This window comes from Acidobacteriota bacterium, from assembly GCA_020349885.1.
In the GTDB taxonomy this organism is placed as follows: domain Bacteria; phylum Acidobacteriota.
Genome location: CP070701.1, coordinates 1968010 through 2025680, shown reverse-complemented (window position 1 = coordinate 2025680; position 57671 = coordinate 1968010). Strand labels below are relative to the sequence as shown.

General features: G+C 62.7%; 37 protein-coding genes (2 of these 37 only partly in view). 26 read left to right on the top strand and 11 right to left on the bottom strand.

Annotated features, from left to right (window positions below):
• From JSV08_08600 to JSV08_08550, 11 genes are all read left to right on the top strand, one after another.
• Window positions 1-2021, top strand: partial view of a cytochrome c3 family protein gene (locus JSV08_08600; protein UCF80553.1) — the 3' portion only. 664 nt of this gene lie to the left of the window's left edge; the window shows 2021 of its 2685 coding nt (coding positions 665-2685); its start codon lies beyond the left edge, outside the window; it ends in the stop codon at window positions 2019-2021.
• Window positions 2022-2104: 83 nt separating this feature from the next.
• Window positions 2105-3493, top strand: a complete 1389-nt coding sequence (locus JSV08_08595) for a NapC/NirT family cytochrome c (GenBank protein UCF80552.1) — start codon at window positions 2105-2107, stop codon at window positions 3491-3493.
• A 181-nt stretch (window positions 3494-3674) separates the two neighbouring features.
• Window positions 3675-4160, top strand: a complete 486-nt coding sequence (locus JSV08_08590) for a Rieske (2Fe-2S) protein (GenBank protein ID UCF80551.1) — start codon at window positions 3675-3677, stop codon at window positions 4158-4160.
• Window positions 4161-4168: 8 nt separating this feature from the next.
• A complete protein-coding gene (locus JSV08_08585; protein UCF80550.1) occupies window positions 4169-5002 on the top strand; it encodes a cytochrome b N-terminal domain-containing protein in 834 nt (277 codons plus the stop codon).
• Window positions 4999-5433, top strand: a complete 435-nt coding sequence (locus JSV08_08580) for a hypothetical protein (protein ID UCF80549.1) — start codon at window positions 4999-5001, stop codon at window positions 5431-5433. The genes JSV08_08585 and JSV08_08580 overlap by 4 nt, the downstream gene beginning before the upstream one ends.
• A gap of 8 nt (window positions 5434-5441) precedes the next feature.
• Window positions 5442-6725, top strand: a complete 1284-nt coding sequence (locus JSV08_08575; protein ID UCF80548.1) for a cytochrome c3 family protein — start codon at window positions 5442-5444, stop codon at window positions 6723-6725.
• 80 nt (window positions 6726-6805) lie between these two features.
• Window positions 6806-8779 carry a 2-oxoacid:acceptor oxidoreductase family protein gene (locus tag JSV08_08570; protein ID UCF80547.1) on the top strand — a complete coding sequence of 658 codons (1974 nt, stop codon included), beginning with the start codon at window positions 6806-6808 and terminating at the stop codon, window positions 8777-8779.
• 18 nt (window positions 8780-8797) lie between these two features.
• On the top strand, window positions 8798-10390 hold the full coding sequence (locus JSV08_08565) for a 4Fe-4S binding protein (GenBank protein UCF80546.1): 1593 nt from the start codon (window positions 8798-8800) through the stop codon (window positions 10388-10390).
• A gap of 181 nt (window positions 10391-10571) precedes the next feature.
• Window positions 10572-12095, top strand: coding sequence for a 2-isopropylmalate synthase (locus JSV08_08560; protein ID UCF81870.1), 1524 nt, complete (start codon window positions 10572-10574; stop codon window positions 12093-12095).
• Window positions 12096-12360: 265 nt separating this feature from the next.
• The gene (locus JSV08_08555) at window positions 12361-13305 is read left to right on the top strand and encodes a hypothetical protein (protein UCF80545.1); all 945 of its coding nucleotides are present in this window, start codon (window positions 12361-12363) and stop codon (window positions 13303-13305) included.
• Window positions 13306-13454: 149 nt separating this feature from the next.
• Window positions 13455-14498, top strand: a complete 1044-nt coding sequence (locus tag JSV08_08550) for a hypothetical protein (protein ID UCF80544.1) — start codon at window positions 13455-13457, stop codon at window positions 14496-14498.
• 93 nt (window positions 14499-14591) lie between these two features.
• Here the strand turns inward: JSV08_08550 and JSV08_08545 are convergent, their stop codons facing one another.
• Window positions 14592-16694: a tetratricopeptide repeat protein gene (locus JSV08_08545; protein UCF80543.1), complete on the bottom strand. Its 2103-nt coding sequence runs from the start codon at window positions 16692-16694 to the stop codon at window positions 14592-14594.
• A 478-nt stretch (window positions 16695-17172) separates the two neighbouring features.
• On the opposite strand from JSV08_08545, the gene JSV08_08540 reads away from it, so the two are divergent.
• The 5 genes from JSV08_08540 to JSV08_08520 all read left to right on the top strand — a co-directional run bounded on the left by JSV08_08540 (window position 17173) and on the right by JSV08_08520 (window position 31557).
• Entirely contained in the window at window positions 17173-20415 is a 3243-nt protein-coding gene (locus tag JSV08_08540; protein ID UCF80542.1) for an SMP-30/gluconolactonase/LRE family protein, read from the top strand.
• On the top strand, window positions 20412-21473 hold the full coding sequence (locus JSV08_08535) for a cytochrome c3 family protein (protein ID UCF80541.1): 1062 nt from the start codon (window positions 20412-20414) through the stop codon (window positions 21471-21473). The genes JSV08_08540 and JSV08_08535 overlap by 4 nt, the downstream gene beginning before the upstream one ends.
• 32 nt (window positions 21474-21505) lie before the next feature.
• Complete coding sequence (locus JSV08_08530; GenBank protein ID UCF80540.1) at window positions 21506-27325, top strand: DNRLRE domain-containing protein; 5820 nt, start codon at window positions 21506-21508, stop codon at window positions 27323-27325.
• Between the two features lie 112 nt (window positions 27326-27437).
• A complete protein-coding gene (locus tag JSV08_08525; protein ID UCF80539.1) occupies window positions 27438-30440 on the top strand; it encodes a hypothetical protein in 3003 nt (1000 codons plus the stop codon).
• Window positions 30441-30459: 19 nt separating this feature from the next.
• Window positions 30460-31557, top strand: coding sequence for a hypothetical protein (locus JSV08_08520; protein ID UCF80538.1), 1098 nt, complete (start codon window positions 30460-30462; stop codon window positions 31555-31557).
• 24 nt (window positions 31558-31581) lie between these two features.
• On the opposite strand, the gene JSV08_08515 is transcribed toward JSV08_08520, so the two are convergent.
• Window positions 31582-34731, bottom strand: coding sequence for a fused MFS/spermidine synthase (locus JSV08_08515; GenBank protein ID UCF80537.1), 3150 nt, complete (start codon window positions 34729-34731; stop codon window positions 31582-31584).
• A 436-nt stretch (window positions 34732-35167) separates the two neighbouring features.
• Here JSV08_08515 and JSV08_08510 point away from each other — a divergent pair, with 436 nt between their 5' ends.
• From JSV08_08510 to JSV08_08495, 4 genes are all read left to right on the top strand, one after another.
• The gene (locus JSV08_08510) at window positions 35168-35917 is read left to right on the top strand and encodes a hypothetical protein (protein UCF80536.1); all 750 of its coding nucleotides are present in this window, start codon (window positions 35168-35170) and stop codon (window positions 35915-35917) included.
• A gap of 125 nt (window positions 35918-36042) precedes the next feature.
• Entirely contained in the window at window positions 36043-36501 is a 459-nt protein-coding gene (locus JSV08_08505) for a helix-turn-helix domain-containing protein (protein ID UCF80535.1), read from the top strand.
• Window positions 36498-38291 (top strand): hypothetical protein, encoded by a 1794-nt coding sequence (locus tag JSV08_08500; GenBank protein ID UCF80534.1) that lies wholly within the window; start codon window positions 36498-36500, stop codon window positions 38289-38291. Before JSV08_08505 ends, JSV08_08500 begins: the two co-directional genes overlap by 4 nt.
• Complete coding sequence (locus JSV08_08495; GenBank protein UCF80533.1) at window positions 38288-39238, top strand: hypothetical protein; 951 nt, start codon at window positions 38288-38290, stop codon at window positions 39236-39238. The genes JSV08_08500 and JSV08_08495 overlap by 4 nt, the downstream gene beginning before the upstream one ends.
• On the opposite strand, the gene JSV08_08490 is transcribed toward JSV08_08495, so the two are convergent.
• From JSV08_08490 to JSV08_08480, 3 genes are read right to left on the bottom strand one after another with little or no spacing between them, the layout of a single operon-like run.
• The gene (locus tag JSV08_08490) at window positions 39235-39576 is read right to left on the bottom strand and encodes a hypothetical protein (GenBank protein ID UCF80532.1); all 342 of its coding nucleotides are present in this window, start codon (window positions 39574-39576) and stop codon (window positions 39235-39237) included. The genes JSV08_08495 and JSV08_08490 overlap by 4 nt on opposite strands.
• A 14-nt stretch (window positions 39577-39590) precedes the next feature.
• On the bottom strand, window positions 39591-39992 hold the full coding sequence (locus tag JSV08_08485; protein UCF80531.1) for a hypothetical protein: 402 nt from the start codon (window positions 39990-39992) through the stop codon (window positions 39591-39593).
• Window positions 39989-41455: a radical SAM protein gene (locus JSV08_08480; protein UCF80530.1), complete on the bottom strand. Its 1467-nt coding sequence runs from the start codon at window positions 41453-41455 to the stop codon at window positions 39989-39991. The genes JSV08_08485 and JSV08_08480 overlap by 4 nt, the downstream gene beginning before the upstream one ends.
• A gap of 177 nt (window positions 41456-41632) precedes the next feature.
• On the opposite strand from JSV08_08480, the gene JSV08_08475 reads away from it, so the two are divergent.
• Complete coding sequence (locus tag JSV08_08475) at window positions 41633-42334, top strand: endonuclease V (GenBank protein ID UCF80529.1); 702 nt, start codon at window positions 41633-41635, stop codon at window positions 42332-42334.
• A 66-nt stretch (window positions 42335-42400) separates the two neighbouring features.
• Here JSV08_08475 and JSV08_08470 read toward each other — a convergent pair whose 3' ends face one another.
• Window positions 42401-42541 carry a hypothetical protein gene (locus JSV08_08470; protein ID UCF80528.1) on the bottom strand — a complete coding sequence of 47 codons (141 nt, stop codon included), beginning with the start codon at window positions 42539-42541 and terminating at the stop codon, window positions 42401-42403.
• On the opposite strand from JSV08_08470, the gene JSV08_08465 reads away from it, so the two are divergent.
• Window positions 42534-42986, top strand: coding sequence for a hypothetical protein (locus JSV08_08465; protein ID UCF80527.1), 453 nt, complete (start codon window positions 42534-42536; stop codon window positions 42984-42986). The two genes, JSV08_08470 and JSV08_08465, sit on opposite strands and share 8 nt — an antisense overlap.
• A 7-nt stretch (window positions 42987-42993) precedes the next feature.
• Here the strand turns inward: JSV08_08465 and secA are convergent, their stop codons facing one another.
• From secA to rfbD, 3 genes are all read right to left on the bottom strand, one after another.
• Window positions 42994-45708: a preprotein translocase subunit SecA gene (secA, locus tag JSV08_08460; protein UCF80526.1), complete on the bottom strand. Its 2715-nt coding sequence runs from the start codon at window positions 45706-45708 to the stop codon at window positions 42994-42996.
• Between the two features lie 166 nt (window positions 45709-45874).
• Window positions 45875-47203, bottom strand: a complete 1329-nt coding sequence (locus JSV08_08455) for a nucleotide sugar dehydrogenase (protein UCF80525.1) — start codon at window positions 47201-47203, stop codon at window positions 45875-45877.
• A gap of 30 nt (window positions 47204-47233) precedes the next feature.
• Window positions 47234-48082, bottom strand: a complete 849-nt coding sequence (gene rfbD, locus JSV08_08450; protein UCF80524.1) for a dTDP-4-dehydrorhamnose reductase — start codon at window positions 48080-48082, stop codon at window positions 47234-47236.
• Window positions 48083-48256: 174 nt separating this feature from the next.
• Between rfbD and JSV08_08445 the strand changes: the two genes are divergently transcribed.
• Both JSV08_08445 and ligA read left to right on the top strand, forming a co-directional pair.
• Window positions 48257-48703, top strand: coding sequence for a hypothetical protein (locus tag JSV08_08445; protein UCF80523.1), 447 nt, complete (start codon window positions 48257-48259; stop codon window positions 48701-48703).
• Window positions 48704-48726: 23 nt separating this feature from the next.
• The gene (gene ligA, locus JSV08_08440; protein ID UCF81869.1) at window positions 48727-50754 is read left to right on the top strand and encodes an NAD-dependent DNA ligase LigA; all 2028 of its coding nucleotides are present in this window, start codon (window positions 48727-48729) and stop codon (window positions 50752-50754) included.
• Between the two features lie 16 nt (window positions 50755-50770).
• Here ligA and JSV08_08435 read toward each other — a convergent pair whose 3' ends face one another.
• Entirely contained in the window at window positions 50771-52120 is a 1350-nt protein-coding gene (locus JSV08_08435) for an MFS transporter (protein ID UCF80522.1), read from the bottom strand.
• An 81-nt stretch (window positions 52121-52201) separates the two neighbouring features.
• Window positions 52202-55894 carry a VCBS repeat-containing protein gene (locus JSV08_08430; GenBank protein ID UCF80521.1) on the bottom strand — a complete coding sequence of 1231 codons (3693 nt, stop codon included), beginning with the start codon at window positions 55892-55894 and terminating at the stop codon, window positions 52202-52204.
• Between the two features lie 215 nt (window positions 55895-56109).
• Between JSV08_08430 and JSV08_08425 the strand changes: the two genes are divergently transcribed.
• Both JSV08_08425 and JSV08_08420 read left to right on the top strand, forming a co-directional pair.
• The gene (locus tag JSV08_08425; GenBank protein ID UCF80520.1) at window positions 56110-57147 is read left to right on the top strand and encodes a P-loop NTPase; all 1038 of its coding nucleotides are present in this window, start codon (window positions 56110-56112) and stop codon (window positions 57145-57147) included.
• Window positions 57134-57671 carry the 5' portion of a helix-turn-helix domain-containing protein gene (locus JSV08_08420; protein ID UCF80519.1) on the top strand. It continues 242 nt past the right edge of the window, so 538 of the gene's 780 nt are visible here — the first part of the coding sequence; its start codon is at window positions 57134-57136; its stop codon lies off the right edge, out of view. The genes JSV08_08425 and JSV08_08420 overlap by 14 nt, the downstream gene beginning before the upstream one ends.

Here is a 57671-nt window from a genome sequence, read left to right as displayed (position 1 = left end):
ACTGCCACGAGCCCCACAAGGCGCGCAAGGTGTTCTACGACCAGGGCATGGCCGACCGCGACTGCCTTAGCTGCCACGACGACGAAACCCTGACGGCCACGCGCGACGGCGAAACCGTGAAGCTCTATGCGGACAAGCGCGAGCTTGCCGGCTCCATGCATTCCAAGGTCACCTGCGCCCAGTGCCATACGGGGTGCAGCCCAGATAGGGTTCGCGCCTGCGAGACCGTGATTCCGAAGGTGGACTGCTCCGTTTGCCACGCCGAGGTGGTGCAGGAGTACACGGAGAGCGTGCATGGGTCGCTTGCCGCGAAGGACGACCCGAACGCTCCCCTGTGCGCCGACTGCCACAGCGAGCACGGCGCGCTGGGAAAGTATGATCCGGAATCGCCCATTTTCCCGACCAACATTCCCGCCCTCTGCGCTCTGTGCCACCGCGAGGGTGAGAAAGCCGCCGTTCGCTACGCCGGGGAGCAGCACGAGATTATCAAACACTACACGGAGAGCATCCATGGGAAGGGGCTCCTGCAGAGCGGCCTCGTGGTAACGGCGACATGCACCTCGTGCCACACGGCGCACCACGAGCTGCCCCATACCGATCCGCGCTCCTCCATTGCCCGTCAAAACATCGCCAAGACCTGCGCTCGGTGCCACAACGGCATCTACGAACAATTCGTCGCCAGCATTCATTCACCCAAGGTGTCGCGGACGGAAAAGGAGCTCCCGGTGTGCGACACCTGCCACACCGCCCACACTATTCGTCGAATCGATATTGCCGGCTTCAAGCTCGAGATCATGAAGACCTGCGGGAACTGTCATCTCGAAATTGCCGAAACATATTTCGAAACGTACCACGGGAAAGTCTCCCAGCTGGGGTATGTAAAAACCGCCAAGTGCTACGACTGCCACGGCTCCCACGACATCCTGCCCATTGAAAATCCCCGCTCGCTCCTTAGCCGTCAGAACGTCGTCGCCACATGCCAGAAATGCCACCCCGGGGCGACGCGGCGCTTCGCCGGCTATCTCACGCATGCGACGCACCACGACCCCGACAAGTATCCCTGGCTCTTTTTCACGTTCTGGGGCATGACGGGCCTTCTCGTCGGCGTGTTTACCGTGGGATGGTTTCATACGCTGCTTTGGTTTCCGCGCGCCATCGAGATGCGCCGCAAGCGCAAGCACGCGAAGATTCAGGAAGAAAGACAGTTTCGCCGCTTCACGCGGCTCAACAGCATCCTGCACGTCCTTATGGTTGCGAGCTTCCTGAGCTTGGCGCTTACCGGCATGACGCTCAAATTCTCATACACGAACTGGGCCTTGTTGCTGTCCAATGTTTTGGGAGGTTTCGAGTCCGCGGGCTACATCCACCGCTTGGCCGCGGTTGTGATGTTCGGCGTTTTCTTCGTGCACTTGGCGGACCTGGTAAAGAACAAACGGAAGTATTACGGCTCGTGGCGCGCCCTGCTTTTCGGCCCCGACACCATGATTCCCACGTTGCGAGACGTCCGGGAAGCCTGGGGCTCCCTCAAGTGGTTTGTCGGGCGGGGCGAGCGTCCCAGCTACGGACGGTGGACCTACTGGGAAAAATTCGACTACTTCGCCGTGTTCTGGGGCATCGCCATCATCGGCTCGACGGGCCTCATACTTTGGATGCCGGAGCTTTTCACGCTTCTGCTTCCGGGGTGGCTCATCAACGTTGCCACCATCATCCACAGCGACGAGGCGTTGCTCGCCACCGGCTTCATTTTCACCGTCCACTTTTTTAATACCCACCTTCGCCCCGAAAAATTCCCCATGGACATCACGGTTTTCACGGGGCGGATGCCTCTCGAGGAATTCGAGGACGAACGGCCTGACGAGCACCGGGCGCTGGTCGAGAGCGGGGAGCTGGAGAAATACCTGGTGGAGCCCCTGCCCTCCGTCGTGGTGCGGACCATTCGAGGGTTTGCCTGGGCGGCCCTTGCCGTGGGCTTTATCATGGTCGTCTGGATTGTCTACGCCATGGTAGCTGTGTATCGGTAGTGCGCCGCCGCCTCCCGGGGCAGCGCGCTTTCTGTAGATTATAAAAGGCAAAACTGCTATATTGTTTTACAGAGAGAAGCACAATGAAATTTCGCCGAATCGTCAGACGAATAATCCTGGGGCCGGAGGATTTGACGTGGGGAGCCAAAGCTTTCCACGCGGTGATTTTCGCGTTCGTCGCCCTCATCCTGGCGGTTCTGGGATTGGCGGAATACAGCACGCGGCCTGCGTTCTGCAACTCGTGCCACATCATGGAACCTTATTACGTTTCATGGTCGACGTCCTCCCACAACGAAGTGCCCTGCGTGGACTGCCATTATCCCCCCGACATTCGCGGCACCGTGTGGGTCAAATACCAGGCGCTCTCCCAGCTTGCGAAATACGTCACCCGCACCTACGGCACGAAGCCTTACGCGGAGATTGAAGACGCTTCTTGTTTGCGCGCGGGATGCCACGACACGCGGCTTCTTTCGGGCGAGGTGGAATACCACGAGCACGTCGTTTTCGACCACACGCCTCACCTCGCCGAGATGCGGCGCCAGAAGAGGCTCCGCTGCACCTCGTGCCATTCGCAGATGGCAATCGGGGACCACATGTCGGCGACCAAGGAGACCTGTTTTTTGTGTCACTTCAAGAATCTGGAACACGAAGCGGAAAAGGACATTTCCCGGTGCACCCTTTGCCACACGCAAACTCCGGAGACGGTGGAGCTCGACGGGTTCAAGTTCGAGCATGCGGCCTATGCCGGCCGCGGCATCCGGTGCCAGAAGTGCCACGGCACGATGGCGGTGGGGGACGGGCGCGTGGAGAAGAGCAAGTGCCTCAATTGCCACGCCGAGCCGGACCGGTTGGAGTTCTACAGCCAGGAAATCGTCCTCCACCGGAGGCACGTGACGGAGCACAACCTGTCGTGCGGCCACTGCCACGCCGACATCCTCCACGAGCGCAGGGCGACCCAGCGCGCTTTCGACGCTTCCTGCAGCTCGTGTCACTCGCAGATGCATTCCGCCCCGCAGCTTCTTTACGCCGGAAGGGGCGGCATCGGGGTTCCCGATATGCCCAGCCACATGTTCTTTATGAGTGTTGACTGCACCGGCTGCCACTTTTCCCATACGCGGCCGGACAAGAGGGCGAGCTTCGCGGGTCAAACCCTCGCCACGACGGAGGCGGCGTGCGTCGGCTGCCACGACAGCGACGCCAAGGGTCTGATGGCGGATTGGGTTGCGAGCGTGGACGAGATGCTCGAGTTACTGGGGAAAAAGATCCGGTTGACGGATAAAATCTACTCGCGGGCGCGGGGGAGGAACATTCCTCAAAAAACCTGGGAGGAGGCCACCCAGGCCTACGAGGCCGCCCATCACAACTACTCCCTCGTCCTCTACGGGCATGGCGTCCACAACGTGGAGTATGCCATGGCGCTCCTTGAGCGGAGCGAAGAGGACTGTGATACCGTAGCAAAGCTGCTTCAATAACATGAAATACGGCAGTCCTTGTTTATTTTGCCCTTTATTTTCATCTATGTCTTTGGTAAAATCCTCCCTTTATGGAAACCGTTGGATGAAGCGGAGGTGCTGTTGCCCCATCGGCTGCCTGCTGCGCCGCACGATTTTCCACGTCCACCACGCATCCCCGAGCCTCCGGTAAGATAGAAAGATGCAAGACAAGACGGGCCTCTCGGCCCCTACCCGAAAAGATAAGGGTGTAAACCTTGATAAGGTTTACGGGCGCCGCACGTTTATCGACTACATCATTAACAGCGGCTTCTTCCTCGCAATCGCGGGGACCATGTACCCTCTCTTTTCGTATTTTTGGCCCTCCGAGACGATACAGATGACGGGCTCAGGGCGTCTTACGCTGCCGCTCGGGGAGCTTCCGGTGGGAGCTTCCAAGAAGGTGGGCTTCATGGGCGACACCGTGATTGTGGTGCGCGTGAGCGAATCGGAGGTGCGCGCCCTGAGCGCGGCGTGCACCCATTTGGGCTGTCTCGTCACATGGAAAAAGGAGGCGCACCAACTGGTATGTCCGTGCCACGTCGCCAAGTTTGATCTGCACGGCGCCGTGACAGGCGGCCCTGCGCCGTCGCCTTTGCGGGTTTACAAGGCGCGCATTTCGGGCGACCACGTCTTCGTTGAGGCATGAAGCGGCCTATGGGAAATTCCGGAAAGCCCGAGACGTCCGAGCGCGAAACTTCCTCCGGGAAGAAGAGTCCCTTGCCGTCGTTTGAAGAAATCGAGAAGCGGTATCCGTTCGACGACATGGTGAGGCTCCTGCCCTTCTACAAAATTCTCATCGGCCCCATCGGGGAACGCCTGGGCCTTCGCTCCATCATGCATAGCTTTCTCGCCCACCCAGTGCCGGCGCACATCAACTACAGGACCGGATTTGGGACGGCCGCGTTCATGATGTTTCTTATCCAGATCGCGACGGGATATCTCCTCGCCATGTATTACCAGCCCACGCCCGACCACGCCTACGAAAGCGTGGTTCACATCACCACGACGGTGCCGTTCGGGTGGCTGGTGCGCAGCATCCATTTCTGGGCCGCGAACTTCATGATTGTGTTCGTGATGCTGCACATGATGCGCGTCTTCTGGCACGGGGCGTACAAGTATCCACGCGAATATAACTGGATGGTGGGCGTCTGCCTTCTCATGCTGACGCTGGCCGCTGAGTTTACGGGCTACCTCTTGCCGTGGAACCAGGTTTCCTACTGGGCCACGACCGTGGGCACGGAAACGGCGGCCGTGGTGCCGGTGATAGGCGAGCATCTGCTGCTTCTTTTGCGGGGCGGCAAGCAGATCTCGGCCGTGACGCTCACGCGCTTCTACGCCTTCCACGTGTTCGTCTGGCCTGCGGCCATTATTCTTCTTTTGGTCGGGCATTTTTTCATGATGCGGCGCCAGGGCTTCGCCGAACCCTATAGTGAAGATGCCCGCGACGCACGGCATGAACGTAACCCCCGCGAGGAAAACGCCTCATGAACGAGCAAGCCAAGAACGCGAAGGGCCGACGCCCCCGCTACCATCCCTTCTGGCCGCACCACGTGCTGCAGGAAACCTGTGTGGCCGTTGTGGTTTTTGCGGCGCTGCTGACGCTTGCGACGTTCGCGCCCGGTGAAATCGGCGAGAAGGCCGATCCCTACACCACGCCTGAGCACATCAAACCGGAGTGGTATTTTCTTGCGTCCTACCAGTTCTTGAAAGCGGCGGAAGTGACGGCATTTCTCGGTCCATGGGCTCCCAAGGTCATCGGTGTTTTCGGGCAGGGGATCGTGTTCGCCATTTTCTTCTTGTTTCCCTTCCTGGACCGCAACCCAGACCTCAATCCCTACAGGAGGCCCATGGCTCTCGTCCTTGCCGCGGCGGGATTGGTTGTGTGGGCTGTCTTCACGGTTTGGGGGCACTTCTCGTAGGAGAAAGAATGGGACGAGCCACGCGTTCCCCTTACCGTTTCCTGCTGCCCCTTGCTTTCCTGGGCGTGCTCTTTTCCTCTTCCTACGGTGCAAACTGGGACGACAACTCCTGCGTCGGCTGCCACACGGAGCTCGGAGACGAATACGTGGTTCCCGTGCATGGATGGCGGGAGAGCTCTCACGCGTCCGCAGGCGTGGCGTGCGAGCAGTGCCACGGGGGCAATCCCTCGTCGTGGGACGTGGAGGAGGCGATGAGCGAGGCGAAGGGTTTCGTGGGGCGGCCCGTGGGAGCGGAGATTGTGATGATTTGCGGAACGTGCCACGCGGACCCCGAAAGGATGCGGCCTTACGGAATTCGCACCGACCAACTGACCTTTTACCGGACGAGCCATCACGGGAAGGCCGTGCTGAAGCGCAGGAGCACCGATGCGGCGACATGCATAGATTGCCATGGAAGCCACCGGATACTCTCCCCGTCCCATCCGAAGTCTCTCGTCCATCACGGGAACGTTCCTGAAACGTGCGCGAAATGCCATGCTGACGAAGCGATGATGTCGAAGTACAACCTTCCGACCGATGCGCTTGCCGAATACAAAGAGTCCCATCACGGCATGCTCCTTTACCGGGACGACAATCCGCTCGTCCCCGATTGCGCGACCTGCCACGGCATCCACGGCGCCACGCCGCCCGGCGTGGAGGATGTGAGCCAGGTTTGCGGCAACTGCCACGGCAACACCGCCGAAAGTTACGCCAAGAGCCCCCATGAGAGGGCGCGCCATTTCTATGGGTCTCCGCGTTGTGTGGACTGCCACGGGAACCACCGCATCCTCTTTCCGAGCCGGGAGCTTTTTACGGCGGAAGACGGCTGCGCCTCATGCCACGCCGATGACCGCGGTGCCGAGATGGCCGCCGCTTTCTACCAGGAACTCGACCACACGGCGTCGTCGCTGGAGGAGGCGAAGGCCAGCTTGGAGGACGCCCCTGCCCGGCTGATTTACCTCGATCCTTTCCGCGAACGCCTGCGCGAAGCCGATTCCCGCCTCATCGAGGCAGGCCCCGTGTCCCATGCGCTGGATCTCGACGCCCTCAAGAAAATCACTTCCGAGGCCACGGCGATCGCCGATGAAGTCCATCACACCATTGAGGGGAAGAAGAGGGAGCTGGCCGTTCGCAAGGGGGCATGGTTCGTAGTCGCCTTTGTGGCGGTGTTGTGGGTCATGTTCCTCATTCTGAAGCTCAGGCAGATTCCCAACCCCTACGAGGAGCCGCGAGGCGCGGAAGACGAGCGGTAAGAAGAAAGAGGACGAGACTCGCCTTGACGAAGGCAAGGTGGGAAGCGTATAGTAAAAGAAAATAACAGGTGTTTCGTTCAGTGGTTAAACAGAATCCTCCTCAGAGCCCAGCCCCGTATCCCGGTGTGCTCACACCCGTGGACGGCTCCGAAGCCGTCGTCTGGGTGGAGACGCACATCACGCAGGGCGGCTGCGCCTATCCGATCACTCCCTCCACGCCCATGGGTGAGGGCTACCAGCGCGCAGTAGCGAACGGAAAGCGGAACCTGTGGGGAGAGGAGCTGTTCTTTTGCGAGCTCGAATCGGAGCACTCTTCCGCCTCCGCGTGCGAGGGTTTCGCCCTCGCAGGCGGGCGCGTCACGAACTTCACGTCCGGGCAGGGCCTCATTCTGATGAAGGAGGTTCTCTACACCATCGCGGGCAAGCGGCTGCCCGCGGTTTTCCACATCGGGGCGCGCGCCCTCACGTCGCAGGCGCTGAATATCCATGCCGGCCACGACGACGTCTGCGGCGTGGCTGACTGCGGCTGGGGCATGCTTTTTGGGCGCAACGCCCAGGAGACGGCCGACCTGGCCCTTATCGCGCGGCGCGCGGCGGAGGAATCGCAGACCCCGTTCCTGAACATTCAGGACGGCTTCCTGACCACGCACACCGTTGAGAGCGTGTTCCTGCCCGAGCCCGAGATGATGAAAGAGTTCGTCGGCCCTTCGTCCGGGCGCATCCCCGATCTTTTCGATCCGTCGAACCCCCTCATGTCCGGCTCCGTCCAGAATCAGGACGCCTACATGAAGGGCAAGGTGGCGCAGCGCTTCTACTACGACCATCTCACGAAATGCGTCCGGGACGCCATGGCGGAGTTCGAGCGCTTGACGGGGCGCGGCTACGGACTGGTCGAGCCGTACCGGCTCGAGGACGCCGAGGTTGCGATCGTGGGCATGGGCACGATGCTCGAGACTGCCAAGGCGACCGTCGATTGGCTTCGCAGCGCCCGCGGCGTTCCCGTCGGGTGCCTGCACGTGACCGCGTTTCGCCCGTTCCCCGGGCCGGAGATCGTCCACGCCCTCAAGCATCTCAAGGCGTTCGCCGTGGTCGAGCGGATGGACAACCCGCCGGCGCAGAGCAATCCTCTGACGGCCGAGATAAAGGCGGCGTTCGCGGACGCGCTCACCGGCGCGGAGGGTTACGAGGCCGTCGGAACCGTTCCGGCCATTTTTTCGGGCGTCGCGGGACTGGGGAGCCGCGACGTGCGGCCCGGCGACTTTGTCGCTACCGTCGAGCGCATGACGGGTGACACCGGCGGGCGGCGGTTCTTCGTGCTGGGGGTCGGCCATCCTGAGGCGCTTCCCCGGGCGGAGGATCCCGACGTTCGCTCGAAGGGGGCGTTCTCCATGCGTGGCCACTCCGTGGGCGGCTACGGCTCCGTCACCACGAACAAGGTGATCGCCACGCTTCTTGCGGACGTTTTCGGCCTGCACGTGCAGGCCTACCCGAAGTACGGCTCCGAGAAGAAGGGGCTTCCTACCACGTTCTTTCTCACCGCGGCGGAGGAGCACATCGGCCTGCACTGCGAGCTTGAGCACGTCGAGTTCGTCGCGGTGCTCGACACGAACGCCATCGGGGTAAGAGATACCCTTCATGGCCTGGCGGAGGGGGGAACCCTCTTCGTGCCGTCGCAGCATACGGAGCCGGGCGCGGTGTGGGACAGCCTGCCGGAGCACATGCAGCGCACGCTGCGGGAGCGGTCGATCCGCCTCATCGCCCTCGACGCCACGCGCATCGCGAAGGAGGAGGCACCCACCCCCGACTTGCAGGTGCGGATGCAGGGCATCGCCCTCCTCGGCGTGTTCCTGTACGCGTCGCCGTTTCGGGAGCGAAAGGGGCTCAGCCAGGAAGCGCTTCTCGAAGCCGTCGAGCGCGCCCTGCGAAAGTATTTCGGCCGGCGCGGTGAGGCCACCGTGCAGGCCAACCTGCGCGCCGTGGAGCGCGGCTTCAAAGAAGCGCTCGAGGTGCCGTGCGGGGGCGGGGAGACCGCCAGGCAGGCAGCGCGCGTATAGAAGGGAGGAAAGAGAAGCATGAAAGCGAACGAGGAAGAGAAGAACACGGCGGCGGGAAAACCGAGCGGGCTGGTTGACGTCGACGCGTTCATGGAGCAGGTGCTTGCGGCCTACGCCGACGGAACCGCAAGCGCCGCGCTGCCCGCCGACGAGTACGCCGCGCGGGGCCTCATTCCCGCGGGGACCGCGACGCTCCGGGATTTTTCCCACATTGCTCCCGAGATACCGGAATTCATACGTGAGAAATGCACCGGCTGCATGGATTGCGTCACGGAATGTCCCGACACCGCCATCCTGGCCAAGGTGGTTCCGGAGTCCAGGCTTGAGCCCGAGCTCTCGAAAGTCTCGGAGGGGGAGCATCGGGACTTTTTGAGAAACCAGTTCGCCGAGACGGTGAAGTACCACGGCATGCCCAAGAAGAAGGGGAAGGAACCGGGCCAGTTTGGCCTCTTCGTCGACCCCACGAAGTGCAAGGGCTGCGCGGAGTGCGTGACCGTCTGCGGCGACAAGGCCGCGCTCAAGATGGTCGCGAAGACGAAGCCCATGATGGACGAGCGGGCGAAGGCCTTCGAGTTTTTCGGCTCGCTTCCCGACACCCCGGTCGAGTACATCCACGAAAAGGTCCTGGCCGACATGATGCTCGCCGGCCGCTCGCTCCTCTACACCGGAGGAGGGGGTTCGTGCATGGGTTGCGGTGAGGCCACGGCGATCCGCATGATGCTCGCGGCGACGGGATACGTTTACGGCCCCGACAGCGCGGGGATCGTCGCCGCCACGGGCTGCAACACAGTGTACGGCTCCACTTATCCCTACAACCCCTTCATGGTCCCGTGGACGAACTCGCTGTTCGAGAACATCGCCACGGTCGCGATGGGCGTGCGCGGGCGATGGAACCAGACGGGCCGGGAGAAGAAGCGCCTCTGGGCGATCGGCGGCGACGGCGCCTTGCTCGACATCGGCTTTCAGGCCCTTTCCCGGATGCTCATGAGCGGGATGGACATCAACGTGCTGGTCCTCGACACACAGGTCTACTCGAACACCGGGGGGCAGACCTCCACCGCGTCGTTCATGAGCCAGGAGGCGAAGATGTCCTATTTCGGGAAGGCGCAGCCGGGCAAGACCGAGCGCCGCAAGGAAATCGGCCTCCTGTCCCTCATGCACCATCCAGACGTGTTCGTGGCGCAGACGACGCCGGCGCATGTCAACCACTTTTACCGCGCCGTGATGGCCGCGAACGAATACACGGGCCCCTCCGTGGTCAACGTCTACACGCCCTGCCCGCCCGAGCACGGCATCGGCGACGACGCGTCCGTCGCGCAGGCGCGCCTCGCCGTGAACACTCACGCGTTCCCCCTTTTGATACACGACCCGCGCCAGGGAGAGCGCCTGAGCGACCGCCTCGACCTCAAGGGCAACCCCGCCCTGAAGGACGACTGGTACGTCAACCCCAAGACCAAGGAGCCCGCTGACTTCATCTCTTTTGCCCGCACCGAAGGGCGCTTTGCCAAGCACTTCAACGCGAAGGGGGAGCCCTCCGAAACGCTCCTCAAGGCGCAGGAGGAGCGCCTCGCCAACTGGCGTCTGCTCCAGGAGTTGGCCGGGCTTCGGTAAGGGCGCGCCCGTCGGCTCTCGCGGCCGCTCCGGCAAGCTCTCAGTTCCGTTCAATTAGGGAATTTGTGGTAGGATAATAAATAAGAGAGGCGCGCGCCCAAATCAATTATATTGACTTAGTGATAGTTACATAAACGAAGGCTTTATAAACTTTCAACTGCTAACCGAGTGTATGGAGGCGATGAAAATGCCTGAAGTTATGGATACAACCTTGAGAGACGGGGAGCAGATGGATAACGTTTCTTTCTCACCCAGTGAAAAACTCAATATCGCGAAGAAATTAATCGAGATGGGAATTGGCAGAATTGAGGTTGCAAGCGCAAGGGCCGTGAAAGAGGACGAGGAAGCGCTTGGAAAGATATGCGCCTGGGCGAAAGAGAACGATAGATTGGACTCCATCGAAGTCTTGGGTTTCGTGGACAAGACGGAAAGCGTCGACTGGATTAACAAGAGCGGCGGGAAAGTCATCAACCTCTTGGCGAAAGGTTCCGAGAATCATTGCTCCAAACAGCTCGGGAAAACCCTCGATGAGCACTTAAGCGATATAGGCCAAACCGTGGAATATGCGGCGGGCAAGGGGATGCAGGTCAATGTCTATTTGGAAGACTGGTCGAATGGAATGATGCACTCGGAAGATCATGTTTTCCGGATGGTTAAAGGCCTGGAAGCAATGAAGGTAAGAAGAGTGATGCTCCCTGATACTCTGGGAATTCTAAGCCCCTGGACAACTGAAAAATATGTAAAAGAAATGCTTGCGAGGTTTCCGGAAACGCATTTTGATTTTCACGCCCACAATGACTACGATTTGGGCTCAGCCAATGCTTTATCAGCGTTGAAAGCAGGAGTGCATGGCATTCACGTCACGGCAAACACATTAGGAGAAAGAGCGGGCAACTGCTCACTGTATGCAGTGGTTGCGGGAGCTAAAGATTATCTGAATCTGGACCTCAAAGTAGAAGAAGAAGGTTTTTATGAACTCAAAAGAATGGTTGAAACAGCTTCGGGAATTCGGATGCAGCCGACGGCTCCGATTGTAGGGGAGAATGTGCATAGGCAGACGTCGGGGGTTCATGCGGACGGGGACAGAAAAGCGCGCCTATACATGAATAAATTGAGTGCCGAAAGGTTCGGGAAGTCAACTACAACAGCATATCCTCTGGGAAAACAGTCTGGAGAATCCTCTATTCGGATGAATCTGGAGCAGATAGGCCTTGAACTTGATGATGAAGCCTTGAAGAAAGTTACAAACAGAGTGAGGGAATTAGGGGGAGTCGGCAAGACAGTAATGCCGGAAGACCTGTATTTTATTGCCAAGGACATATTTGAGCAGCCAAAGCAGATGCCTTTCAGATTCTTGAACGCGAAATCTGATATTAGTATGACCGGGGCAAGAATAGGGTATGTCAAAATATTGCTCAATGGCGAGGAATTGGAAGCAACAGGCACGGGAGCAGGCGGCTATGATGCTATCATGAATGCATTGAGATCGGTGATGGCCCAAAAAAACGTTCAGCTTCCGGAGCTGACGGACTATCAGCCGAGAATCCCTCAGGGAGGAAAGACGAGCGCTTTGGTAGAGACTGTAATAGAATGGAAACACGATGACAGATATTTCAGCACCATTGGAGTGGATTCCGACCAGACGATATCCGCGGTAAGGGCAACGGAGAAAATGGTGAACATCATACTCATGAAATATAAATAAAGCCTATACTGCCTCTTATTGCGATATTACAAGAATCCGGCTACTGGGAACTGACCCCCAACCCCTGGCCCCCGGCTTCCGGTCGCGGTGGACGCAGAGCGAAACGCGACGAACGAAAAAACGGAAGCTTGACGGGGCTGCCTGAGAAGAGCTACGATGAAACGCTCCCGTGGCAATATCGCTCGAACAAGCGGGTTCGGGAGGTTGAAGAGAAGGCCATACGGGAAATCTCGGTTAACAACATTCAATGGAAGAGGACAATGACATGAAGCGTGTTTCAGCTTGCATCGTAATTCTTCTGCTTGCGGCCGCGGTCGGGTTTTCGGAAACGGACACGGAGAAGGCCAAGGTCCGCGTCGCCGTGATGGACTTCGACACGTCGGCCCTCCACGGGTCCTGGCCCTACGGCTGGTCGTACACGCAGCTTCAAACCGCGGCGGCGGACAACCTCGTGACCGAGCTGGTCAAGAGCGGGAAATTCTCCGTCATCGAGCGCGAGAAGCTGAATCTCGTGATGAAGGAGCAGAACCTGTCGATGTCGGGCGACATCGACCCGGCGACCGCCGTGAAGTTCGGAAAGCTTCTCGGCGTGCAGCTCATCATCACGGGCTCAGTCACGGAATTCGGCATATCGGACTGGGGCGGGGCCGTTCCCCAGGTGGGCAAATGGAAGTGGGGAGGGGGAATCGGCGGAAAGATGGTGAGCAGCAAGGCCTCCCTCACCGCCCGCCTCATCGATACGACCACGGCGGAGATCATCAACGCCTACGAGGCGGAAGGCAAACAGAAGTTCGGCAGGGGGATGTTCGCCGGGTCCGGCTTCGGCAAGAACTACGATTCGGGAATCGCGTCGAAGGTGCTCGCGAAATCCATCGACAACCTCGCCGCCGAGATCGTCGCCGACGCCGAGGACATCGAGCCCTCCACCGGCACCTGGGTGCCACCGCTTGAGGGCAAGGTCGCGGCCGTCGTTTCCGACAGCAAGATCTACCTCAACCTGGGCCAGGGAAGCGGGCTCGAGGTCGGGGAGAAGCTCGAGGTGCTGCGCGTCGGCCAGGAGATACGTGATCCCGATACCGGAGAGGTCATCGACGTGGAAACCATGAAGGTGGGCACGATCACGGTGACCGAGGTGAAGGAGAAATCCTCGATCGCGTCCGCGACGACGGGCTCCGGATACCAGAAGGGCGACATCGTCCGGCGGCCGTAGTTCCGCCTCGAGCGCGGCTCTCATCCCCCGGCGAGACGACGGTGGCCTCGCCCGGGCCGGCTTTTTCATTCCGTTTGACCCAAACGCTTCCGTGTGATAGCTTCTTAATGCACGGACAGTAAACAAACCAACCACGAAAGGAGATGCAAATGCGAAAAACCTTTGTGACAACCCTGGCCCTGGCGATGGTGCTTGCGGCGCCGGCGCTTTTTGCCGACGAGGCGCCCGAGAACTACTTCGAAGTCTCGGGCGACGCCTGGTTCACCGACTTCAACGGCTTGAGCGACCGCCTCGCGGGAGTTGCTGGTTATGTTTATCCCGCACCCTACAACATGTACCCGTACATGCCCTACTATATGGGAATCGGCAACTCCGATTCTCCCCTCTTTTTGGGGCTTGATGACGAGGACGACGTTGCACCCGTGATTGAGTTTAACTACATCCGCAAGGGAAAGCACGGCTTTGGCGTAAGCTACGCCGGAGCAAAGGAAGAGGATGAGGTAGCCCGGGATGACGCCCCTCTTTACCCATCGACTCTCGAGCCGACCTTCTGGACGGATTTCTTGCTGGGGTTTCCCCTCGTCGCTACTGACGTGAGGGCGAACTTCGAGGCCGAGCTGACGGAATGGAGCGTCTACTACATCCGCGTTTTAAACCGTGACAACGACGATTCCCAGTGGCGGGCGCTGCTCGGATGGAGCGTCATTGATTACGACCAGACCGAGCGACAAAACTGGGGTTGGCTTTTCTACCCCCCGGACTACATGTACACGGCCACGGGCGAAAGCGACATCGGCGCGAACGGCCCGATGATCGGGCTGACGGGCTCCCAGCGCCTTGGACCCGTCGAGGGGTTGAGGTTTCACGGGAGCGCCTCGTTCGCTTACCTGTCGGGGAGCGCGGAAGCCAAGCGAACGGAAACCCACGATCCGCAAGGAATTTTCGGTAGTCCGATGGAAATTTTCACCGTATCCCGTGAGACCGACGAGACGGTGACGAAGATGAATTTGGCGCTTGGGATCTCCTACACGTTCAACTTCGGTCTTGAGCTTCGCGGGGGATACCGCCTCTCCCGGTGGGACAACCTGCCGAACTCCCCAATCGTCAACGCGGCCGCGAACGCGGAGGACAGGGACCGCGACGTTTCGCTCGAAGGTTTCTACCTCGGCCTCGGGTGGCGCTGGGGCGGATAACCATCCGGCGGACGGCCGCGGGAAAAGGCCGTCGCCGGTTCCCGAAAATTTATCGCGGAGGCGGGCTCGATCCCGCCTCCGTTTTTTTCTGAGCTACGGCGCGGTTTGGGAAAGGAGCGCTCGAATCTCCGGCTGCTGCGGCGCCTTGGCCAGGGAGCGCTCGAAATACGCCGCGGCCTCGGATATTTTTCCGGCCTCGAGGGCCGTCCTTCCCAGCTCGTTCAGCACCGCGACGTTGTCCGGGGACGCTTGTTCGGCTTCCCGGAATTGCTCGAGCGCCTTCTCGAAATCCTCCATCCTCCGGTAGAGGATGCCCAGGTTCGCATGGTACTTGTAGTAGCCGGGGTAGAGGCGAAGGGCCTCCAACAAAGCCGCCTCGGCCTTCCCGTGGCGCCCGCGCCCGCCGTGGAAGACGCCCAGCATGTTGTAGAACGAGGACGCTTCCTCATCGTCCTCGGCGTAGGAAACACCCGCCTCGAGCTCTTGCACGGCCTCGTCGAGTCGTCCCAAACGCGCATGGGCCATGGCGAGACGGTAGCGCAATTTGGAGGTGTGCGGAACGGCGTCGACGCCACTTTGGAGCACGGCGAGAGCTTCCGCATCCTCTTTTTGCGTCTCATGGATTTCTGCGATCTCCAGGCAGGCCGTCACGTTGTCCGGCTTCAGTTCAAGCGCCTCCGCGAGATACTCCTTGGCCGCGGCGAGATCGCCCTGCTTGCGTTCTATCATTCCCATGAACTGGTGGGCCGTTGCCGAGGAGGGATCCAGCTTCAGCACCCCCCGGAAAACGGCCAGGGCCTTGTCCCATTCCTCGTCATGAAACAGGATCGTCCCGCGATTAATCCTCCATAGGGTGCGTTCCTTGCCCCTCGGATCACCGCCCTCGTCTCCTTCCCCGCCGCCGATGTATCCGAGAGCCTGGAGCTCCTCGCGCATGGCGTCGATGTCCGTTTGCACCTCCGTGGTGACCTTCTCCCTGGGAACGTCCGCATAGTCAGCCACGGTTGGGGCGTTTTCCCGATCGGAAACGTCCAGGGCCTCCCAAATCACGCCGCCTTTGAGCTCTTTGGAAAGAGGGATGCCTGACAGATAGAGCGCCGTGGGCGCGATGTCGTAGATGGAGGCCTCTGAGATGCGGTGCCCTCGTTTGACGCCGCCTCCGTAGAGCATGACCACTCCGTCGAGGCGGTGCCACGCGACGGGATTCTCCTTGGCCTTGGCCGAGACGAGAGGCCTGCGGTCGCCGCCGCGAAAGCCGTGGTCAGAGCAGATGACCAGCGTCGTGTGCTCCCCCATCATCGCCATAAACTCCCCGACGATGCCGTCGAGAAAGACGTAGCACCGATCCACGGCTTCGCCGAACGCCCGGATGTCCTCCTCGGGGAGGCCGGGAAGCGGCGGCGGCGAATAGTCCGCGAAGAGGTGGGAGAGGGCGTCGGGAAATTTGAAGTACACGCCGAGGAGCTCCGGACGAAACCTTTCCACCAGGTAGGGCGTGGCGGCGCGTTGAAAGTTCACCACGGCAAGATGCGTATAGAAATGCCGCACGGCGGCCCGGCTTTCCTCGGAAAGGTCGTCGAAGGGCGGATTCAGAAAAACCGACAACGCCTCGTCGGATTGTTTGGGCGGGGCGAAGCGCTCCATCAGCTCCAGCTCCAGCTCCGGCGGGTACGTGAGGCCCATGGGCTCCTCGGGCGGATTGTCGACGGGGTACGTGCTGATCTGGTTCGTAATGAGAAAACTGTTTTCAACCAGTTCGGCCGGCCATGAGGAGTACCAGCCTACGGCGCCGCACCGGACGCCGTAGTGCGGGGCAATGTTCCAGAAGGCCGGCGCGCGCCGCCCGAGCGACGAGGCGGGACGCATTTTCCCCTTCTCGTCCTCCTCGAAGAAATGGAAAATCCAATGAGTCTCGGGGTGGCGCCCCGTGGTGACGCTCGTCCACACGATGGGTGAAAGCATGGGCTGAATCGTTCGCAGGTCTCCCCATGCACCCTCCTCGCGGAGCGTTTGAAAATTGGGGAGCTTCCCCTCGGCAATCAAACGGTCGAGCAACAGATTGTCGAGACCGTCAAACCCGAGCAGGATCATGCGGGGAGGGGAAGGACGGGCGCTTCGACGGTATAGGAAATACCCTCCTCCTAAGAGGATGAAAACCAGGATGATGCCCAGGAGCACCTTGAGGAGTTTATGCATAGTGGCTTGGTTTCTTTCAGCCGTACCCTGATAAAGTGGTCTGCGAAAATGTCATCCTACCATCGCCTTTCTCGATGAGCAAACGGGAATTCCGTCGGATTTGGACGACGCGATTCGGGTTCTTCAAGTGTTGGCGATTTCCCTCTATACGGGCTGCCGGGCTCGCCGCCGTGGAGCAGCCGTCCGCTTCAAGAGAATCTCACGCAACGAACGTGAGCCAGTAGGGCACGATGCCCGCAAGGGCAATGATAAGGAGGTCGCTCATGAAGTTGCCGCGCGTGCCTGGAAAACCGTCCATTTCAGCTTTTTCCGTTTCAGTTTCTTTTTCTTTTTTTTCTTAATTTAACTTGACAAAGCAACCGGGAATGCGTATAATAATAGAGAAGAAGCCCCGTTTGTCTTTTTTTTGCTTAACGAACAAAAGGGGCGAGGTGGAATCTTGAAAGCAAGGCTCGGAGGAAACTGCGGGAGGTTGAGAATGCGGAGCGTTGGATTGAAGGCAAGAATTAGCGGCGTTGCTCTTTTCTGCCTAGCCGCTGCCGGCGCGTGGGCCACCCAGGTCCCCGTGATTGATTCGTTCGACGCAACGGCCACCGTGGTGGCGCCGGGGGAGATGATTTCCCTTATCCTTCAAGCCCACGACCCGGACTGCCCCTCCGAGTGCACCTCCGGCTGCGGGCTGTACATCCGCGCCGACCTCACGAGCTGGACCGCTGACGGCGGGAGCTATTCCAACGTGCAAAACGGGGTGAGCAAGAGTCCCTACACGGCCTCGGCGGATTGGACGGCGCCCCTCGCGGAAGGCCAGTACACGCTGACCGTCCAAATTGCGGACAGCGGCGGAATGATGTGCGGCGGCCGCGAGTATGCCTCGCAAAGCCTCGTCGTTTCCGTCACGACCGCGGAGCCGCCCGTCATCACGTCGCTCACCGCGACGCCGGGCGTCGTGGACAGCGGCGGGACCGCTCTCATTGATTGCGTTGCCACCGACCCCAAGGGAAGCCCGTTGACGTATGACTGGAGCACCACGGCGGGCAGTGTGACGAGCTCTTCGCCCTCCGATCCCACGGCGACCTATACGGCCCCCGCACTTGGGAACCAGCAGGCCGTCATCACCTGCACCGTGACGAACGCCGGCTGGGCTTCCGATTCGGCCACGGTCACGGTGGATTCCGTTTACTGGGAAGCGGTGGCATCGTTCGGGTCGGTCGCCGTCTCGCCCACGCGCATCGCGGTGGCCGCGAGCGGTGAATTCGCCGTCTCGGACCCTCCAACACGAAGCGTGAAGTGGTTCAGCGCGACGGGAGACCTTGAAGGCTATCTGAGCGGTGTGGAGAAACCGCTCGGCGTCGCCGCGCTGCCGGGCGGTGGATGGGCGGTGGGCGATGCCGGCTCGGGAAAAGTATCGGTTTACGACGCGGGCGGGACGTGGCTTTTCGACCTCGGTGCGGGTGATGGAGAATTCGCCACCCCTGCGGACGTCGCCGTCGGGGTCGGTGGTGACTTTTACGTGGTGGATAAGGCGCGCGATGTCGTGCGCGTCTACGACGCCGGCGGCGCGTACCTCCGGAGCATAGGACAGAGCGGGCGGGGGGACGGAGAGCTGGCGTTTCCGGTGGCGGTCGCCCTCTCCCCGGACGCCTCGCAGCTCTACGTGTCGGATTTCGGGAACGACCGCGTCGCCGTCTTCCAGAGCGGCGGCACCTGGGTGGCCAATTGGAGAGGAAGCGACATCGACGTGGACGCCTTCGGCGGCATGTGGATGGACGGCGACGGCAACCTCTTCGTGACCGATGTGTTTCAGGGCCGCGTCCAGGTGCTCGATTCAAGCGGCACGCTTCAGGCCTCGATCTCCGAATTCGGAACGGAAGACGGAAAGCTCCAACTGCCGCTTGACTGCGAGGGCGATGCCTTCCATCGCCTCTTCGTCGCCTGCGCCAACAAGGGCAGCGTGGAGGTGTTTCAAATCGGCGGCCGGGCTGTGGCGCCCGGGCCCGCAAGCGGCGTCACGGCCCAGGACGTCCCCGGCGACAACGGCGGGCAAATTAACGTCCAGTGGGCCCTCTCGCCGGACGACGGCGCCGGCCGCGGCACGGTTCTGGGCTACGAAGTGCTCCGCCAGAACCCCGGCGACGGATTCTTCTCGGAGCGCGCGACGGTCGCCGCCGGCACGACCCAGTACGCGGACTCCACCACGGACGGCCTCCTTTATACCTACAAGATTCGCGCGTTCTCCATGGCGCACGCGGCCGATTCGAACGAGGCGCAGGGAACGTCGGTGAACGACCTGCCGCCCGCGACGCCGCTGGGCGTGAGCGCGCTGGCGGACAACGCGGGCAACGTGACGGTTTCCTGGGCCGCCAACGCCGATCCGGACTTGGCGGGATATTTCGTGGCTTACGGGACGGCGTCCGGCAGCTACGGCGCGGAAGTCGCCGCGGGCCTTGCAACCTCTTACACGTTCTCGGGTCTCCCCGAGGGCATCACGCACTACTTCGCCGTGCAGGCGGAGGACACGGCGGCCAACCGGAGTCCTTACAGCGCCGAGGTTTCCGCCGTCCCGCAGCGGATACCCTCCGCCCCCGCGGGGGTCACGGGAGCGGACACCTGTCTGGGCGGCCAGCTTCTCCTGTGGTGGGCGCCCAATCCGCCGGCGGAGACCGTGGAGAGCTACTTGGTGAACGTCGTGAATTCGGGGACGGGCCAGGTGACGGTCCGAGTGGTTGTGGAGCCCTTCTTGCGCGTCGGCGGGCTTGAAGACGGCGTGCTGCACACCGTGTTGGTGGCGGCCATTAACGACATCGGAACCATGGGGCCGTTTTCCGCGGGATTCCCCCTGGTTCCGAGCGATACGGCCGAGGCGCTTCCCGCCATGGGAGAATACGGAAACATTCCTTCCGACCCCTATCCGCACAGCGATTCCATGGGATACACCTTCCAGAAGCGTTCCGACGACGTGGTTCTCGCGTACGAGATAACCGAGGTTTCCCAGGACGAGGTGGAGCTCTTCATCAACGACGTTTCGCTGGGCTTCGTGGCCGAGCATGCCTCGGCGACGTGGTCGGCGACCCGGACGGTGAGCATCCCCCTGAGCGCGCTGCAAGAGGGCGTCAACAGCGTTCTGTTCAACAACGACCTCAATCCTCTCGGCAACGAGGTTTGGGGCGTGCGGGGGGTCTACGTCGTGCCCCATGCGCCCTCGCAGGTGCAGGCCCTGGCCGACAACTCCGTCGTGTTCTTGAGCTGGGATTACGTTAGCGAGGACGCCCTGCTCGGCTACCGCGTCTATCGCTGGGATTCCGTCCTCGGGCAATTCGCGAGGCTTTTCGACGTGCCCATCGACAAGACGACGTACGTGGACACCGGGCTCACGAACGGCGAGACCTATCTGTACGAGGTCCGCACCGTCATCGCGGGCGACATAGAAAGCGCGGGCGTCCAGGTTTCGGCCACGCCCACCTGGCAGAGCCCGATGGCCGGCGTCTACGACGTATACGTGACGAAGGTGGGCGACGACCTGCTCGTGGAGTGGACGGAGATCACCGCTTCGAAGAACGCCGGCTCGCCGCCCAAGGCGGTCACGAGCTACCTCTTGGAGTGGGATACGACGCCCCAGTTCCCGGGCGGCTGGTCCGTCTTGGTTTCGGGGAATTCGGAAATCATTACGGGCGGTGCGTTGTCGCCGCCGGACAACCTATTCATTCGGGTGACGGGGCAATGACGGCGATGAAACGGTTGGGCGCATTCGCGGGATTCGTCGGGCTGCTGGGCCTGATGGGCTTGCTTTTCGCAACGGACGCTCCGCACGATTTGTCCTTCGAGGTGGAGTGCGCCTCGTGCCATGTTGCGCACGCCACGTTGGGAGGCCCTCTCACAAACGCCACGACGAACGCCCTCGTCTGCCAGCAGTGCCACAACGCGCTTTCCGATTTCCCCATGCTCGAAACGTCCAACGTCACCGTTCCCGGTGTGGTGGGCACGACGCACCGGTGGGGCGCGGAGGCGACGAATACCGCTTACGGCGCGAAGCCCCCGGGCAACACCGAGATGCAGCTGCGCATGGACGGTACGCTGATTACGTGCTCGACCTGCCACGACCAGCACGAGACGAACAACTGGGGTCCTCAGCGCCTAAGCTTGGATGAGATTGCGGGACCCGCGGGCGGGGTCGTCTTCCAGGTGGATCCCGCCGCGAACCCGAAGATCTATCTCATCAGAATCATCGCTGGTGGCAAGGCGGGCACGGAGGCGACATACGTATTCTCGAACGACAACGAGCGCACGTGGTGGGGCTGGACCGGCGCCGCCTGGGATGAATACCCCGCCAGTGCGCCCGCGCGCCTGACAAGCGAGACACCGACTTATCAGGAACTGAACGACGGCGCGAATGTACAGGTGACATTCGACACGTCTGGCGGAGACTTTACCGCCGAAGACCGCTACGAATTCTACATCGGTTACCCGTTCCTGCGCGCGCCTCTTGACGACGGTGTTAACGTGTTCTGCCTCGACTGCCACGCGGAGCGCGGCATGGGGTACGCCGATGTGGACGGTCCCTACACGGGAAGCAACTTCAGCCACCCCGTCGGCGAGGGGCTGAATGCCAACTTGGCCGGCTACGATCGTGGTACGCCCCTTGATGTGGATGGAAAAGCCCAGGGCGCCTCCGACGACACTAACGCGACGAACGACCTCGCACTCGACGGCGGCATCGTGCGGTGCCTCACCTGCCACGACGTGCACTATACGGACTCGAACTCCGCCACGGTGGACAAATGATGCGATACGTGACGTGTAAGAGATTCTCACTGTTGTTTGCGTTCCTGGCGGCGGCGCTCGCCTTCGCGCCCGCCCTGGCCGACGTGGCCGTCATCCAGCCCTCGCAGCAGGACTCCTACGTTGACCGTGCAAACACAAAGGTGAACTACGGCACGGATCCCACGATGTCCGTGGGGAGGGCGGGGAACAACACGCAGACGCGGAGTCTCGTGCAATTTGATCTTTCGTCCATTCCGGCGGGCGCGACCATCAATTCGGCGCAGCTCGAGCTCTACGCGGAAGCGGCGGGCACGGACGCGGCGGCGGTCCAGGAACTCTACGACATCACAGAGGCGTGGGTCGAGACGACCGTTACCTGGCAAGGTCAGCCCGCCAATTCCGGTACGGTCAGAGGCTCGCTGGCGCCGGGCACGTCCACGGGCTGGAAGATATGGACGGTTACCGCCTCGGTGGTCCAGGGTTGGCTCGACACCCCCGCCACGAACTACGGACTGCTGGTCAGGCTCGCCGCGGAAAACGCAAACGTGGGCTTCTGGCTTTACGCCACGAGGGAGAACGCCACATCGGCGAACCGTCCCATCCTGCGCGTCGATTACACGGTGCTTGTTTGCTCGATGACGGGAGCTACGGCGACAGCGCTTGGGCCGACGACGTTCTGCGACGGCGGGAGCGTAGACATCGTCGCCGCTCCCGTGGGCGGGACCGGCCCGTTCACGTACCTGTGGGCGCCGAACGGCGAGACGACGACGGCGATTACGGCGACGACGAGTGGGGGCTATGACTGCGAGGTGACGGACACTGGGGAACCGGGCTGCGTGGAAACCACGAACACCGTCACGGTGACGGTGAACCCGAACCCGACGGCGACGATAACGCCGAGCGGGCCGACGACGTTCTGCGAGGGCGGGAGCGTGACGTTGACGGCGAGCGATACGGGAGCGGGGACGGCTCCGTATACGTACCTGTGGGCGCCGGGCGGCGAGACGACGACGGCGATCACGGTGACGACGGCCGCGACGTACACGGTGGAGATAACGGATGACAACGGTTGCGTGGACACGTCCGCGGGCGAGACGGTGACGGTGAACGCGAAGCCGGCGACGACGATTATAGAGACCTGCGGGAATCCGGACTCGACGCTCGACGCGAACGCGTCGGGCGGGACGCCTCCGTACACGTACTCGTGGAGTCCGGACTCCGAGACGTCGACGGTTATCACGAAGCCGTGCGAAACGGGTCCGTATGACGTGACGGTGACGGATAGCAAGGGCTGCTCGACCACGTCGGACCCGGTGAGCACGTGCGCGTGCGTGGTGTGCGGGATGACGGGAGCTACGGCGAGTGCGGGAGGGCCGACGACGTTCTGCGAGGGCGGGAGCGTTGTGCTGACGGCATCAGCGACGGGAGGGACGGGGCCGTTCACGTACCTGTGGGCGCCGAACGGCGAGACGACGACGGCGATCACGGCGACGACGAGCGGGGGCTATGACTGCGAGGTGACGGACACGGGGGAGCCGGGCTGCGTGGAAACCACGAACACCATCACGGTGGTGGTGAACCCGAACCCGTCTACGACGATTGTGGAGACGTGCGGGGATCCGGACTCGACGCTCGATGCGAACGCGTCGGGCGGGACGCCTCCGTATACGTACTCGTGGAGTCCGGACTCCGAGACGTCGACGATTGTCACTAAGCCGTGCGGAACGGGTCCGTATGACGTGACGGTGACGGATAGCAAGGGCTGCTCGACCAAGTCGGCCCCGGTGAACACGTGTGCGTGCTCCGCCCCGACCGTCACGGTGACGCCGACCAATCTTGCGCCGGGAGCGGTCACGCAGGGCCAGCCGGGCGTGGCGATGGAGCGGCTCGCCGTGGCAACGGACTTCGGAACAGCCTCGTGGACGAAGGTTAAGGTGGACCTTTACACGACGACGACGGCCGCCGACGGCGACATCGCTGCGGTGAAGGTTTACGACGACGCGGGAGCCACCACGGTGGGCTCGTTCGACATCGGGGATGGGGATACCGAAATCGGCTCGGGCACGTTCTCGGGCGGGACGGTGACGATCACTTTCGGGGCGGCGCAAAACGTCACGGCGACGACTTCCTACTTCTACGTCGTTTTCGACATTGCTTGCGCGTCTACCGTGGACAACAACGTGGGTATCCAGATCGTGGACGAGACGTACTTCACGATGGACCAGACCGTGAGCAGCGCCAACATGCCCTTCAACTCCCTGGATTCGCTGATCCTTGCGTCCCTGATGATAGTGACGCCGGCGAACCTCGCTCCGCCGAGCGTCACGCAGGGGCAGACCGGCGTGGCGATGGAGCGGATGGCGCTGGTGACGAATTACTGCAGCGTGTCGTGGACGGCCATTCGGGTGGACCTCTACACCACCGGCGTGGCGTTCGACACCGACGTGGCCGCGAACGGCGTTCAGATTTACGATGACACGGGAGGCACACCCGGTTCGTTCGACGGGACCGACGTGCTCATCGGACAGGGGACGTTCTCGGGCGGGACGGTGGCCATAACGCTCGCGCCGGCCCAGGTCATCACGACGGCGTCGCAGGACTTCTTCATCGTGTACGATATCGACCCCGCCGCCGTGGTCGGACACAAGGTCGGCATCCGCATCGCGGATGAGACGTACTTCACCACGACCGGCGCTGTGAGCAACACTTTCGTCCCGTTCAATTCCACCGACTCGGAGATTATCACGTCCGGCGGAATGGTCCCCGACCAGGTAACGGATTTCGACGCCTCGGACGGCGAGAGCACTCAGAGCACGCTCACCTGGACCAATCCTCCCGACCCCGCGCTCGCCGAGGTCGTGGTGCGGCGCAAGACGACGGGCTTCCCCGTGGACAACACGGACGGCACGCAGGCCTATCTGGATTCGTCACCGACGCCCGGCGCAAAAGTGAGCACCGTTGATTCGCCGCTCGTGAACGGCACTACTTACTACTACGCCGTCTTCGGGAAATCGAGCGACAACGAGTGGAACGACTCGGTGGACGCCGGCAAGAACGCCGATACGGCGTTTCCGCAGGACCTAGCGGCCCTCGTGTCATCCCCCACGGTGCTGATTCTTTCGCCGGTCGACGGGAGCGCCGTCGGGGGCACCGTCACGATCAAGATTTCGGCCTTCGACGCGGACAACCTGGCCGCGGTCGATCCAATCGTGCAAGTCTCGTTCGACGGTGCGGCGTGGTCTAACGCGATGCTCAACGCGAACTACCCAAACGACGCCACCAAGGGAATCTACGAATACGTCTGGGACACGACCGCAACCGTGGGAGCGGACGTCGAGGTGGCGCAGCCCATCTTCTACCGCGGCTACGACACTTCGGGTAACCCTTCACCCGTTCGCGTCGCGACCGTGACCGTAAGGAACTCCGGCGGGCTGCCCATGGGCGACGGCATGCTCCTCAGGCGTGCGAACGACGCGCAGCTCTGCATGGACTGCCACGCGCTCTCGACGCACTCGAGCGAGTTTATCGACACGGGCTACGGCGCCTGGGCCGTGAACTGCCGCACGTGCCACACGCCGCACAGCACCAGGAACATTTACCTTGTCCGCGAGACGATTAAGACGCCCAACAGCGGTTATCGCGACGTCCTCTTCAAGGCGCTCACCGGCACAAAGGGCGACAACACGTCCGGCGTCCTCGCGGACGACACCGACACGGTGCAGACGAATCTTTGCGAGGTGTGCCACACCAAGACGAAGTACCATCGAAACGACGCGGGCCACCCGAACCCTGGCCACAAGAACGCCCAGGACTGCACCTCGTGCCACCCGCACGGAGAGGGATTCAAGGCCTCGGGCGGCGACGGCGGCGCGGACTGCGACAGCTGCCACAGCGACCTCACGGGTGCGCTGGGCGACAACACCGCGAAGTACCACCACTACCTGCAGAACTTCAGCATGTCCACGCCGTATCCCGCACAGGCGCAGTTCGCCCCGGGAGACGAAGAGGACACGGATCGCCGGTGCCTCATGTGCCACGTGGACCACGAAATCTTTAGCCCGGACCCGGCCAAAAACCCCGAAAGCCCGGGCCGTTCCTACAACCTGCGCACGAACGTGACGGTGCAGCCCATTAAAGGCGAGGTGTGGGATAAGACAAAGGGCTATATAAACACCGACTTTGACAACTCGCTCCCGGCCCTGGAGGGCGGCATCTGCACCTCGTGCCACCAGTACGAGCAGACGAAGAACACCGCGAAGCAGAAGAGCGACGGCACGACGAAGACGCCCGCCATAAACATTGCTAGCTACGACGCGTCGGCGCACGACTACGCGACGCCCACCTCGACGTTCACGGACAGCTCGACGTTCAACGCGAACTGCTCCCGCTGCCACATCGACACCAAGTCTCCAAATAAGAGCAGCATGGACGCACAGGGGGGATCGACCTACAAATTCGGACTTCACGACTCCGACCTGAGGCGCCTCGTATCCAACTACGGCGACGGAGCAGCCACGGATCCCTACGAGGAGGGCATGTGCTACAACTGCCACGACGACTTGGGCGACGGCTTGGACTACTACGACGTTACGGCGATGAGCACCGGCTCGCAGGGCATCCGCGCCGCCTTCGGCTCGACGTACACGCACCCCGTCGACCTGACCTCCGGCGTGCACCTGCCCTATGGAGAGGGCGAGTCGAAGGGATGGAACCCGGACGGAAGCCGCCACGTCGAGTGCGGGGACTGCCACAACCCGCACGTGGCCCAGGCTGGGAACCACACGCCCGGGGCGGGCGGGATTGGATTATGCAATCTCGGTGCCCGCGGCGTCGCCTTGGACCCCGCCACAGTCGCCTCCGACTCCACGTTCCGGAGCGTCACGTACACGGGCTACACGGACTCGCCCACGGAGCAGTACCAGATTTGCCTGCTGTGCCACTCCGAATGGGGCTGGGACGCCACGCCGCCGAACACGATCTCGAGCTATCCCGAGGGGTCACCGAAGGCACAGACCGACGTGGGCAAGGACTTCGACGTGGACAACTATGCCTTCCACCCGCTGTTCGCCGTGGGCCTGAATCAACCGCCCGATACCGCGAATGCGAATTGGGATTTGGGGACGGCCAAGTCTGGCGACAAGTGGGAACCCGGCGACGGGACGGGAACGGGCCTTTCCAACACGTTCGTGGACGGCTGGGGTCAGGACAGCCTTGTGACCTGCAGCGACTGCCACGAGTATTCCGACCCGGCGGGGCCGCGCGGCCCGCACGGCTCGGCCTACCGCTGGCTCCTAAAAGGTGTGGACATCTATGTAACGGTTACCTTGGATGATACTAACGGTAAAGGCGGTACCTTGGTGAGGTACCCGAACATGAACGATTACACAGGCGGCGTTCCCAGTACGAGCGACGCGGACGACGAGCTTTACACGATGGAAAACTTCTGCATCAACTGCCACCGCGGCGACGTGTACGGCTGGGGGGCGAACAAGGGTGGCGGGACCCATAATGCGCTTAGCCGTTTGGAGCACCAGGGAGGGGAAACGTCCTCGTCTTGCATGGGCACGGCTGGTCCAACTGGTAGTAGTAGTAGCGGAACGTTATATCCCATCGGCTGCCTGAACTGCCACGGCGGCCTGGGCGCCGGCGAGATCCATGGAAGCACCCGCGGCGTAGGCTCGAAGGGCAGCAACGCCATGGGCGTGCGCTTTACCAACGGCTCCTCGTGGACAGGACACGACCTGGGCGACGACTCACCCGAAGAGATAGGCTGCTACACACCAGGCAGCGCCGACAGTTTAACCACGTGCACCGCTCACGAGACTGGAAGGTTCGCGGCACCAACCTACTACTACGACTATCCGGGCCAATAGCGCGGCGTTATTATATAGGAGGAGTCTGTCCACTCGCCTTCGCGTAGCCTTCGGCGGAGCGAGGTTGGCGGAAAAAGTGCGGTTTTTCGGCTGTTTTCTGCTATAATCTCGTGTGAAAATAACACGTAGAGCGACAACGACGGCGCGCCGCTCGCCTCTTTGCTTCCCGGCCCTCGTTTCGGGCCTCTTGCTCCTCGTCTCGGGCGCGGGCGGTGTCCTCCTCCATTCCCAGGCCGCGAAGCGCCATCCCCGGCTCAAGAACACGGAGGAGGCCACGTGCCTGCGCTGCCACAAGACTGTCAAGCTCCCCAAGGGGCTGCATGGGGCGCTCGAGCTCTCGGACTGCCTGGCCTGCCACGAGGTGCAGCCCACGATGGACAACAGGGCCATCGTCTCGCTCAAGGAGCGGGGGAGGGAGCTCTGCCTCGACTGCCACGAGGACGTGGCCAAACGGATCGAGGAGGAGACGCCGCACAAGGCGCTCCTTCAGGAGCGGGAGTGCCTCTCCTGCCACCGCCCGCACAACTCGCCCTACGGGAATCTCCTCGACCAGGAGGACGCCCAGGCGATGTGCCTTTCGTGCCACGAGGGCGTCGCCGGGGCGCTCCGCTCCTCCCATCCCCACGCCGCCGTCGAGATGGGGGGCTGCTCCACGTGCCACGACCCGCACGCGAGCACCCATGGAAAGCTCCTGACGGATTCCGTCCCCTCGCTCTGCGTTGCATGTCACGACGTGGACGCGGCACTCAAGACCAGGCACGCCGGCATGGACATCTCGCGGGAGGTCTGCACCGCCTGCCACGACCCGCACGGAAGCGACGCGCCGGGCATGCTCCTTGCGGGCTCGGCGCACCCGCCGTTCGCGGAAAGGATGTGCGAGAGCTGCCACGCCGAGGACCGCGCTCCCATGCCCGCGCTCTGCACGGCGTGCCACGACGACATAGAAGGCGCCCTGCGCGCCGGCGTGGAGCACATGCCCGCCTCGGAGGACTGCACGCTCTGCCACAACCCCCACGCGAGCCGCGAGGAAAAACTCTTCAAGCAGGCCATGCCGGGCCTCTGCACGGACTGCCACGACTCGGGCGATAAGGCGTTTCAAGACAAGCACGGCGGCCTGGTTCCCCGGAAGTGCTCCCTGTGCCACAACCCCCATGGAAGCCGCGAGCAGGGACTTCTCTCCGGCTCGCGCCTCCACGCCCCTTTCGGGGAGGGCAAGTGCAAGAGCTGCCACTACGGCTCGGGCAAGAGGGGCAAGGTCAGCCTCCTGTTCGAGGGCGACCGCCTCTGCTTCCGGTGCCACGAGGAGATCGAGCCGGAAACGAAGCTTCCCGTAGTCCATGCCGCCCTCGGCGAGGGCTGCACCGCCTGCCACGACCCGCACTTGAGCGGGAGCGGCCGCCTCCTCCGGGGCGAGCAGGGAGAGCTTTGCGGGGCGTGCCACGATATCAAGGACGCGGAGTTCGCGGAGCGCCATGCCAACGCCGGTCTTTCGGCGGCCGTGTGCACCGGATGCCACGCCCCGCACGGGAGCGCGAACGAGAAGCTTCTGGCGGGGGAGGCCGTCCACTCTCCGTTCGGGGAGCGGATGTGCGAGGCCTGCCATGCGGGGCGCGACGGGCGCGGGCGCACGGCGTTCGTTGAAAGCGGCGCGGCCATGTGCGTCGCGTGCCACGACGACGTGGAGGCGCAAACCGGGAAAAAATTTCCGCACGCCGCCGCGGAGGACTGCGCCTTCTGTCACACGCCGCACGCCGGGCGCGAGGCGCACCTCCTGCGCCGGCCGCTCCCGCGGATGTGCGGGGAGTGCCACGACGTCAAAGACGACGACCTTCGCGCCAGGCACGGCGGCTTCGACATAAGCGGCGCGGCGTGCACCGCCTGCCACGCGCCGCACGGGAGCGACGCGGAATTCCTATTCAAGGCTTCCAACAATCATGCCCCGTTCGAGGGGCGCATGTGCGACTCGTGCCACGAGCAGGGCGAGGGCGGAGAATTGACGCTTATGGAGGAGGGCAACCCGCTCTGCCTCGCGTGCCACGCCGAGGTAACGGAGGGCAAGCCCGCGGCGCTCCTTCATTCCGCCATCCCGGAGGAAGGCTGCACCGCCTGCCACGACCCGCACCTCGCGCCGCACCCGAAGCTGCTGCCCGCAAGCGGCGAGGCTCTCTGTTTCCGCTGCCACGAGGATATCAAGAAATTAACGAAACAAAAATTCCCGCACGGCGTGCTCGATATGGGAGGCTGCGACAGCTGCCACGCCTCGCCCCACGCGACGGACAACGAGAATCTCCTGGCCGATTCGCTGCCTTCCCTGTGTACGATGTGCCACGACCCGGGCGACTTGAAGGAAGCGCACGCGGGACACCCCGTCGGGGACGCCCGCTGCACGCGCTGCCACGACCCGCACGGCTCCTCCGAGTCGAAGCTGGTGCGCCCCCTCGCGCACCCGCCCTTCGCCGAGCGCATGTGCGAGGGCTGCCACGACGAGCCGCGGGAGGGGCGCGTGACGTACCAGATGGAGGGGAACGACATGTGCTTCGCCTGCCACGGCGATAAGGAGGAGCAAGTTGCGAACATGCCGATGGTTCACGGGGCCGTTGAGGCGGCTGGCTGCGCGGGCTGCCACGAGCCGCACACCTCGTCCTCGGAGCAGCTTCTCCTCGAACCGATGCCCGACCTCTGCCTCTCGTGCCACGACGACGTCCTCTCGAACGGCCCCACCGTGCACGCCGCCGTGGAGCGCTGGGGCTGCGCCCTCTGCCACGAGCCGCACGCGACGAGCGCGGAGAAGCTCCTGCGCGCCGAAGTCAACACCATCTGCCGCGCCTGCCACACCGAGACCGCGCCGCAGGAGGGCTTTCTGTCGGACCATGGAATTGACGAGGCGGAGCGGGCGGCGTTCAGGAAAGTCCCCCTTCGCGGTGATTTTGACCACCCTCGTTACGGACATCCCGTGAAGGGATCGTTCAAGCTCGACGTGGGCGCTAAGGAATGGAAACCCATTGACCTATCCTGCGTTTCCTGCCACAATCCCCACAGCGGTATGGAACGACGGCTCTTTCGGAATAAAGTGGACAACGAGATGGCGCTCTGCGGGACATGTCACATGAAGTAAGATGCGCTGCAAAGAAACCATGAGAAACGCGGTTAAGCTCGGGCTCGTTTTGGTGTGCGCGCTGCTGGTTGTGTTTACAGTGGCCGCGGAAAAGGAGAAGAAGGGGAAAAAAAAGAAAGCAAAGGCCGTGGATTGGAGCGAGTCTACGAAGATTGTGTGGCCGCCTCCCCCCGCCGAGCCCGTGATTCGCTTCTTCGGCTCCTATTGGGGTGATTTCAATTTTCCGGAATCAAGGAAGGGCCGTTTATGGAAAAAGCTTGTCGGCGAAAAGCAAGATGACCGGTACATCTATCGCCCGTTCGACGTGGCCGTGGATTCCAAACGGCAGCGCATCTACGCGTCCGCCTATGCCTACATCGGCGTGTTCGACATTGTAAATAAGAACTATTCCCAGTTCACGGGAAAAGCTCCGTACTTGCTCCGGTACGTGACGGGCCTTGATGTGGACGATGCGGGCAATTTCTACGCCGTCGATGCGAAGTCGAAAGTCGTGGTAGCTTTCGACCCGTGGCAATCGCCTATCAGGACGTATGGGGACGCCGAAACGTTCGTACATCCCGTGGATGTGGGGGTGAACGAGAGCCTCGGCCGTGTTTACGTGAGCGACAGCAAGGCGAACGCCGTGCACGTCTTCTCCAAGGAGGAAGGCAAGCTGCTTTTCTCTTTCGGCTCCTTGGGGTCAGAGGACGGCCAGTTCTACAAACCGGGACACATCTGGGTGGACGAGGAGGGGCTCGTCTACGTCACCGATTTCTTTAATTTCCGCGTCCAGGGATTCGACGCCGACGGGGAGTTTCTCTTCAAGGTCGGCTCCCTCGGCACGAGTCCGGGAAACCTTGCGAAGCCCAAGGGTGTGGCGGTGGACAGCGAGGGACACATCTACGTCGCGGACTCGGCGTTCGGCAACGTCCAGATCTTCAACCGTGAAGGCGAGATTCTTCTCGTGTTTGGCGAGCACGGCTGGGAAGACGGGCATCTTAATCTCCCTTCGGGCATTTTCATTGACGACAATGACCGCATCTACGTCGCCGACTCCGTCAATTGCCGCATAAGCGTTTTCGAGTTCCTGGGCACACCTGAAGAAACGCCGGGCGCGTCCGAGGCGAAGGCGCCGTAGCGGGGTGCTGCGTGTTTGCGAACGCTACTTGCCGGGAGGAAGATAGCCGGATCTGAAATCCCTCCGCGCCTTCAGCAACGTGGTTTCGCCCGGATTGTAGAAGAGTCCCTCTTTCAGAAGCTTCAAGGCCGCTTCCGTTTCGCCCCGACGGTGGAGCAGGCGGGCTTCGATTTCGAAGGCATTCGGGTAGTACGGATTCTTTTTCTTCGCGATTCGCGCATAGGTCAGGGCCTCATCCAAACGCTCCTGGTTTTCAAGCGTCTCGGCCAGCCCGGTTGCCGCGCTGTAATAGGACAGGCGGCTCCAGGGATATTCCAGTGTTTTGCGAAAATGTCCTTCCGCCTGCGTGTAATCTTGTTCCCGGAAAGCAAGCGCTCCTGAAGCAACCAAGGCATACGGCAGGTCGGGCGCCTTGTCCAAGGCTTCTTTCAAGAATGTTTTGAGCTGCGCCGGCTCTTTCTGCATTTCGGGATTCTTGAGCGCCCGTACAACTTCGATTGTTGCCTGCAAGAGAACCTCATTGTGCTTTTCGCCTTCCTCTTTCCACGCACGTATGTTTTCAACCATCGCCTCGTCGCCTTTTTCTTCAAAAGCATCAAGGAATCCCGAGACAATCGGCTCGCGCCGTTCCCTCCAGTAGTCATAGACACTGGTCTTGTTCTTTATCTCGAGTCCGGACAGGTACATGTGATTGATTATTGCTTCCACTGCTTCCTCCATGGGTATGCCGGGTACCGTCTTCTTGAGACCGGCGGCCTTGCTTTTTGCGAATCGCTCAAGGAGGTCCACTCCAATGCTCTGACGCCCCACCTTGAAGAAGTCGTAAGGCATCCGGTGCTCCAGCCATACGTTGTCGTCCGTGTTGCGCTCCACCGTATCGGCGATGTATTTTTCCACCTCGTCCGTACCGGCGAGAAAGAAGAAGAGAAGTTCGAGGGGATTCCGAATCTTGAAGTCGTAAAACGCTTTGCGGACATCTTCCTGGTTGAAGCGCTCCTCGAGAGTTTCCCACTGGATCGTGATCGGCTCGCGCGAAGCGAGGATCACCGAATCGCCCAACCTTGACATGAAGATGGCTACGTGCGGGAATACTTCATGCAGGGTCGCCAGCACGACCTTGAACGTTTCCTCGGAGACCTCGTAAAGCTGAAGCCATTGGCAGAAGATGCCGTCTGGCGCCAACCGCGCGCTTACCAGCTTGTAAAAATCGGCCGTAAAGAGATTGGAGACTCCTGCAATCCACGGATTGGAAGGCTCCGACGTAATGATGTCGTACACTTTGTCCGTGTAAGTCATCTGGGTGCGCCCGTCTTCGAGCACCAGGCGTGAGCGGGGGTCGGCGACGGGATCGCCGTTGAGGAACTTGAAATACAGGGTCGAGCCTTCCATGACGCCTTCCTCGATCTCCAGGATGTCGAGCGATTCGATGGAGGGATGGCGGAGCATGGTTCCGGCAGTCATGCCGCTTCCGAAGCCGATGACGGCCACACGGCGGGGATTGCGGGCAAACAGCACCGGAAGCTGCCCGCTGAAAAGTTGAGTGTAAAGATCCGGGGTGAATGAGCTGGCATCCGCCTTACCGGATACCCTCAGAGTGACGTTGCCCGGGGATCTTAGAATCGCCACGGTCGTGTTGACGCCCTCGCGGTAGAAAAGCATCGACTGTCCCTTGAGCCTGACCCTTTTGTTGAATTTTTCCACACTGCTCATTTCACGGTATAAACCTTGATTGAGAAGAAGTGCGTTCCAACCGGGAAGAATCGCCATGCCCGCAACCACGCCGACGGCGGCGGTAAGGGCGAACGCTGCCTTTGGAACTATCCTCACTTCCCGCACGGCCATGCACAGGATGATCCCCAACCCCACGCTCATTCCGCTCGCTATCAGCACCGTCCTCCACATTCCTATCCCCGGCACCAGCCAAAACCCCGCAGCCAGACTTCCTACGATCCCCCCAATCGTGTTCAACACGTACAATCCTCCCACGTTGCCCTCCGGCCTCATTCCTTCTCTCGCCGCCTCCCGGAACGCCCTCACCGCCACCGGAAACATAGCACCCATCCCCAAAGTCGGCAACAAGACCACCATTCCCGCGATGACTCCCTGCGCCGCGATGCTCCACTCCGCCCCCCTTCCGCTCGCAACCGTCTGGAACAAAGCAAAATACCACTCCGGCAACTCGTTGTAGAACGCCATCGTCGCCAACGCCGTCAGCCCGATCGCCGCTTCCATTCCCGCCATCACCATCAACGGCCTCTTCGTTGTCTGCGCCCACTTCGCCGCCGCCACGCTTCCCAGACCCACTCCCACCAGGAACATCGCCAGCATCACCGAAAACGCGTGCACGCTCGGCCCAAGCACCAGTGCCAGCAGCCGGAACCACCCCACCTCGTACACCATCGCCACCGCTCCCGACACCAGAAACACCCCCCCGATCAATCCCTGCAATCCCGTCCACCCTCTTCGCCCCGCTTTTCCCCCTGGTTTTTCTTCAGGCTCTTTCCCCCGCTCGATTCCCGTTGCTTCAGCGGCTTCCTGTGTCCGCACGTCCGTGATGACTCCCACCCGCCGGTGTATAAACCACGCCACCACGCCCACCACACCGTCCGTCACCCCCACCGCAATGCACGTCTTCAACAACCCGAGCCACGGCACCAGCACAAACCCCGCCGCCAGCGTCCCCGTCACCGCCCCCAGCGTGTTCACCCCGTACAGCATCCCCGCCTCAAAGTCGTACTTCTTCTTCCTCCTCCCGTACGCCCCCACCACCACCGGAAGCGTCATCCCCATCAGCGTCACCGGCACCATCATCACCACGAACACCACCGCGAAGCGCGCCAGCAGGAACGTTCCGTGCCCGGGCTCAAGGGTGTTGTAGAGCACCCGAAACAGCGGCTCGGTGGAGCGGAATAGCGGAATGGAGACCATTCCGCAGAGGGCGATGACCCACTCCATCGCGGCGTAGGCCATCACGGGGGTGCGGACGAGCTGTGCGTAGCGGCCGGCGAGGCCGCTGCCGAGGCCGAGGCCGGCCATGAAGGCGGCTACGACGGTGGAGACGGCGTAGAGGGTGTTGCCGAGGATGTAGGAGAGTTCCTTGGCCCAGGCGACTTCGAGAGCGAGGCTTGTCGCTCCGGAGGCGAAGAAGCACAGTCCAAGCAGCCACCTGTTCATGAAAGAAACGCCGTCCTTAGCCCCGGGGCGCGGGAGGAAATCCGTTGGTTGCGCATAAGAGGAGTTTCAGTATACGGAGGTCGGAGGGTGTCTGCAACCTTGCCGAAATTTCCGATGAAGGCGCGAGTATCCATGGCCCCTCCCGTAAGGGCGGGGGGGTGTTTACACGGGGACCGTTAAAGCCCCGAAGGGGCGTCCGGGTGGTGCGCAATTACCCCATATCAATAGCAAGACACAGGGGCCGGGTCCCTTGGTAGGAGGAGGAAAAATAAGACAGAAAGGCTTAAATATGAGAATTTTTTCAAAAAATTCCCTTGACAGCGGCGAATTCTTAAGGGTAGAATTAGGACAGAAGGGTATGAATATGCTTTTCTACAAAGCGTTGTCTCATGAGAAATCAATGTGTCAGACACAGTAAAAGACAAGGAGAACGTAAATGAAGATGAAACTATTGCTCACCGCAGCACTTGGTGTGGCGGCGGGAGCACTGTTGGCGGGTTTGATGTTGACCCCGGCGCCGGCATTCGCCGCAACGGGCGACATCCTCACGAACGCCGCCAATATGCATAACTTCGCTACGTCGGCGACGCACGACACCAAGTCGGACACCACGCGAAGGTGCGACTTCTGTCACTTCCCGCACGCTGACGGCACGCTCTTGGGTGCGGCAGGTAAGACGATCGCTCTGTGGAACCGCAAAGATCCCGCAGGTCCGTTCGTTCCCTACGGCAATCCCCAGAACACCATCAACGCGAGCAACCTCGACGCGACCTTGGGCGGACAGACCTTGGCGTGCATGTCGTGCCACGACGGGAGCCTCGGACTCGATGAGCTCGTGGTGTTCCCGGCCGTCTTTCCGCTGGGTGGAAAAGACATTCTCTTTACGTCGGGGGCCGGTAACGTCGGGCCATCAGGCGACTACGAGGTCCTCATCAAAGGCACCGCCTTGCTGGGCAAAGACCTGACGTACGACCACCCGGTCGGCATGGAAATGGTTCTCCCGGCAGTCGACGACGGTCTCAAAGACCGCACGACGGTGCCGACGGGATACCTTTTCGGTGCGACGTACGAAGTGGAATGCGCTTCGTGCCACAACCCGCATCTGTATGGAGCCGGCGACACGCTGCCGTTCCTGCGGAACACTATGGCCGATAGCGCTCTGTGCGGAGTTTGCCACAACAAGTAAATTGATTTTCCTGTAGGGGCACGGCACACGCTGTGCCCCTACTTTTTTGCCTTCATATCGCCAAGATTTTTTGGACGGCGGGGCGCCCGGACGGTAATGCGGCGCCCTAGCGTGGGAGGATAACTGTGCGCCTCACCCTCTCCGTAGATAATTCGCGAGGCGCCAGCGTCAAGGGCCCGAAGGGCCGGCTGCGGCTCTCTCTCCGCGACGCCTGGCTCCGCGACTTCCTGATGCTCCTCGAGGGCGAGACGGGAGAAACGCCCATAAAGGAGCTCTGCCGCCGCTACGGCTACCGCTCCCCCGCCACCTACTACCGGAAGCGCCGGCTCCTGGCAAACGGGGGCCTGAGCGGGCTGCTTGCGCACAAGCGCGGCCCCAAGCACAAATTCCGCCTCACGGACGACGTCGTCAAGCAGATTGTGGCGATGCGCTTCCAGAGTCCCGAAAAGAATTCTTCGGACATCGCCGACGCGCTTGAGAAAGACGGCCATTCGGTAAGCTCGCGGAGCGTGGAAAGGGTGCTCTCCGAATTCGGCATCTCCCGGAGCCGCCGCTCGCAAAACGGCCTCGGAGGACCGCCATGAGAGCCCGGCGGAGCTTCCGTTTTCCCTCCACCCTTCTGGCGCTCTGGTGCGTTGCTCTGCCCGTCCTCGCCCAGTATCCCAACGGAAACGGCAACGGAAACGGCTGGACCGCATTCGGGGGAAGCATGATGCTGCAGGCGCTAAAGGCCGAGACCACCTCCACCATGGAAAGAGACAGCGAAGTGACCGACCTGCGCCAGGCTATGAATTTATACTTCCGCTCCTTTATCCTGGACCAGCGGTTCATTACGTACAGGCTCTTTACCGACTTTCTCCAGCAGGACGTGGACAGCGGAGGCGACGGGGTAGCCGCCTCGGACGCCACGGCCTACGGCATTTCGGTGAACTTCTTTCCCGAGCGCCGCATTCCTTTTTCGCTTTTCTATTCCGAACGCGACAGTGAAACGGAATATGAGGATCAGCAGTATCTTTCCCAGCAGCTCCACTACACGACGTACGGCGGGAGCGCCCAGACGGGCTTTTCCATCCTGAAGCACCTGCGGGTCGCTTACGACAGGAAGGAGCGCGAGGGCACCGGAGGCGTGAACTACCTGTACGACGACAAGCATCTGACGGGGATGATGATCAGCGCCATTAAGTCTTCCCAGGTCGAGATTGACTACGATAGCAAGGAAACCTTCAACGAGCTGAGCCGCAACCTTCAGGAAAACACGACGTGGCGCCTCCGCAACGACAACAGGCTCGGCGAGAAGCAACGGCTTTACCTCAACGCATCGAGAAACGAGACGGCGAGCGAGCAGGAGGGGTTCGCGCGCGCCGAAGCGGAATTTTCGACCTACGATGGGCAGTGGATCGGGAATTGGAGCGAGAAATGGAACACCACAGCCGGGGCGTTCCGCTCGGAGGGGGAGGCGAAGGGGAGCGAGACTGAAGCGAATTCCTACCGCCTCAATGTCCAGTTTGCACCCAACAAGCGGTGGACACTGTACGCCTCGGCAAACACCAGCGAGAGCACCCTGACTTCGACGTCCGTCGAGAGTGAGCTGGAGGCCAGGTCCGTGTTCCTGAACACGTCTTGGACTCGCCCGTCAAAGATGTGGAGTTTCACGCTCAATGGCGGAGGCGGCCAGAACGATTCGGAAATGGAGTGGACGCCCCTTTTGCCCCCGGGACCTACGGAGCAAGCACAGTTCGACACGCTCACATGGTCTGCAGGAGGAAGCATCACGCGGGGCACGGGTTTGAGCAACGTTTCCCTGTCGTCCAGCTACAGTTCTTCCGAGTTCGACGTGGCAACAACGGTCGGCGTCGTCCTGGGAGCACAACAATCCTTGGGTTTCTCGGAAGACGTGTGGAGAGCACGCTTTGAAGCCCGAACATTACGCCGCAAGCTGGGCGAGATGCGAGGTTACGTGGATTACGTTTCTTCCGAGCGCCTCCTCGAGGACGGCACGTTTGCCGAATCTACGAATACGAGCATCAACACTTTCTGGCGCAACCACACGTGGAGCACCACCGCGAGCTACGGCGTGATTGAAACGCGGGATGTCAGCGGACAGGAGGCCGAAAACACGTTTCTGCACGCCAATGCCAGCCGCAGTTTTTGGAAATATTTTCGCTTCAGCTGCTTCTACACGCAAACGGAAACTACCATCGGCGTCGTCGATCTGGGGACGCAGCGCTACTACGAGGCATCGATAGATTATTCGGTGGGGAAGTTTACCGTCAGCATTGCCGCCCGACACCGCGAACTCGAACGGGACACTGCGCAGGCGGAGAGCTCGGTGTATTATGTGATGCTGAGCCGGAGGTTTCGGAAATTTCTATGAGAAGCTTGAGGTGGTCGGCGATATTATTTGCGGCATGCTTGTTCGGCGTGCTCGTGGCACAACAGAGTGCGCACAAGGATCGGCACCTGTTTCCTAAAGGGTGCGCGTCCTGCCACCAGAACCACAGGAGCAGCGGAGTCCTTCTTAACGAGAGCGGGGAAAAATTCTGCCTCCAGTGCCACGGCGGCGTGGAGAGTCAACGAGAGGCGAAGGAAGCAAAGCGGCTGGGTGCCGCGGCACAAGAACTTCCAAACATCCAGGCGGAATTCCTGAAGCCTTTCGCGCATCCTATGACCAAGACGTGGCCCGCCAAGGATTGCCTCACCTGTCACGCCGTTCATCCAAAGCCCGAGGACGCGCGTTTCGTCTCACGTGAAGAGGAGCGTTCCCGGCCCTTCGGGGCGAGCGAGCTTTGCCTCGGCTGCCATCAGGAACTATCCGCTGCGGAGGGAGGCTTGCCGGTGTCGCCGCACATAAGCGTAGCCGCGGGCTCGACCGTCCGGTGCACGGACTGCCACGGAAACGACGACGCGAGCGGCCCTCGCGGGCTCCACGGCTCGCGCTACGCGGGAATTCTCCGCGACGCTTACGCGACCCAGGACGGCGCCGCCGAATCGGCCGAGGCCTACGCCCTGTGTTACAGGTGCCATGAGCGGCGTTCCGTGTTGAACGACGCCGGGCCGGGACGCCACGTGCTCCACGTGGTCAAGCGTGGCGTTTCGTGCCACACGTGCCACGACCCGCACGCGAGCGCGGCGCCCGACCTCATCCGCTTCGACCGGGGGATGGTTTTCCCCATGGACGGCATCGTGGAATACTCGCCGGCGAGCGGATGCACGCTCGTATGCCACGGCGTTCCGCATTCGGCCGCGCCCCTCCTTCCCGTCCAGCCGCTACCCGTGAAAACCCGGAGCGGCGCGCCGGAGCACAGGAGGGAGAACCGTTAGCCCGCGCGGTTTTTTCGGGTTTTCCAGAGGTACGTCCAGCCCGCGACTATGATGACGACGAAGAGGGCGTGCTTTACGACGAGCGCCGCCACCTGGCCGTGCTCGACGGCGCTGTACCATTCGTACTCCCGGTAGTAGACGGTCCGGACGACGCCGAGCGCGAGAATAAAGAAAAAACTCCACCCGGCGGTTTTTCGGAACGCTCGGTCGAGCCGCCGGACCGCGCTCTGCTCCTGCGCCTCACGCGCGAGAACGAGGAGCCCCATCCACGAGCAGAAGAACACGGCGACGGCCAGGTCGTGGAGGAAATTGTTGAGCATCACGAGGAGCCCCGCCATGGGCGGCTCCTCGGCTATGGGTGGCCGGGAGGAAGCTCTGGCGCTTCTTCCTCGGTCGTCTCGGGCGGGGCCTCGTCTCCGCCCGGGGGCGGCGACGGCTCTGACGGGGAGGGGTGGGCGAAGCCGTTTGACGGAATAAGGGACTCGGACTCCAGGACGTACCACACCTCATCGTCTCGCACAAACGTGTAGCGGTACTGCATGATGGGCGAGGTCTGGTCTTCGATGAAATAAAGCACCGTGGCAAAGGCTTCCTCGTCCCGTATTTCCACGTTTTCCAGCCGCAGGCGTATGTTGGTCAAATTCAGATGTTTCTTATTCGTAAGGTGTTCCCGCACAGCCTGCTCAAGCTGGGCCTCCTCCTGAGAGGCACACGCCGCAACAAGCAGCAGCGCCAGCGCCGCCCAGCGCCTCATGCTCCCGTCGCCCCGGCCATCTGCCTCATGGTGGCCGCCATCTGCTTGGGAATCTCCATCAGGTTGCCCATCTTCTCCACGATGAACGAGCTTCGCATGATGAGCTTCATCGAGGTGAGTATGTAGTCCTTCTTGAACGCGTCGCCCATGGTGAGAACCTCCTTCATTTTGCCGTGGTAGAACTCGCGGTAGCAGCTCACCATGGCGCGGTCGATGTCCTCGAGCGTCATCCACTTGGGCTTGATGATGGGGTCGATGAGGTTGTACTTCGAGTAGTCGGTCACGGCGATGTGGTCCCGGACCTGCGGGTAGAGGTCGGCGTAGGGCCAGGGCGTGATGGCGAGGAAGTGGGCGAAGTCGGGGTTGTACCACTTCGAGAGCTCGAGCGTGCAGCGGATGCTCTCGGGCGTCTCGTCCGGGAAGCCCAGTATGAAGGACGTCTCGGTGACGATGCCGTGGCGGTGGAGGACGTCGATGGCCTTCTTCGACGTCTCCACCTTCAGGTCCTTGTGGATGTAGTCGAGGGTTTCCTGGTTCGTGGCCTCGACGCCGATGTAGACGTGCACGATGCCCGCCTCCCGATACTTGTGCATGATGTCCGCGTCGCGCACGATGTCCTCGACGCGGGTCTCCATGAGGAAGCGGATGGGAAAGCGCCGCTCGATGAGCATGTCGAGAAGTTTCTCCCAGCGGGCCCGGTCGTTGGTGGGGTACTCGTCTCCGAGAAGGATGACGTTCACGCCGAAGCGCGTGTGCAGGAATTCCACCTCCTCCAGCACGTCCTCCGGCGAGCGGGCGCGCCACGAGCGCGCCCAGAATTTCTGCTGGGAGCAGAACGTGCACTCGCTGTTGCAGCCGCGGGAGGTGTTGATGGCGGCGAGGCGGGAGCCGGGGAAAATGTAGTAGGTGTAGTCTTTCGTCCAGTCGATCAGGTCCCAGGCGCGGTCCAGGGTGTTGAGGTCCTCGAACAGCGGCCGGGGGAGCGTCCGCGCGACGTGCCCGTTCTCACGGAACGAGATTCCCTGGACCCCTTTCGCGTCGCCTCCGGCTTCGAGGCATTCGAGAAGCTCGCGCAGCGTTTCCTCGCCCTCGCCCCGGATCACGTAGTCCACCGAGTCGCCGTGCTCCGCGAGAATCTCGCGGTCCATGAACGTCGGGTGAACGCCCCCGAGGAGCGTGACGACGTCGGGTTTCAGCTGCTTGGCGTTTTGAAGCACCCGCAGGGCGTCGGGTATTGTGGCCGTGATGGCGGAGGTCGCCACGTAGTCCGGATTGACGTTCTCCATTTCGGCGACGATGTCGTCGTGGTCCGCCCAGAATCCCATGGCGTCGTACAGCACGGGCTCGACGCCCGCCCGGCGTGCGCTTGCGCCCAGAAAAAGAAACTGCGGCGGAAGCCACCGCCCGGCCACTTCCACGACGCCGCAGTGGTAGGGTGGGGTGATAAAAAGAATCTTTTTCATCGTGTTTCGGGAGCGTAGGCTAGGGATTGGGGATAAAAATTTATCCTTTCACACCTTATTTTATGCAACGAGAGCGGGCCTGTCAAGATTCGATGCGCCGGACGACGCCGTGGTATTATGATGTCTGTCGGGCGCGGGCAAGGCGAAAAAAAACACTGTCTAGACTGCTGCTTTCGAATGAAACTCTTCCCCCTCCACCCGTGGAACGTCTCTCCCCAAGAGGCCGTCAAAATCCAGAAAGAGCTCGCGGCGCGCGTCCGGGCTTTCCCTCTTGAAGGGAAGGTGCGCCTGGTCGCGGGCTGCGACATCTCGTTCAACCATCCCCGCACGGGCAAGGACAGCGGCACCGGCTACGCGGCCGTCGCCGTGTTCGAGGTTACGGAGGAGGGCCTTGCGCCGGTCGAAGAAGTCACTGCCGAGGGGCCGCTTTCGTTCCCCTACGTTCCCGGCCTCCTCGGCTTCCGCGAGATCCCTGTGCTCGCGGCGGCTTTTAAGAAACTGCGCCGCGCGCCGGGTCTGATTCTCTGCGACGGACAGGGCGCGGCGCATCCGCGCCGATTCGGCATCGCCTCGCACCTCGGGCTTCTTCTCGACGCACCGACCGTCGGCTGCGCGAAAAGCGTCCTCTGCGGGCAATACGAATCACCCCCGAAGGAGCGCGGCGGGTGCTCGTCGCTTTGCCACGAGGGAGAGGAAATCGGAAAAATGCTTCGCACGCGCGAGGGCGTCGCGCCCGTAGTGGTCTCGGTGGGGCACAGGGTGACGCTCGATGAGGCCTGCGCCTGGGTGCTTCGGCTCGCCCGGCGCTACCGCCTCCCCGAGCCCACGCGCCGCGCGCACGCGCTCTCGAACGAGGCGCGGAAGCTGCAATCCGTTTGAGGCGCGCCAGCCAATCTGGTATCCTGAAGGGTCATGCCGCGCTCCAAATCGAGACGTCCTTTCCTGCTAAAGCTCGACCATGACGACGAAAAGCGCGAACTTGAATTTGAGCTCGCGTACCTTGCGTCGCTTACCGTAGAGGAGCGGTTTCGCATGATGCACGACGCCTCGCGGCGCATGCTCGAGACCCTCATCCGTCTTGGACATCGAAGGCCTTCTGAAATCGTTAAACGCCCATAGGGTGCGGTACGTGGTCATCGGGGCGCACGCCTTTCCCGTCCACGGCTACGCGCGCGCCACGCTCGATATCGATTTTTTCATCGAACCCACGCCCCGAAACGCCGCCCGCACCCTAAAGGCGTTGCGGGCGTTCGGGTACGATACGGCGGACCTTTCTGCAAAAGACCTTCTGGCCCGAAAGGTGCTGCTTCGCCAGTATCTTGTGGAAAGCGACTTTCATCCTTTCGTCAAGGGCGTTTCCTTCGGGACGGCTTGGAAGAATCGAGTAAAAGGAAAAATCGGGAGAACGCCTGCGTTTTTTGCTTCCCTCAACGATCTCATCCGGATGAAGCGGGCCGCAGGCCGCAAGAAAGACATTCAGGATTTAGCGGCCCTCCTTCAGCTCAGGAAGAAAAAAAAGGCAGGGTCTTAGGTTTAGCCTACACCCCCGCTTCCGCCGCGGCTTTCGCGGCGCAGCATTTCTTGAATTTTTTCCCGCTTCCGCAGGGACAAGGCTCGTTGCGGCCCACCTTGGGGGACTTGGAGCGGTAGGGCTTCGGTTTCGCGTCCTGGGGCGAGGCCGCCTCGCCGTAGGCCGAGGACGAGGCGGTGTCGCCCCCGCCCGAGGCGGTGTAGACGTATTCCGATTCCTTGTACACGGGGCGCCGCGTGGGCGACGGGGCCGCCCGCCGCTCGCCCCCGGACGGCTCGAGTAGGAAGATGTAGCGCACGATCTTTTCGCGCACGTTCTCCTGCATGTCCTGAAAGAGATTGAAGGCCTCCTTCTTGTACTCGATGAGCGGGTCGCGCTGGCCGTAACCCCGAAGGCCGATGCCCTCCTTGAGGTGGTCCATGGCGAGAAGATGGTCCTTCCACGCCATGTCCACGAAGTGCAGGATAATGAGCTTCTCGTGGTCGCGGAAAGCGTCGCCCAAGCGCTCGAGCTTCTCGTGGTATGCCTCCTCGAGCAGCTTCCAGCCGCGTTCCTCGATTTCGGGGCGCGAGAGCTTTTCCTCGTCCACCCAGCGGCGGCCCGAGATGCGCAGCCCGAACTGCTGCCGGAGCGCCCTCTCGAACCCGTCGGCGTCCCAATCGCTCGGGTCCACCTCCAGCGGGAGGTGGACGTCGAGGATGCCGTCTAACATGCCGCGCGCCAGATCGAGCACGAACTCGCTCTGGTCGTCGCCCTTGAGGGCGCCGAGCCGCATCGCATAAACGGCTTGGCGTTGGGCGTTCATTACGTCGTCGTATTCGAGGAGGTGCTTTCGCATGTCGAAATTTCTCGCCTCGACCTTCTTCTGCGCGCGCTCGATGGCGTTCGTGACCATCTTGTGCTCGATGGGCTCGCCCTCCTGCATCCCCAGTTTCTGCAAGATGCTGGAGACACGGTCGCTGCCGAAAATTCTCATCAAATCGTCTTCGAGCGAAAGGTAGAAGTGCGTGGAGCCGGGGTCACCCTGCCGCCCGGCGCGGCCGCGGAGCTGGTTGTCCACCCGGCGGCTCTCGTGCCGCTCCGTGCCTAGCACGTGCAAGCCGCCCACGTCAACGACCTCTTGATGCTCGCGCTCGAACACGGCGCGGTGCTTCTCGAGCGCCGCCTGGTATTTTTCGGACTCCTTATCCGGGTCGGCCTCCGCCTTGGCCAGAAACTCGGGATTGCCTCCGAGGAGAATGTCCGTGCCGCGCCCCGCCATGTTGGTCGCGATGGTGACCGCCGCCTTGCCGCCGGCCTGCGCCACGATGGTCGCCTCCTTTTCGTGGTACTTGGCGTTGAGCACCCGGTGAGGGATCCCGCGGTGCTTGAGCCTTCCGCTCAGGTGCTCGGACGTTTCGATCGAGACCGTGCCCACGAGCACCGGCTGGCCCTTCTTGTGAAGTTCCTCGATCTCCTCCGCAACCGCTTTGAATTTCTCCTTTTTGGTGCGGTAGACGACGTCCGGGTTGTGCGTGCGCCGCAGGAACTTGTTCGTGGGGATGGTGACGACTTCGAGGTTATAAATTTTTTCGAACTCCTCGGCCTCCGTCGCGGCCGTGCCGGTCATGCCCGAGAGCTTTTCGTACATGCGGAAATAGTTCTGGAAGGTAATCGTGGCGATGGTCTGGTTCTCGCTTTCGATGTTCACGCCCTCCCTCGCCTCGACCGCCTGGTGGAGGCCGTCGCTCCAGCGGCGCCCCGGCATCATGCGCCCCGTAAACTCGTCCACGATGACGACCTTGCCTTCCTTGACGACGTAGTCCACGTCGCGCTTGTAGAGGCCGTAGGCGCGCACCGACTGGTTCAGGTGGTGAAGCACGTCCATGTTGGCGGGGTCGTAGAGGTTGCTCGTGCCCAGGAGTTTTTCCGCCTCCCGGACGCCCTCCTCGGTGAGCATCGCGACGTGGTCTTCCTCCTTCACCTCGTAATGGGTTTGTCTTTTGAGGCGCCTTGCGACGTCGTTCACGCGGTAGTAGAGTTCGGTCGATTCCTCGGAAGGCCCGGAAATGATGAGCGGCGTGCGCGCCTCGTCGATGAGGATGCTGTCCACCTCGTCCACGATGGCGAAATGGTGCCCGCGCTGCACCATGTCCGTGACGGCGTACTTCATGTTGTCTCTGAGGTAGTCGAAGCCGAACTCGTTGTTCGTGCCGTACGTGACGTCGCAGGCGTAGGCCGCCTTGCGCTCCGGGTTGTCCATGTCGTGCTGAATGCAGCCCACGGTAAGCCCGAGCGCGCGGTAGATGGGTCCCATCCACTCGGTGTCGCGCCGGGCCAGATAATCGTTCACGGTGACGATGTGAACGCTGCCTCCTTCTAGCGCGTTCAAGTACGCGGCGAGCGTGGCGACGAGGGTTTTTCCCTCACCCGTGGCCATCTCGGCGATTTTCCCCTGATGAAGCACCACTCCCCCGATGAGCTGAACGTCGAAGTGCCGCATGGAAATGGTGCGGCGCCCCGCTTCGCGCACGCAGGCAAACGCCTCGACGAGCAAATCGTCGAGCGTTTCTTCCCGCTTCAGGCGGTCGCGGAACTCCTCGGTCTTGCGGCTGAGCGCCTCGTCCGAAAGCTGGAGCATTTCGAACTTGAGCGCGTTGACCTCCTCGACGACGCGCCACATCTTTTTGAGGATTCGGTCGTTCCGCGTGCCGATGGTCTTGCGCAGAATGGTCGTGAGCATAACCTTTTACTGTAACATGCGCTTTTCCCGCGCCGCAAACGACGTTCCCGGGTTCCCGGCCCCGCCTTCTGGGCGGGGTAAAGCTTGCCCAGACATTAGTCTGGGTTCGTTTCTAGTCCAAATTGAAAAACCTCCGGCGGACAACCTGCGGCGTTCCGGCCGGCGGCTACAGCCGCTTGACTTTTTTCCGAAGAGAGGCGTCTTTCAAAAGGAGCGGGGCCAGCGCGTTGCGCGCGTCCACGATGCTGTGCGCCGAGCGCGCCACGGCCTCGTAATCGAACGCCGAGTGGTCGGTCGTGATGACGACGCAGTCCACGGAGGCCAGCCCCTCCTCGGTGAAGGCCGTCGAATCGAGGACGATGCCGTTGTAGTTGAGCGCCGGGATATAGGGGTCGCTGTAGCGGACGTCGGCGCCCATGCGCACGAGGTGCTCCAGAACGTCGAGCGCGGGCGACTCGCGCAAATCCCCCACGTCGCGCTTGTAGGAGAGGCCGAGCAGAAGGATGCGTGAACCCTTGACGCTCTTGCCCCGCTCGTTCAGCGCCGCGACCACCTTGTCCACGACGTAGTGCGGCATGTGGGAGTTGATTTCCGAAGCCAGCTCGATGAAGCGGGCGTTGAAGTTCAGCGTGCGCAGCTTCCACGACAGGTAATGGGGGTCGACGGGGATGCAGTGGCCGCCGAGGCCCGGGCCGGGATAAAACGGCATGAAGCCGAAGGGCTTCGTCGCGGCCGCCTCGATGATTTCCCACACGTTGAGGCCCAGGCGGTCGCAGATGAGGGCCACCTCGTTGACGAGCGCGATGTTGACGCTCCGGAAGGTGTTCTCGAGCAGCTTGACCATCTCGGCGGCTGCGGGCGTGGACACCGGCACCACGCGCTCGACGATTTGCCCGTACAGCGCCGCGGCCACTTCGGTCGAGGCGGGGCTTATGCCGCCCACGACCTTCGGCGTGTTGGAGACGGTGAAGCGCTTGTTGGCGGGGTCGATGCGCTCGGGCGAATGCGCGAGGAAAAAATCTTCGCCTTCGCGCCCCGCGACGGGCTGAAAGGCCGGAAGCAGAATTTCCTCCGTCGTTCCAGGGTACGTCGTGCTTTCGAGCACTACGAGCTTCCCCGGCCCGAAGTGCTCGGCGATGGCCCGCGACGCCGTCACGATGAACGACATGTCCGGGTCGCGCCCCTTGTTCAAGGGCGTCGGAACGCACAGCAGCACCGCGTCCTGACTCCGGACGACGTCGAAGCCCGTCACGGCGCAGAACGTTTTCGCTTTGAGCAGGGGCGCGAGCGCTTCCGAGGGCACGTCCTCGACGTAGGAGCGTCCTTCATTAAGGGCCGCCGTTTTCCCTTCGTCGGTCTCGATGCCCGTGACGCGGAAGCCGACCCGCGCAAGCTCGACCGCAAGCGGCAGCCCCACGTAGCCAAGGCCCACGATGGCCACGGCCGCGTCGCGGGAGCGGAATTTCTCAATGAGCGTTTCCTTCGTCGAAGCCATGTGTCTTGTCTTTCTCCCCTGTTTTCGTCCTTATCGCAATGCCGTCAAGCGGCAATAGTGCCGAAGCGCCGCGCGCCAGTGCCGAAGAAGCGGCACGCCCGTCCGCCGCAGCTTCTCGTTCGAGAGGCGGGAATTGAGGGGCCGCTTCGCGGGCCTCCGCATCTGGGCGCTTCGTATTCCCGCCACGCGCACGTTCTTCATGCTATTGTATTCGCCTAAAATTGCCTTTGCAAACTCGTAACGGCTGCATGCGCCGCCGTTGGTCGCGTGGTAGACGCCCGGAGAAATCTCCCTTTCCAGAAGCGCCTTGATCTGCTGCGCCAGGTCGAACGTGAACGTGGGCGCGCCCACTTGGTCGCGGACGACGCGGAGCGCTTCGCCCGCCTCGGCCTTCGCCAAAACGGCCCCCACGAAGTGTCGGCCGTGCAGTCCGTAAAGCCAGGAGGTGCGGACGACGTACGCGCGCGGATGCCGGAGCGCGTGGAGCTCTCCCTCGCGCTTGGTTTTCCCGTAGACGTTCGGGGGGGCCGGCTTGTCGTTCTCGACGTACGGCGTTTTCTTGCGTCCGCTGAACACGAAGTCGGTGCTTACGTAAACGAGGGCAGCGCTTCGGGGAAGCGCCTCGGCCACGTGGCGCGCGCCCTCGGCGTTCACGAGCCGGGCGCGCCGGGGGTCGCGCTCACATCCGTCCACGTCCGTCCATGCGGCGCAGTGGATGGCGGCGTCGGGCTTCGCGGCGCGCACGGCCGCGCGCACCGCCTGCCGGTCGGTCACGTCGAGCGCCGCGCGCGGGTACGCCATCACGGCGTGCCCGCCGAGGAAGGCGTCGCTCAGCGCCCGCCCCAACTGTCCTCCGGCTCCGGTGATGAATATATGCATGGGAGTGAAACCCTTAAAACGGAATTATACCACCTTGAGGGCAGGCGGCGGGACGGCGTGAAAAACTCTTCCCGCATGCGTATAATTAAAGATGCGGCACTGGACCGAACGCGCAGGGGCACTCCTTTATCAGGCGGCGGCGCCGGGCGGCGCTTGGGCGAAAAGCATCGAGCCATGAAGCGCGTTCTGGTGTGGCTCGTCCTGGGAGCGGTGGTGCTCGTCACGTTCGCCGGGCTCCGGCTTCATTGGAGCGCGGCCGCGTACTTCGAGCGCGGGCAGGCGGCGGAGGCCGCGGGCGACGCTCACCAGGCCATGCGCTGGTACGGTGACGCGATGCGCGCCTACCTCCCGCTCTGGCATCCTTACTTCACGCAGGCGCTCGAGGCGCTCGTCGACATGGCCGAGCGCTCGGAGGAGGAAAACAATTTCGTCGTCGCGCTCGACGCTTGGCGCGAGATAAATGCGAGCCTGCACGCCGTCTGCTCCGCGGCGTACTCTTACCCGGAGTGGATCCGGCGGAGCGAGGAGAACATCTCTCGCCTCACCGCCCCCGCCGAAGAGGAGACGCAAGAACAGCGGGAGGAAGAAAGCGAGCCTCCGCCCGAAGAGGACTCTCCTTGACGCGGGCGAAGCTTCCGTCGTCCTTGGGGCAGGAAGACGCCCGCCGGCGCGTCGATGAACTCCGGCGGGAAATCGAGCGCCACCGCCGCCTCTACTACGTCGAGGCGCGCCCCGAAATCTCCGACCCGGAGTACGACGCGCTCGAGCGGGAGCTTCGCGCGCTTGAGGAGAAATTCCCCGCCCTCGATGACCCGCACTCCCCGACGCACCGCGTCGGTGGTGAGCCCATCGAAGGCTTCGAGACGGTCGCGCACTCCGAGCCCATGCTTTCCCTGGACAATTCGTTCTCGGAGGAGGAGTTGCGCGAGTTCGACGCGAGGCTGCGCCGCCTCGTGGGCGACGCCGTCAGCTACGTCGTCGAGTTGAAGATCGACGGCCTTGGGGTGGCGCTTCGCTACGACGGGGAGGGGCGGCTCGCCCGCGCCGTCACGCGCGGCGACGGCCTGCGCGGCGACGACGTGACGGCGAACGTCCGCACGATCCGCTCCCTGCCCCTGCTCGTCGAGCCGACGGGCTTCGCGTTCGAGGTGCGCGGCGAGGTCTACATGCCGCGCCCCGCGCTCGAGCGCCTGAACGCCCGAAGGGAGGAGGCTGGCGAGGAGGCTTTCGCGAATCCGCGGAACGCCGCCGCCGGCTCCATCCGCCTTCTCGACCCGCGCGTCGTCGCCGGGCGCGGCCTACGCGCCTTCGTCTACGCCCTCCATGCGTCGGCGGAGCAACACGCGCGCCTCCCGAAGACGCACGACGGGACGCTCGCGTGGCTCGCAGAGCGCGGCTTTCCCGTCAACCCGCACCACCGCACCTGCCACTCGGTGGAGGAGATTCTCAAATTTTCGCGCGAGTGCGAGGCCAAGCGTGCCTCCCTGGACTACGACGTGGACGGCGTCGTGGCGAAGCTCGACGAGCACCGCCTGCGCGAGGAGGCCGGCTCCACGTCGAAACACCCGCGGTGGGCCGTCGCGCACAAGTTCGCGGCGCAGCGGGCGACGACCGTGTTGCGGAAGATCGTCGTGCAGGTGGGGCGCACGGGGGCGCTCACGCCCGTGGCCGAGCTCGAGCCCGTCGGGCTCGCGGGCTCCACGGTCTCGCGCGCCACGCTCCATAACGAGGACGAGATCGCACGCAAGGACGTGCGCGAGGGCGACACCGTCGTCCTCGAAAAGGGAGGCGACGTCATCCCGAAGGTGGTGGCCGTTGTGGAGGAAAAGCGCCGAAAGGGCGCGCGGCGCTTCCGGATGCCCGAGCGCTGCCCGACCTGCGGCGCGGAGGTTTACCGCCCCGAGGGCGAGGCCGTGCGGCGCTGCGTCGGCGCCGCGTGCCCGGCGAAGCTCCGGAACGCCCTTTTGCACTTCGCCCGCCGCAACGCGATGGACATCGAGGGCCTCGGCCCCTCCCTCGTGGACCAGCTGATGGAGAAGGGGATGGTGGCAAGCGCCGCGTCGCTCTATTCGCTCCGCTTCGAGGAACTCGCCGCGCTCGAGCGGATGGGCGAGAAATCGGCGCGGAACCTCCTGGCGCAGATCGAGAAAAGCAAGCGAAACGGCCTGGCCCGGCTGCTGTTTGCGCTCGGGGTCCGCCACGTGGGCGAGCGCGCCGCGGAGCTTCTCGCGCAGCGCTTCGGCTCGCTGGACGCCGTTGCGTCCGCGCAGAGGGAGGACATCGAAAAAATTTACGAGCTCGGCCCCGCGGTGGCCGAGAGCATCGCGCATTTCTTCGCCGACAAGGAGAACCGCAAGGTTATAGAAGAAATTCGGTGCGCCGGCGTGAGCTTGGAGAAACCGAAGGAGGAAGGGGCGGTCGCCGCCAGAACGCTCGAGGGAAAAACGTTCGTCCTGACGGGAACGCTTGCCTCGATGACGCGCGAGGAGGCGAAGCGCGAGATCGAGCGCCGCGGCGGCCGCGTCACGTCCGCCGTCACGAAGAAGACGGGCTGCGTGGTCGCCGGGGCCGAGCCTGGCTCGAAGCTCGAGAAGGCGAAGGCGCTGGGCGTCGAGATCGCCGACGAGAAGGAGTTTTTGAGGATGGTGGGGAGGGAAGCGGACAGCGGTTAGCAGATAGCCGATCTCGCTACGCTGAGGCGTCCACCTTCCGGAGCCGCTCGCCGCTGCGGAGAATCCACCAGCCCGCGAGCAGGAGCGCGAGTAGCACGGCGAGGACGGCGCGGTATTTCCACGCGAAGGGATCGAGGAGCCACACCGTGAGGGCCCAGAGCGCGAAGCCGGCGATGGCCGAGCACTTGCCAGTGAGGGCGAAGAGGCCGAAGAATTTTCCGGCCTCCTCGGGCGGCACGAGCTCGAGGAGCCTCACGCGCGCCACCGTCCAGACGCCTCCCAGGCCCATGCCCACGAGGAAGCCGGCCACCCAGAACGCGCCCTCCGAGAGCGCCGCGAGCGCCAGGGCGATGCCGAGCGTCCAGTTGGCGAAGCAGACGTGCATCCCTGCCCGCGCCGACGTCCGGTGCGCGAGCGCGCCGTACCCCAGGGAGCCGAGAAACGCGAACGCCGGGGCGATGAAGAGTAAGAGGGTTATCCTGTCGCTGCCCATGCCCACGGCGTTCGCGGCGTAGACGGCCATGAAGGCGATGACGGTGTGCATGGCGTCGAGGAGGAAGAAGCTGGCGAGCATGAAGCGCGCCACCGCCGGGCGCGCCCGCAGCTCGCGCAGCACGGCGCGCAGCTCGAGCGGCGCCCGGACGACCTGCTTCCATGCGATACTCCCCGTCCGCGCGCCCGGCATGTCCGATGGACTCTGCGAGGGTGAAGGAAAGCGGTCGCGGACGAGAACGAGGCAGGGCAGGGCGAATAGCAGGTACAGCGCGGCCGTGGGGAGAAAGACGTTCGCGCGCAGCACGTCGGCGCCCGGAGTAAATGCCTCGACGCTCGTGGCGTCGACGAGGGCGCGCACCGGGGCGGGCATGCCCGCGTACACCGAGGCGCTCACGTAGGGCCACGTGAGCACGAGGCCCGCCATGGCGCCGGCGTAGCCGAGGGCGGTGCCGAGGCCCGAGACGTGGGCGCGTGAAAAGCCACGGGATACCGTGTCGAGCAGTGCGTTGTAAAAGACGAGCGCCGTGTTGTAGAAAAAGTAGGCGCCGACGAAGATCGCGACCGCCCACGGCAGGGAGCGCGACCACGCGAGCGAGGCCGTCAGCATGGTGCACGCCAGGCTCACCGAAACGAGGAAAGGCTTGCGACGGCCCGCCGCGTCGGAGATTTTTCCGAGCCCCGGTGAGGTCGTTGCCACGCAGACCATCGAGAACGACATGACCACGGGAAAGAGCCAGTCGGGCGCCCCCATGTCCGCGGCAAGCCAGAGCGGAAAGTAACGGCTCACGACGTTCATCGAGAAGACGGTTTCGGCGAAGTCGTAGAGCGCCCACGACGCCACCGCCGTGCGGGAGCTGCTGCCGTTCCTCATAGCGTATGGTAGAAGAAATTCACGGCCGGTTCGAGCAAGAAGTTTTCGACGAGAGAGCGAAAAGGGCGCGGCGGCGCAGCGTCAGCGCAGCACCTCGAGGCGGCCTTCCTCCGCGTCCACGGAAATCTCCTCGGCGCCGGCCGGAATCTTTGCCGTCACTTCTTTTCCGCCCGGCCATCGCACCCATATCCCACTCGGCTCCTTCGTTTTGCCCAGCACCTGCACCGCCCCGTCCTGCGACCAGTACCCGCTGCCTGCATGGATCTCGCGCGCCGGCCCCTTCTCTCCTCCCTCGTACTCCAGACGTATGACCGCTCCCACCCCAGTAGGGTTCTCTTTCACGCCTTTCAATCGGACTCTCAGCCCGGGCTTCGCCTTGACGTTCCTGTAGAGTTTCGTCTCCGCCCCGTTCTGCGTCACCACCAGATCCACCCTCCCGTCCCGGTCGAAATCACCCACCGCGCACCCCCTCTGCTCGCCGTACACCTTCACTCCGCTCTCCTGCCCGGTCACCGCCGTCAGCTCCCCTTTCCCGTTACCCCTCAGCCACAGCCCCCGCCCACCGTCCATCCTCGGCGTCTCTATCTGCGACGCGAAGAAATTCTGGCTCATGAACACGTCCTCCGCCCCGTCGCCGTCCATGTCCGCCACGCTCACCCCGAACCCCGGCGCGAACTGCGCCTCCAGCGGCAGCGCCTTCGCTTCAAACCCGCCTCCCCGGTTCATAAACACCATCGTGTCCAGCACCGTCGCTTCCACCACCTCCGCACCCTCCAGCCGCTCCTTGTAGATTTCTTCAATGCTCGCCCCCCCGAACGCCTGGTACGACCCCAGCTCCTCCTCCACGAAGCTCATGCACCGCTTCGTGCACGAGTACCCGCGCTCCGGCACCTCCTCAGCCATCGCCTCGTCGTAATGCGCCTCCACCACGTCCAGGGAGCCGTTTCGGTCGAAGTCCTCGTAGTAGATCCTCAGCGGGTGCTCCTCGTCATAGTGGTGCTCGTACTTCGTGTTCCGCCCCCAGTTCGTCGCCACGATGTCCATCCTCCCGTCGTTGTCGAAATCCCCCGTAGTCACCCCGTTCCACCAGCCAGTGTAAGAAGAAAGGCCCAACTCCTCCGTCGCGTCTTGGTAGCTTCCCCCCTCGTTAAGGAAAACCTTGACGGGGCCCCACTCCACCGCCAGCACCAGGTCCGCGTCGCCGTCCCCGTCGATGTCACTAAACACCGAGCCCGATACCATCCCGACGTTGCGCAGCACCTTAGTGTTCTCCTCGTCCGGCACGAACCGTCCCCCCTCGCTGCGAAAGAGCCTCGACGACGCACTTTCCGGATATCTTCCCGGAATCGTCCTGCCTCCCACGAACAGGTCCAGGTCGCCGTCGCCGTCGTAGTCCGCCATCGCCATCGGCCCCACCGACGACCCATGCCCGGACAGTCCTGCTCCCGCACTTGCCTGGGTGCTTCCAAAGTCATACCGGGCCACGCTCTCCCCGTCGCTTCGCCCGTCCTCGAAGCTCGCTAGCCCCGCCAGCAGCGTTACTCTCCCCTCCGGCCGCGTCCACCCCAGCACCGTCGTCTGGTCCCGCCGCGTCGTCCGCTCCCACGCCGCGCCGTCGAATTTTTCAAACCCTCCCGCACCGTCGCTTCGGTACACCGTCAGCCGCCCCCCCCGGCCGCTTGCAATCAGAAGGTCCTCGTCTCCGTCCGCGTCGATGTCGTGCCAACTCACCCCCGGCCCCAGCTGGCTCAAGCGGTTCGGTAAAAGCGATTGCCTCGCGAAATCGTCAAACCCCTCCTCCGCGTGCACGTGTCCCAGCCGCGCGCTCGCGTCCTCGAACCAGGGCTCTATCTCCTCGGGCTGCGGCCGCTCCCACTCTTCAGCCCCCGACTCCTCGATCTCGTAGAGGCGGTTCGCCCTCACTCCCTCCACCACGCTCCGCCGCCCGCTCCGCCACTGCACCTCCAGCGTCATCTCAGGAGAATCTCCCGCCGCAAACACCCGCAGCGGCTCCGACCCCGACAGGTAGCTCCCCCCGCAGATCATCTCCTGGCTCTGTTCCTCCACCGCGCCCCCCAGGAGGCGGATCTTCGCCCCGATCCCCCGCGTGTTTTTCCCTTCTCCTTTCAACCGAACGGCCACGCGCAGTGCGGGCGCCTCGTTCCGGTACACGCCCGCCGTGGCGCGCAGGTGGTTGATGACCACGTCCAGGTCGCCGTCGCCGTCCAGGTCGGCCAGCGCCATCCCGTGCGAGATGTCGTGCGAGTCGAACCCCCACTGCTGTCCCACCTCCTCGAACGTCAGGTCTCCGCGGTTGCGGAAGATGAAATTCGCCGTCTTCAAGGTCGGGTACGCCAGTATGGCCGTGCGAAACCGCTCGACGGAGTTTACATGACCGAGGAGATAGTTTTGGGTGTCTGCATCTTGAATATCGTAGAGATGCCCCGTGGACAGCAGGACGTCCTCGAAGCCGTCCAGGTCCACGTCCAAAAACACCGTCGCCCACGTCCACTCCGAGGCCTCCACGCCGCTCAGCCTCGCCATTTCCGCGTACGTGCCGTCCCCCCGGTTCACGAACAGCGTGTTGCGCATCACCTGAGGGCGGTTGTCGATCTTTCCGATGCTCAGCGGCGTCGGACTCATGGCGCCCATCTGCATCTTGCGGCGCTGGTGGTCGCGGCTGAGCATGTCGGTCACAAAGAAGTCACATGTCCCATTCCGGTCAACGTCGGCGAAGTCCACGGACATCGAGGCGAAGCTCGTCTTGCGCAGCGCCAGTTTCTCGATGGGCCGGAAGCGCCCCGCGCCGTCGTTCATCCAGACGCGGTCGGGCGTCCAGAAGTCGCTGCAGACGTAGAGGTCGGGGTCGCCGTCGTCGTCGATGTCGCGGAACTGGGCCGTCAGCCCCCAGTCCATGAGGGGGGGGGAGATGGGGCGCCCGTCTTCGTCGAGGAAGGTTCCGGGCTCGACGGTGTCGGGATTATAAAACTGTCCGTTGCCGCGATTGAGATACAGCGCGTCGGGCTCCCCGTACTCCTCCTCGATGAGCTTTCCGGGCCGTATGTTTCTGAATCGGCTCCTGAATTCGGGGGGCATCGTCCACTTGCCGGCTTTGAATGCAAGAAGCTGGAGTTGCATAACGGCGCGCTGGCGGGAGTAGCGCGTGACGTAGAGGTCGAGGTCGTCGTCTCCGTCCACGTCGGCGAGCGCCATCGTCGTGCTACCCAGGTTCGACTGGAGCCCCGCCTCCTCCGTCACCTCCCGGAACTTTCCCCCGCCGTCGTTCCGAAAGCACGCGTTCGGGCCCCCCAGCGCCGTGGTCAGCAGGTCGAGGTCGCCGTCGCCGTCCACGTCCGCGAACACGGCCCCCGTGGAGAACCGATCGGGGCAGGCGACTCCGGCGGAGGCGGTGACGTCCTCGAAGCGCCAGCCGCCGAGGTTGCGGTAGAGGACGTTGTCGCCGTCTATGCGGCAGAAGTATAGGTCGCAGAGTCCGTCGCCGTCGACGTCGCCCGCCGCCACGCCCGAGCCGTACATGTAAAGTTCATTGTCCATCACTTGTTCGTCAGTGACGTGGTTGACGAAGGCGATTCCCGTTTGGGCGGACGGCAGCCTTGTGAATCCGGGGCTCGCGTCGCCGGGGGCCGGAAGCTTCGTCCATCGAAAGCCGTCGCTTTCGTGCCAGCGGCCCGCCTTGACGCGCAGGAACAAAACTAACAGAAGGGCGGCCAGAACGAGGCACGCCGCAACAATTATTCTCTTCGTTTTTGCCATCGGACAGTTTGTGGATTTAGGATAACACGAACGCAAGTTGAGAGAAAATTGCTTCGTGGGGGAAGGTGATTTTTCTCTTGCGCGATTTCCGGGCTTATGTTACGCTTGGGGAGGGGGAGGGGCAGCTGGCAAGAAATAAACGGTGTTTTTTAACAAAGCGCCCTTATTCGTTTAAGCGCGGAAGGGCACGGGTGGTATTTTTGGACAAGCCGTCGGTGCAGCAAAGCGTAAAGGAATCCTCCTCCCCGCACGTGGGCGCGAACGGCCAAAAGAGCGGGAAAACCGCGGCGCAGTCTCTCGCACCGCCGGAACCGGCGAGGCTTTTTCCCGAAAGGAAGCCCCGGACGGACGCCGCGCCGCAAAGCCGCGTTTTCGCCGTGGCGGGCGGCAAGGGCGGGGTGGGCAAGTCCCTGCTCGCCGCGAACCTGGGCGTTTTCTTCGCCCGCTCGGGGAAACACACTTCCCTGATTGACGCCGACCTCGGGTGCCCCAACCTGCACTCGTGTCTCGGGCTGAAGGGAACGCGGCTCGGCCTGAGCGACTTTCTCAAAAACCGCGTCGCGACCCTCAACGAGGCCGCCGTGGAAACGGGCGTTGAGAGTCTGAAGCTCGTGGGCGGGATGCGCGACCATCTCACCATTCCCAATTTGACCTACTATGAAAAGAAGAAGCTGATCGCGGCAATCCCCGACCTTCCGTCCGACACCGTGTTTCTGGATTTGAGCGCCGGCACGTCGTTCAACACGATCGACCTCTTTCTCGCGTCCTCGGTGGGCGTCCTGCTCGTGCTGCCCGAGCCCACGTCGGTCGAGAATTTGTACCGCTTCCTCCGGGCCGTCGCGCATCGCTGCATCTCTAACGTCTCGAAGGACGAGGAAGTCGTCAACGTCCTCAACGAGGCGGAGGACTGGAGTTCTCCTCTCGGAATGCGCGCTCCGGCGGACGTGCTGGAGCGCATCGAGCGCCTGAGGCCGGAGGTCGTGCCGCAGTGTGAGGCGGTGCTCGGGAGGCTCGATTTGCGTCTTGTGGTCAACCAGGCGCGCCGCCCCGAGGACACGCGCCTTGCGGAGAATATCGCGCGGATCGTGCGCTCGCACTTCGGGCTGCGCATGGAGAGCCTGGGCGCGCTCGACTACGACTTGGCTGCATGGCGGAGCGTGGCGAGTCGAAAAATCCTTCTCGAAGATTTCCCCAAATCGGCCGTCGCGCAGGGCATCGTGCGGCTGGGAGAAAAACTCCTTGGAGCGGCCTGAAGCGAAGCTCGGCGCGAGGCGGCGCTTTGAGGAGCGCACCTACTACGAGATGCTCGAGGTTTCGCCGCGCGCTTCGCGCCGCGAGGTGGACGCGGCTTACGCCCGCGCCAACGAGCTCTACCGCGCCGACTCGCTTCCGCTCTATACGCTCCTTGAAGACCAGTCGTGCGAGGAGATGCGGCGCACTATAGACGCCGCCTACCGAACGCTGACCGACAAGCGCGCCCGCGCCGACTATGACCGCCAGCTTGTTTCCAGCGGCCGCCTAGCACCCGAGGACGTCCGGCCGGCCGCACCGGATGAGTCGCCTCCCGCCCCGTCCGAAGGTGCGCCCGCCGCACCCGCCGTTCCGGTGCAAGAGCGCGGCAGGCGGGCACCCGGCGCCGCCCATCGGGCCTTCGGCGGGCAGGTCATTCCCATGGAGGCGCACGCGGCGCGTAGCGCCCCGACCCCGACGCTCGCGTCGGGGCAAGAAGCGCCCGCGGACGCTCCCGACCTTGTAGGAAACAAGCCCGAGCAGGAAA

What these genes read in the sequence shown, in the direction of transcription:
- JSV08_08435 (UCF80522.1), bottom strand. Translation starts at nt 52,120, where the DNA reads ATGAGGAACGGCAGCAGCTCCCGCACGGCGGTGGCGTCGTGGGCGCTC.
- JSV08_08540 (UCF80542.1), top strand. Translation starts at nt 17,173, where the DNA reads ATGCGGAGCGTTGGATTGAAGGCAAGAATTAGCGGCGTTGCTCTTTTC.
- JSV08_08500 (UCF80534.1), top strand. Translation starts at nt 36,498, where the DNA reads ATGAGAGCCCGGCGGAGCTTCCGTTTTCCCTCCACCCTTCTGGCGCTC.
- JSV08_08545 (UCF80543.1), bottom strand. Translation starts at nt 16,694, where the DNA reads ATGCATAAACTCCTCAAGGTGCTCCTGGGCATCATCCTGGTTTTCATC.
- JSV08_08590 (UCF80551.1), top strand. Translation starts at nt 3,675, where the DNA reads ATGCAAGACAAGACGGGCCTCTCGGCCCCTACCCGAAAAGATAAGGGT.
- JSV08_08480 (UCF80530.1), bottom strand. Translation starts at nt 41,455, where the DNA reads ATGAAAAAGATTCTTTTTATCACCCCACCCTACCACTGCGGCGTCGTG.
- JSV08_08495 (UCF80533.1), top strand. Translation starts at nt 38,288, where the DNA reads ATGAGAAGCTTGAGGTGGTCGGCGATATTATTTGCGGCATGCTTGTTC.
- JSV08_08535 (UCF80541.1), top strand. Translation starts at nt 20,412, where the DNA reads ATGACGGCGATGAAACGGTTGGGCGCATTCGCGGGATTCGTCGGGCTG.
- JSV08_08575 (UCF80548.1), top strand. Translation starts at nt 5,442, where the DNA reads ATGGGACGAGCCACGCGTTCCCCTTACCGTTTCCTGCTGCCCCTTGCT.
- JSV08_08430 (UCF80521.1), bottom strand. Translation starts at nt 55,894, where the DNA reads ATGGCAAAAACGAAGAGAATAATTGTTGCGGCGTGCCTCGTTCTGGCC.
- JSV08_08520 (UCF80538.1), top strand. Translation starts at nt 30,460, where the DNA reads ATGAGAAACGCGGTTAAGCTCGGGCTCGTTTTGGTGTGCGCGCTGCTG.
- JSV08_08550 (UCF80544.1), top strand. Translation starts at nt 13,455, where the DNA reads ATGCGAAAAACCTTTGTGACAACCCTGGCCCTGGCGATGGTGCTTGCG.
- JSV08_08455 (UCF80525.1), bottom strand. Translation starts at nt 47,203, where the DNA reads ATGGCTTCGACGAAGGAAACGCTCATTGAGAAATTCCGCTCCCGCGAC.
- JSV08_08565 (UCF80546.1), top strand. Translation starts at nt 8,798, where the DNA reads ATGAAAGCGAACGAGGAAGAGAAGAACACGGCGGCGGGAAAACCGAGC.
- JSV08_08580 (UCF80549.1), top strand. Translation starts at nt 4,999, where the DNA reads ATGAACGAGCAAGCCAAGAACGCGAAGGGCCGACGCCCCCGCTACCAT.
- JSV08_08445 (UCF80523.1), top strand. Translation starts at nt 48,257, where the DNA reads ATGAAGCGCGTTCTGGTGTGGCTCGTCCTGGGAGCGGTGGTGCTCGTC.
- JSV08_08560 (UCF81870.1), top strand. Translation starts at nt 10,572, where the DNA reads ATGAAAATGCCTGAAGTTATGGATACAACCTTGAGAGACGGGGAGCAG.
- JSV08_08595 (UCF80552.1), top strand. Translation starts at nt 2,105, where the DNA reads ATGAAATTTCGCCGAATCGTCAGACGAATAATCCTGGGGCCGGAGGAT.
- JSV08_08485 (UCF80531.1), bottom strand. Translation starts at nt 39,992, where the DNA reads ATGAGGCGCTGGGCGGCGCTGGCGCTGCTGCTTGTTGCGGCGTGTGCC.
- JSV08_08555 (UCF80545.1), top strand. Translation starts at nt 12,361, where the DNA reads ATGAAGCGTGTTTCAGCTTGCATCGTAATTCTTCTGCTTGCGGCCGCG.
- JSV08_08490 (UCF80532.1), bottom strand. Translation starts at nt 39,576, where the DNA reads ATGGCGGGGCTCCTCGTGATGCTCAACAATTTCCTCCACGACCTGGCC.
- JSV08_08470 (UCF80528.1), bottom strand. Translation starts at nt 42,541, where the DNA reads ATGTCCAAGACGGATGAGGGTCTCGAGCATGCGCCGCGAGGCGTCGTG.
- secA (UCF80526.1), bottom strand. Translation starts at nt 45,708, where the DNA reads ATGCTCACGACCATTCTGCGCAAGACCATCGGCACGCGGAACGACCGA.
- JSV08_08510 (UCF80536.1), top strand. Translation starts at nt 35,168, where the DNA reads ATGAAGATGAAACTATTGCTCACCGCAGCACTTGGTGTGGCGGCGGGA.
- JSV08_08515 (UCF80537.1), bottom strand. Translation starts at nt 34,731, where the DNA reads ATGAACAGGTGGCTGCTTGGACTGTGCTTCTTCGCCTCCGGAGCGACA.
- JSV08_08585 (UCF80550.1), top strand. Translation starts at nt 4,169, where the DNA reads ATGGGAAATTCCGGAAAGCCCGAGACGTCCGAGCGCGAAACTTCCTCC.
- rfbD (UCF80524.1), bottom strand. Translation starts at nt 48,082, where the DNA reads ATGCATATATTCATCACCGGAGCCGGAGGACAGTTGGGGCGGGCGCTG.
- JSV08_08475 (UCF80529.1), top strand. Translation starts at nt 41,633, where the DNA reads ATGAAACTCTTCCCCCTCCACCCGTGGAACGTCTCTCCCCAAGAGGCC.